This window comes from Pseudomonas sp. efr-133-TYG-103a (assembly GCF_030209235.1).
Classification (GTDB): domain Bacteria; phylum Pseudomonadota; class Gammaproteobacteria; order Pseudomonadales; family Pseudomonadaceae; genus Aquipseudomonas.
On sequence record NZ_JARVSK010000020.1, the window covers coordinates 1 to 56,830 of the forward strand.

Sequence of the window (56,830 nt, forward strand, 5' to 3'; positions counted from 1 at the left end):
ACCATAAAGCTAGCGGTGGTCAAACTGGCCTTTTCCTGGCTGAAGCCGGTCCTACAGATCGGCGATGAGCCTGTCGATCGGGAGGTCGGGAGCCGCGCACATCGAGCAGGACCGGCTTTAGCCGGGAAGGCGTCGGTTGGCCCACCATAAAGCTAGCGGTGGTCAAACTGGCCTTTTCCTGGCTGAAGCCGGTCCTACTGAAATAGCTGGCCGGTCCTGCTGACGGGGCCTTACAACTTCAGCAGTGTCTTCCACGCGCGGCTTTGCAGCACGGTGATGGTCTGCTGAACGCGGGCTTCGAGGATCTCGTCGCTGATGTCCAGGTGCGCCAGTTGCTCCAGCTTGTTCAGCTCGCCATACAGGCGGTCCAACTCGGGCAGATCCAGTGCCTGACGAGCGTAATGCAGCCAGACCTGGATGCGTTCGATGCGCGGCAGTTGTTCGGCGAGGTCTTCAGGCTGCTGCTGGTAGCGCGCCAGATTCAACGCGGTCGCCTCGTCACCCAGAAAGCGCGGAACCCAACTGCTCAACATCGCGTGGCCTTGGCGGTTACCCCGGTTGTTGCGCTCCACCGTCCAGCTGCGCTCCATCAACCAGCGCGATGTCGTCAACGAAAACAGGCCCCAGCGTGGGTCTTCCAGTTCTTCGATGAACTGCTCATGAGCCGCAGCACGCACGTCGCTGTCTTCCTGACCGGCCTGAACCAGCGTGCGCCAGTCTTCCAGCAGCGCATCGAGGGCTGCGCGCAGGTCGTGAGTCGTCGCGCGAGGCGCGGCCTGACCGAGGCTGCCGGTCAGTGCGCGCAACTCGGCGAGCACCTCGACCCATTCCTGCAGCAGGCTCCAATGACCATTGAAGCGGTATTGTTCCGCCAGACGCTGGCTGCTGCCCAAGAGGAACCAGGCCAAGGCGCTGTAGGCATCGTCCACCGACATCTCGGCGTGCAGCTCCGGCGTCGGCAGTTTGATCGAATAACTGCTGGCGTCGAACAGGCGATACCCGCGTTCTGCCTTGCTGATGTCACACGGCATCAACGCCAGTTTCTCGGCAAGCTCGGCGGCCAGTTCGAGCAAGGCAGCGGGTTCGCCTTCGCGCAGCTCCAGCTCCAGCTCACAGATTTCTTCTTTCTGCTTGCCGACGACGACGTGACCCAGGTCCAGCGCTGCCTCTATCACGACCTTGGTCTTGCCACGGCCCCATGCGATCTCAGCCTTTTCGCGGACAAAGTCCGTCGTGAACAGGGGTTTGATGGTCTTCTTGTCCAGACCGGCGAGTTGTTCGGGCCAGCAATCGCCATCGAGTTTCTTCAGGTCCAGTTTGGCCTTGGGGACGTCCCAGTTGTATTCGTTACGCTCGGACAACCCGGCAACGCTTTGGCCACGCGTCTTCAGCGTCTGGATGATGGCGTCGCCGTCACGACGCAGGCGCAGCGCGACTTTGGCCTGAGCCAGTTCACGCTCGGGCGTGTCGAAATACTGGTTGAACAGCTCAAGCCGCTCCCAGCCACTTTTATTGCGCTTCTTCAGCAACGGGTGCTCGCGCAGGGCAATGAGGGTTTCGCGGCTGACGCGGAGTTTGATTTCGGTTTCTTTCTGCATGGCCGGGAATCCAGGCGCTCTATCGCTGATAAACGTTGGGCGCAGCCGGAATCGACACAGCTGCGTGGGTCGTGCAGTGTACAGGACATCAACCGTGACAGTTTATTCCTGCAAGCCAATGACCCTATGATGGTCCGCGTGTCGTATCCGCACCGAGGAGTCGCTTATGCCGTTACCGTCCATGAAAGAGCAGTTCGCAGCATTGATTGCTGCGCCGTCGGTGAGTTGCACGCAACCCTCGCTGGATCAATCCAATCGCCCGGTCATCGACCTGCTTGCCGGCTGGCTCGGCGATCTGGGTTTCGCTTGTGACATCCAGCAAGTCAGCCCCGGCAAGTTCAACCTGGTGGCGACCTACGGCACAGGCCCTGGCGGTCTTGTGCTGTCCGGTCACAGCGACACTGTTCCGTATGACGACGCCTTGTGGAAGACCGATCCTCTGAAGCTGACGGAAGTGGACGGCAGTTGGGTAGGGCTGGGCAGTTGCGACATGAAGGGGTTTTTCGCGCTGGCGATCGAGGCGCTGCAGCCATTGCTCGATCAGTCTTTCAAGCAGCCGCTGATCATTCTGGCGACCTGCGATGAGGAGAGCTCGATGTCGGGCGCCAAGGCGCTTGCCGCAGCGGGCGCTCCGTTGGGGCGGGCAGCGGTGATTGGCGAGCCAACCGGGCTCAAGCCGATTCGCTTGCACAAAGGCGTGATGATGGAGCGCATCGACATCCTCGGGCGCAGCGGCCACTCGTCGGATCCGAGCCTGGGCCATAGCGCGCTCGAAGCGATGTACGACGCGATCGGCGAGCTCAAGGGGTTGCGCTGCGAATGGCAGGAGACATTCCGCAATCCGCAATTCAGCGTGCCCCAACCGACCATGAACTTCGGTTGCATCCATGGAGGCGACAACCCGAACAGAATATGCGGCCAGTGCTCGCTGGAGTTCGATCTGCGGCCGCTGCCGGGCATGGATCCGGAGATGCTCCGCGCCGCCATTCGCCTTAAGCTTCAGCCGCTGGCCGAGCTGCATCAGGTGCAGATCGACTACGCGCCGCTGTTTTCAGAAGTCGCACCGTTCGAGCAAAACGCTGACGCGGAACTGGTGCGGGTTGCCGAGCGTCTCACGGGTCATACGGCCGAAGCAGTGGCATTTGGCACCGAAGCGCCTTATCTTCAGCGCCTTGGTTGCGAAACCATCGTGTTGGGGCCAGGAGATATCGCCTGTGCGCACCAGCCCGGCGAGTATCTGGAAATGTCACGTTTGCAGCCTACAGTGCGTCTGCTACGTCAATTGATCGAACATTACTGCCTGAATACCCATTGAGTGCCGTCGAGTCAGACGGCGCCTTGTTTCAGGATCACACCAGAAGGAGAGTACGCGTGTTGCGATGCCTGTTCCGACGATAAAGCTCACGCCGTTTTGAGCGTTTCACCCTTCGTCCATCTTCTTACAGGCTTTTTCGGATATGCCCGATTACGTTAATTGGCTCCGCCACGCGTCTCCTTACATCAATGCCCACCGGGACTGCACCTTCATCGTCATGCTTCCGGGCGATGGCGTCGAACACCCCAACTTCGGCAATATCGTTCACGACCTCGTGTTGCTGCACAGCCTGGGCGTTCGCCTGGTGCTGGTTCATGGCTCACGCCCACAGATTGAAAGCCGCCTGGCTGCACGCGGGCTGACGCCGCATTTTCATCGCGACATGCGCGTCACCGACGCGGCAACACTGGAGTGCGTGATCGATGCGGTCGGCGCGTTACGCGTGGCCATCGAAGCGCGCCTGTCGATGGACATGGCGGCTTCGCCGATGCAAGGCTCGCGTCTGCGCGTGACCGGCGGCAACTTCGTCACGGCCCGGCCCATCGGCGTGCTGGAAGGCGTCGATTACCAACACACTGGCGAAGTACGCCGGATCGACCGCAAGGGCATCAACCGCCTGCTCGATGAGCGCTCCATCGTGCTGCTGTCACCGCTGGGTTACTCGCCAACCGGTGAAATCTTTAACCTCGCCTGCGAAGACGTCGCCACGCGCGCGGCCGTCGACCTTGGCGCGGAGAAGCTGCTGCTGTTCGGCGCCGAGTCAGGCTTGCTGGACGAGCAGGGACGTCTGGTGCGCGAGCTTCGTCCGCAGCAAGTCCCGGCGCATCTGCAGCGGCTGGGCAACAATTATCAGGCCGAACTGCTGGACGCCGCCGCCCAGGCCTGTCGCGGCGGCGTGGCGCGCAGCCACATTGTCAGTTATGCCGAAGACGGCGCGCTGCTGTCCGAGCTGTTCACACGCGCTGGCGGCGGTACGCTGGTGGCGCAGGAGCAGTTCGAACTGGTCCGCGAGGCGTCGATTGGTGATGTCGGCGGCCTGATCGATCTGATCACGCCGCTCGAAGAGCAGGGCATTCTGGTGCGTCGTTCGCGTGAGGTGCTTGAGCGCGAGATCGAGCAATTCAGTGTGGTCGAGCGGGAAGGGCTGATCATCGCCTGCGCAGCGCTGTATCCGATTGCCGATTCTGAAGCGGGCGAACTGGCGTGCCTGGCAGTGAACCCTGAATACCGCCACGGCGGGCGTGGCGATGAGCTGCTCGAGCGCATTGAAGAGCGCGCCCGCGCTCAAGGCCTGAAGACCCTGTTTGTCCTCACCACACGTACTGCTCACTGGTTCCGCGAGCGCGGCTTCGAGCCGAGCAGCGTTGATCGCCTGCCGAGCGCGCGGGCTTCGCTGTACAACTACCAGCGCAATTCGAAGATCTTCGAGAAGGCGATTTAAGCTCCCCGCAGATCGTGTGGCCTGCGCTACTACAGTCGATCAAATGCTTCAGAAACAAAAACGGCGCGCCCCAGGCGCGCCGTTTTCATTCATGCGCTGATCAGTTACTGATCGCCAGAATGCTCGCCTGATAGGCACCGACGAAGGTGTCGAAATCCACCGGTTCCTCGGTCTGTTCCAGCTCGGACTGCTGCGCCAGGGATTCCCGCGCCTTGGTCTCAAAGCCGGTTTGCTCCTCTGCGCTCAGAGGGCGGCTACGGAAATACTCGGCGTGAGCCTGCGCCTGACGCAGAGAGAACGCCGTAAAGCCTTCCTTGTGCTCCGTCATGCTGGCCAGCACCTGCGCCGATGGCGTCAGCGCCGGGTCGGCGACCTTGGCACGCTGAGCGTCCAGTGACCGGGCGTGTTCATCGATACCTTGGCTCTTGTCCAGCAATTGGCTGATCGGCGCAATCTTGTCGAGCAACTCGTTGGCCCATTCCTTCAGGTCAATGGTCTCGGTATTGCGGCTCAGCGTCAGCCCTGGCCGCCGACCCTCCTTGACCACCGTCAGGAAGTTGGTGCTGGCGTTGCCGCACTCGCATTCGGCCAGTTGCGGGCTCTCCTGCAGCGCGCAAAACAGGATGAACGCGTCGATGAAGCGCGACTGTTGCAGATCGATACCGACCGGCAGGAACGGGTTGATGTCCAGGCAGCGAACTTCAACGTACTGAACGCCGCGCGCCATCAGCGCCTGAATCGGACGCTCACCGGAGTAGGTGACGCGCTTGGGACGAATGGTCGAGTAGTACTCGTTTTCGATCTGCAGCACGTTGGTGTTGAGCTGAATCCACTCGCCGTCCTTGTGCGTGCCGATCTCGACATAGGGCGCATAAGGCGTGGCCACCGCGCGACGCAGGCTGTCGGTGTAGGTCAGCAAATCGTTGTAGCAAGGCGTCAGGTCGGCTTGAGCGCTGCTCTGATAACCCAGATCGCTCATGCGCAGACTGGTAGCGTAAGGCAGATACAGCGTGTCGGCGTCGAATTGATCGAGCTGATGAGAGCGGCCGCGCAGGAAGCTGGCGTCCAGCGCTGGCGAGGCGCCGAACAGGTACATCAGCAGCCAGCTGTAGCGACGGAAATTGCGAATCAGACCAATGTAGCTTTCGGACTGGAAATCCCGGTCGCTGCCTTCGAAATTATCGGTCTGCTTGAGCAGCGGCCAGACCGCTTCAGGCAAGGAAAAATTGTAGTGAATTCCGGCAATGCATTGCATCGTCTTGCCGTAGCGCAGGGCCAGGCCCTGGCGGTACACGTACTTGAGCTTGCCGATATTGGACGTGCCGTAATAGGCGATCGGGATGTCTTCCTCGGCCGGCAGCGGGCACGGCATCGAAGGGCTCCAGATGTATTCGCTGCCCAGCTTGCTGTAGGCAAAGCGATGGATTTTCTCGAGGCTGTCCAGCGTGTCGGCAGGATTGGTCAGTGCCGGCGTGATGAACTCCAGCAGCGACTCGGAATAATCCGTGGTGATCTGTTCGTTGGTCAGAGCAGACCCGAGCGCTTCGGGGTGCGGGGTCTGGGCCAGACGACCTTCGCCTGTAACGCGCAGGCATTCGCGCTCGATACCGTGCAAGCACTTCTCCAGAAGGGAGAGGTTGGAGTGCTCGCCAAGCAGAGCCAGGCGGCGGTTGAGAAGTTCGCTCAAGTTGGATTCCTTCACGCGTCAGTCGGCCCTATATGGGGGCGATATGGCGGTCTACAAGGGTGAAGAAAGGAACTGGCGTTTTCGCCTCGTTTTTAGCCCTAACGCCGACGCCTGTCGCCTGGTCATTCAATAGGCTGCCATCAGTCAAACAGGCAGTTGATTTCGACACTGTCGAACAGTGCCGAAATTAACCCATATCGCTATCGGACAGCTAGACGATCGCGAACGTGCCTTGTGCTTTAGCGACCAGCTTGTCGTCCTGGCGAACCTCGGCCTCGACCACCAGCGTGCGGCGTCCAGCATGCAGCACGGTGCTGGTGCACAGGACCTCGCCTTCGGACACGGCGCGAACGTAGTTGATCTTGCATTCCACGGTCACGCTGCGCTGATCGAAGCCATGGGAACTGGAGCAGGCCAGTCCCATTGTGATGTCCACCAGGCTGAACAGCGCGCCACCGTGCATCACGTTGCCGCGATTACGCAGGTGAGCTTCCAGCGGCAGGGCGACTTGCGCGACGCCCTCGTCCAGTCGTACCACTCGGCAGCCGAGGGTCTTGAAGTAAGCGCTTTGGGTCAACTCGTCTGGAATATCCATCAGCGTTTCTTCAGTTGCTTGGCGTTGGCGAACAGAGAAGCCATGGCGTTGTTGGCCGGGGCGGCTGTCGCGGTTTCTTTGCGCGGGGCGCTGCTCTGCTGCTGACGAGGTGCCGCGCCAGGGCGAGCACCCCGAGCGCCGTCGACTTTCTCACCCGGCGTGTCGCTCATGCGCATCGACAGTCCTACACGCTTACGCGCAATGTCGACTTCCATCACCTTGACCTTCACCACATCACCCGCCTTCACGGCTTCACGTGGGTCCTTGATGAACTTCTCGGAAAGCGCGGAGATATGCACCAGACCGTCCTGATGCACGCCGATGTCGACAAATGCACCGAAATTGGTGACGTTGGTCACGACACCTTCCAGAATCATGCCCGGTTGCAGGTCCTTGAGATCTTCGACGCCATCCTGGAACTCGGCAGTCTTGAACTCGGGGCGCGGGTCGCGGCCAGGCTTCTCGAGCTCCTGAAGAATGTCGGTCACCGTCGGCAGGCCAAAGGTCTCGTCGGTAAACTTCTTCGGATCAAGACGCTTGAGGAAGCTTGCATCGCCGATCAGCGAACGAATGTCGCGGTCGGTTTCAGCCGCGATGCGCTGCACCAGTGGATAAGCTTCCGGGTGAACCGCGGAAGAATCCAGCGGGTTGTCGCCGTTCATGACCCGCAGGAATCCTGCGGCCTGTTCGAAGGTTTTTTCGCCCAGGCGCGCCACTTTCTTCAGCGCGGCGCGGGTTTTGAACGCGCCGTTCTCGTCGCGGTGCGAAACGATGTTTTGCGCCAGCGTGGTGTTCAGGCCGGAAATCCGCGCCAGCAAGGCGACAGAGGCAGTATTCACATCGACGCCGACGGCGTTCACGCAATCCTCTACGACTGCATCCAGGCCGCGCGCCAGCTTGAGTTGCGACACGTCGTGCTGATACTGGCCGACACCGATGGATTTCGGATCGATCTTCACCAGCTCCGCGAGCGGATCCTGCAAGCGGCGAGCGATGGACACCGCGCCACGGATCGAAACGTCCAGATCCGGGAATTCTTTGGCCGCCAGTTCCGACGCCGAATACACCGACGCGCCGGCTTCGGAGACCATGACCTTGGTCATTTTCAGGCCTGGGTATTTTTTGATCAGTTCCGCCGCCAGTTTGTCGGTTTCGCGGCTGGCGGTGCCGTTGCCGATCGCGATCAGGTCCACCGAATGTTTGGCGCACAGCGCGGCCAGTACCGCGATGGTCTGATCCCACTGATTCTTCGGCACGTGCGGATAGACCGTGGCGTGATCCAGCAATTTGCCTGTCGCATCGACCACCGCGACCTTGCAACCGGTGCGCAGGCCCGGGTCCAGGCCCAGTGTGGCGCGAGGTCCGGCGGGCGCGGCCAGAAGCAGATCGTGCAGGTTATGAGCGAACACGTTGATCGCTTCGGTCTCGGCGCCGTCGCGCAGTTCGCCCAGCAGGTCGGTTTCCAGATGCGAGTACAGCTTGACCTTCCAGGTCCAGCGCACGACTTCGGCAAGCCACTTGTCTGCAGGACGGTTCTGATTCTGCAGCCCAAAACGCTCGCTGATCATCATCTCACAGGGATGAAGCGTCCCCGGCAGCTCTTCGCCGACTTTCAGCGCCGAGCTCAACACGCCTTCATTGCGGCCGCGGAAGATCGCCAGCGCGCGGTGCGACGGCATGCTTTTCAGTGGCTCGTCGTGTTCGAAATAGTCACGGAACTTGGCGCCTTCCTCTTCCTTGCCAGCCACCACCCGGGCACTGATCACAGCCTCCTGCTTGAGGAAACTGCGCAGTTTCTCCAGAAGGGTGGCGTCTTCGGCGAAACGCTCCATAAGGATGTATTTGGCGCCTTCGAGCACAGCCTTGACGTCGGCAAAACCTTTTTCGGCGTCGACGAAACGCGCCGCCTCGGTTTCCGGGCTCAGGTTCGGATTGTTGAACAGACCGTCGGCGAGTTCGCCAAGGCCGGCTTCCAGCGCGATCTGGCCTTTGGTGCGGCGTTTCTGCTTGAACGGCAGATACAAGTCTTCAAGGCGGGTCTTGGTGTCGGCCAACTTGATGTCGCGAGCCAGTTCGGGGGTCAGCTTGCCTTGCTCCTCGATGCTGGCAAGGATGCTGATGCGGCGCTCATCGAGCTCGCGCAGATAACGCAGGCGCTCTTCCAGATGACGCAATTGCGTGTCATCGAGGCTGCCTGTCACTTCTTTACGGTAGCGAGCGATGAAAGGCACGGTAGAGCCTTCATCCAGTAGCGCGACGGCCGCTTCGACCTGTTGCGGGCGGACGCCGAGTTCTTCGGCGATGCGGCTGTTGATACTGTCCATAAAACCACCTGGCAAATGTGTGTGCAAAAAATCCAGCTGCTGGCGAACCGCCTTGAGCGGGTGCTGCCTGACCTTGAGGGCGGCGCATTATACCCAGCGAACCCTGATTAGGGGATCAGCCGATCAGATGGCCAGAATCGGTGCGTCGCACGATGGCGATCACCTCCCTCGGCCGCGAGGGAGAGCGCCAGTGTGTACTCAGGAAAAATCTGCTAACAATGCACACGGTGCGCATCGCAGCAGCTACGCCATAATGCGCGCCGAGATCAAAGGAGCTTCCAATGAGCAGCACTGCACAAACGGCTGAAGGCGAGAAAATCCTCATCGTTGATGATGACCCGGGCTTGAGCAGCCTGTTAGAACGCTTTTTCAACAGCAAAGGCTACCGCGCCCGCGCTGTGCCCAACGTGGAGCAAATGGACCGTCTGCTGGCGCGCGAAGTGTTTCATCTCGTGGTGCTGGATCTGATGCTGCCAGGCGAAGACGGCTTGTCCGCTTGCCGCCGTCTGCGTGCCGCGAACAATCAGGTGCCCATCATCATGCTGACCGCCAAGGGCGATGAGCTGAGCCGGATCAAGGGTCTGGAGCTGGGCGCCGATGATTACCTGGCCAAACCTTTCAACCCCGATGAACTGATGGCCCGCGTGCGTGCCGTGCTTCGTCGTCAGGCCGCCCCGGTGCCTGGCGCACCGGCCAGCGAAGAAGAAACAGTCACCTTTGGCGATTACGAATTGTCTCTGGCCACTCGTGAGCTTAAGCGTGGCGACGAAGTACACATGCTCACCACCGGCGAATTCGCGGTGCTCAAGGCGCTGGTCATGCATGCGCGCGAGCCGCTGACCCGCGACAAGCTGATGAATCTGGCCCGCGGGCGCGAGTGGGATGCTCTGGAGCGCTCCATCGACGTACAGATTTCTCGTCTGCGCCGCCTGATCGAAGTGGATGCCGCCAAGCCGCGCTATATCCAGACCGTATGGGGCGTCGGTTATGTGTTCGTGCCAGACGGTGCCAACAAGCAGTAACAGCAAGTCCGACAGTCATTTGCCGGGTGTTCGACGCCCGCAACGTTAGCCAGTCACCTCGGTGTTCGCCATCAGCGAACATCGTCGTGACTGGTTTTTGCTGTCTCTTGTGTTCCGCGAATTTCGCGAGCCTGAGCTCGCTCCTGCAAAGTGTGTAGCTGCTGTTATGAAGACACCGCTCTGGTTCCCGCAAAGTTTTTTCTCCCGCACGCTCTGGCTGGTGCTCATCGTCGTGCTGTTTTCCAAGGCGCTGACGCTGGTTTATCTGCTGATGAACGAAGACGTTCTGGTGGATCGCCAATACAGCCACGGTGTTGCGCTGACTTTGCGGGCTTACTGGGCGGCCGATGAAAGCGACCGGCAGACCATCGCAGATGCAGCGGGCCTGATCCGCGTGGTCGGCGGTGGTGTCCCGGAAGGCGAGCAGCACTGGCCTTATTCGGAAATCTACCAGCGTCAGATGCAGGCCGAACTGGGCGCTGACACAGAAGTACGGTTGCGCGTGCATGCTCCGCCCGCGCTGTGGGTACGCGCACCGAGTCTGGGCGATGGCTGGCTGAAGGTGCCGCTGTATCCGCACCCGCTGCGCGGCCAGAAAATATGGAGCGTGCTCGGCTGGTTCCTGGCGATCGGTCTGCTGTCCACGGCATCGGCCTGGATCTTCGTCAGCCAGCTCAATCAGCCTCTCAAACGTCTTGTCTTTGCGGCGCGTCAATTGGGCCAGGGGCGCAGCGTCCGGTTGCCTGTCGGCGATACGCCCAGCGAAATGACCGAGGTCTATCGGGCGTTCAACCAGATGGCCGAAGACGTCGAACAAGCGGGTCAGGAGCGGGAACTGATGCTTGCGGGCGTGTCCCATGATCTGCGTACGCCGCTGACACGGCTGCGTTTGTCGCTGGAGCTGATGCCGGCCAACAATGAATTCATGGAGGGCATGGTTCGCGACATCGAGGACATGGATGCCATTCTCGATCAGTTTCTGGCGTTCATCCGGGACGGGCGCGACGAGGAGGTCGAAGAGGTCGATCTGGTCGAGCTCGTGCATGAAGTCGTTGCGCCCTACAACAGCCCCGTGGAGCAGGTGCGACTGTGTCTGGAGTCCATCCCTCCGTTTCCGCTGCGGCGGGTCTCGATGAAGCGTTTGCTTAATAACCTCATCGGTAACGCCATGCATCATGCGGGTGATGGTGTTGAGGTCGCAGCGTATGTGTCAGGGGACAGTGGTGCGCCCTACGTGGTGCTGAGCGTACTGGATCGCGGTATGGGCATCGATCCTTCGGAGCTTGAGGGGATTTTCAACCCGTTCATCCGGGGCGATCGCGCCCGAAGCGGCAAGGGCACAGGACTGGGGCTTGCGATCGTCAAGCGTATCGCAGCGATGCACGGTGGCAATGTCGAACTGCGCAATCGCTCCGGCGGCGGGCTGGAAGCGCGCGTTCGATTGCCATTGGGCTTGATGTTGCCCAGGGACGCAGACTGATCTCATGCCGTCGCGCTGATTGCGCGTGCTTCAAGCGGCGAGCCTGCACAAAGAGCGTGAATGCCGACACGCCGCGAGCGCGAGCACGCGGCGGTGTCGTAGGCAGGCTTTCCGTCAGCCTTTGCCCTTGGTTCGGGTCATGTGCGGCCCGCCGTTCTTTTCGATGTACTGAATGATCATCCCGGCGACGTCCTTGCCGGTTGTCGCTTCAATACCTTCCAGTCCCGGCGAAGAGTTCACTTCCATCACCAATGGGCCGTGGTTGGAGCGCAGGATGTCCACGCCGGCAACGCTGAGCCCCATGACTTTGGCGGCCCGGATGGCTGTCATTCGCTCTTCGGGCGTGATCTTGATGAGGCTGGCGGTCCCGCCGCGGTGCAGGTTGGAGCGGAATTCGCCTGGCTTGGCCTGGCGCATCATTGAGGCGATGACCTTGTCACCCACCACGAAACAGCGGATGTCGGCACCGCCTGCTTCCTTGATGTATTCCTGAACCATGATGTCCTGCTTGAGGCCCATGAATGCCTCGATCACCGATTCCGCTGCCGTCGCCGTTTCACACAGCACCACGCCAATGCCCTGAGTGCCTTCGAGCACCTTGATGACCAGCGGGGCGCCATTGACCATCTGGATGAGGTCCGGGATGTCGTCAGGCGAGTGGGCGAAGCCGGTCACCGGCAGGCCGATCCCCCGACGTGACAGCAACTGCAGCGAGCGCAGCTTGTCGCGGGAGCGGGCAATGGCGACTGATTCGTTGAGCGGGAAAACGCCCATCATTTCGAACTGGCGCAACACCGCGCAGCCATAGAACGTGACGGACGCGCCGATCCGCGGGATGACCGCGTCGAAGCCTTCCAGTGGTTTTCCTCGATAGTGAATCTGCGGCTTATGACTGGCGATGTTCATATAGGCGCGCAGGGTATCGATCACCACCACCTCGTGACCGCGCTGGATGCCAGCTTCGACCAGTCGGCGGGTTGAATACAGACGCGGGTTTCGCGAAAGCACAGCGATCTTCATGCAGCACCTGTGGCAGAGGAATTTGAAGCCGGGAAGACCGGCTTGTCCTGAACATATGTAATACCCGGATTGACCACCAACTGGCCGTCGATCAAGGCTTTGGAACCCAGCAGCAACCGATAGCGCATGGCTTTGCGACAAGCCAGGGTGAATTCCACGGGCCAGACCCGATCACCCAGCGCCAGCGTGGTGCGGATCACGTAGCGCACCTGAGCATGCCCGTTGGAGCTTTTGATGGTTTTCATCGCCACCAGTTGCGCTTCGCAGCGTCGATGGCGCAATTGCACCACGGTGCCCAGATGCGCGTTGAAACGCACCCATTTCTCGCCGTCGCGTTCGAAGGGTTCGATTTCCGTGGCGTGCAGGCTGGAGGTGCTCGCCCCGGTGTCGATTTTCGCGCGCAGGCCCGCTACCCCTAAATTGGGCAGCGCCACCCATTCGCGAAGGCCGATGACTGTGAGATGGTCGAATGTCTTCAAAGCGGTTCCGTACGTTTACGCGTTCTGCCAGACGCCAGGGTCGATCTGCGCCAGTGCCTTGAATGCAGGTTTGGCGAACCAGTAGCCCTGCATCAGATAAATTCCGGAGTCAGCTAGGAAGTCTCGTTCTCCGGCCTCCTCGATGCCTTCGGCGACGACTGTAACGCCCAACTCCGTACACATTGTGACAACCCCGCGAACGATAGCCTGACGCACGCGATCTCGATGGATATCGCGCACCAGCGCCATGTCCAGTTTGATGAGATCGGGTTGAAAGTCCGCCAGCAACGTCAGCCCCGAATGCCCGGCGCCGAAGTCGTCGATCGCCGTCTTGAAACCGAATTCGCGGTATTCACGCAGAATGTGAGTCAGATGACGACTGTCCATGTGCTCGCTTTCGACCGTCTCGAAAATCAGTCGATCAAGCGGGAAGTTGTGCGAGCGAGCGGCTTCCAGCGTGCTGCGGATGCACAGCTCCGGACGATAGACGGCATTGGGCAGGAAGTTGATGGACAAGTGCTCGGTCATGCCCAGCCTGGCGGCAGTTGAAATTGCCCTGGTCCGGCACAATTGATCGAATCGATAGCGGTTGCTGTCGTCGACCTGGCTCAAGACCGAGTGCGCACCCTCACCGGCAATTCCGCGCACGAGCGCCTCGTACGCGAAGATCGACTGGTCGCGCAGATCGACGATCGGCTGATAGGCGAAATCGAAATCGAAAGTCAGCTCAGGGCTTTCTTTGCAGCCCTTACAGCCACCGGTCAGCGACGTTGGGAAATCTGTCACGGCGTACTCCAATGTCGGCGCCATTTATCTTGGCAGGCAGTTTAAACGAGGGCTCGGATAACTGCGTGCCCCGCGTGACGTAGTACAGTTCTGACTGTTACCAGATTGAGGAATTCAGATGACGCAAAAGTCAGACGAGGACGACAAAGTTCGTCTGGACAAGTGGCTCTGGGCAGCCCGTTTTTTCAAGACCCGTGCGCTGGCGAAAGCCGCAATCGAGAGTGGCAAAGTGCACTGTAGAGGCGAGCGCTGCAAGCCAGGCAAGGAGCCGCGCGTCGGCGACGAGCTGCAAATTCGCGCAGGCTTCGATGAGCGCACCGTCGTGGTTCAAGCCTTGTCCATCGTGCGGCGCGGTGCCCCCGAAGCTCAATTGCTATACAGCGAAACGCCTGAGAGTCTCGCAAAAAGGGAGCAGGCGGCGCAGATGCGCAAGGCTGGCAGCCTGGGCGTGACCACTGACGGCAAGCCGACCAAGAAGCAGCGCCGTCAGTTGTTTCACTTTCGATCCGGCGATGACTGAAGGTTTCTGGCCGGAGCGCGGTTGTCCAGAATTGCAGCGAGTCGCGTGATATCTGCAACTGCTTGAACGCAATGTCCTGCAAGCGCGCTCCTGCAGGCGCTTATCCCCGCGCGCCAGGCTTCATGATGCTCAGGGAGTTGAGCAGCGGCACCTTGGCGAAGACGTTAAAGATGGGTGCCGTCACCTGCAGCAGGAAACGGGTCACCACGGCCACGAACGGTGTGTAGCAGCTCCATGCCAGGGCGAGCAACGCGATCATCACGCCGCCGATGTAGTCATCCTGGCCCCAATGTGCGCCAGCGACGAGGCGCGGCATCATGAACAGAAACGCCAGAACCCAGATGATCACCCGTTGACCGACAGTGCGGCTGAACGCAGTCATGAACATCGCCCAGATCAGCAAAACCGAAGCGTGGTCGCCGGGAAAGCTCTGGCTGGAGCGGTCTTTGAGCTCCCATTTGTCTTCCAGCGTGGGGAATATATCGCTGAGTTTGATCGCGTCGGGAATCACCATCGAGGCGCTGTCATGTTGAAGCGAGGTGTGATCGATGATTTTGGAGAACACCGTCCGGATGACCAGTAACAGAATCAGCGTCAGGACAAAGCCAATCAGCGCGGCGCGGGTCTGCACGGCTTTGAAGACCCAGTCACCTTTGATCAGCAAAGCCAGAAGGATCAGGCCGACGACGATATCGAAGGGGCGCATGCTGGCAATCGTCCACATCCACAGCCACACTTCGTTTTGCTCGAGCGGACGGTTAAGCAGATGAAACAGCCACTCATCGAATTGAGTAAAAGCGGCATGCCCGGTCGGCCAGACCCAGACCAGCAGTAGCGCCAAGGCCACCAGGTTGCACAGCAGGAATTTTTTGGCGTTCCACTTGGGTTGGAACAGCGCGGGATAGTCCATAAAATGCCCCCATCGGCATGACAACGCACCAAGCGGTGCTAAACCGCGTTTTATAGGCGTTTGTCATCAACTTGTCATCACTTCAGATACCTATTTCTATGCATGATTTCCCGGATATCGATTACACCCAGCGTTTCATCTTCGACGAGAGCGACGTGCGCGGTGAGCTGGTCGCGCTCGAGCGCAGCTACGCCGAGGTGCTCGCCAAGCATCCATACCCTGAGCCGGTGGCCCAGTTGCTTGGCGAAATGCTCGCCGCCGCGGCCCTGTTGGTCGGTACGCTGAAGTTCGATGGATTGCTGGTGCTTCAGGCGCGCTCTCTCGGGCCGGTTTCCCTGTTGATGGTCGAGTGCTCCAGCGAGCGTGAGATCCGTGGCATCGCCCGCTACGACGAGAGCCTGATCACGCCGGACGCCACGCTCAAAGAGCTGATGCCCGACGGCGACCTCACAATGACTATCGATCCGCGTCAGGGTAAGCGCTACCAAGGCATCGTCGGGCTGGATGGCGTCGACCTGTCGGCCTGCCTGTCCGAATACTTCGTTATGTCCGAGCAATTGCCTACACGCTTCTGGATCAAAGCTGACGGCAAGCGTGCACGTGGCCTGCTGCTTCAACAGCTTCCGCCTGCACGGCTCACCGATGCCGAGGAGCGCGAAGCCAGCTGGCAGCACGTCAACACCCTCGTCGACACGCTCACGGCCGAGGAATTGCTGAGTCTGAACAACGAAACCGTGCTGCATCGGCTGTTCCATGAAGACCCTGTGCGCATGTTCGATGTGCAGCCTTTAGTGTTCCGTTGCAGCTGCTCGCGCGAACGTTCTGCCAATGCGCTGGTCAGTCTTGGTCTGGAAGATGCACAGCAATTGGTAATCGAACATAACGGCACCGTTGAGATCGATTGCCAGTTCTGCAATCAGCGCTACCTTTTCGATGCAACCGATGTAGCGCAGCTGTTTGCAGGGGGCGGAGTAGACACCCCTTCAGATACCCGTCATTGATGTAGTGCCGACGTCGGGCTGAATGGTTTCCGCCCGGCCGGCTTGGTTCTTCATTATGTAGTTCTGACAGGAGGGCCCTACCTTTTCTGGGCTTTTCTGGCATAATCCGGCCCACTTTTTAGCTGTAGTAGTTTGGGTTTTTCTACTACAAAACGTTTGGAGCACTCGGCCAGCGGGCCGACGGGGAATCTCATGACGCAAGCCAACAACGCCGTTTACACCGATCTCAGTGTCGACGAACTGGTTAAAGAAGCCCTCAAACGCGAAGAAGGCGTACTGTCCGATACCGGCGCGCTCGTCGTCGAAACCGGCCACCGCACTGGTCGTTCGCCAGTTGACCGTTTCATCGTCGATGAGCCGAGCACCACGGCCGCAATCGCCTGGGGCCCGATCAACCGCAAATTCCCTGCTGACAAATTCGATGCCCTGTGGGCACGTGTCGAAGCGTTCAACAATGCTCAGGAACACTTCGTTTCTCACGTTCACGTAGGCGCGGCGGCCGACCACTACCTGGCGGTCAAGATGACCACTCAGACTGCCTGGCAGAACCTGTTTGGCCGTTGCCTGTTCATCAACCCGGCTCAGTACAACCCTGCCGGTCGTCAAGAGTGGCAAGTGCTGAACGTTGCCAACTTCGAATGCGTGCCAGAGCGTGACGGCACCAACTCCGATGGTTGCGTCATCATCAACTTCGCACAGAAGAAGGTTCTGATCGCGGGCATGCGTTATGCCGGCGAGATGAAAAAAGCGATGTTCTCGGTGCAGAACTTCCTGCTGCCGGCCGCCGACGTACTGCCTATGCATTGCGCCGCCAACATCGGCGAAGAGGGCGATGTCACGCTGTTCTTCGGTCTGTCCGGCACAGGCAAGACCACGCTGTCCGCAGACGAGAGCCGTTACCTGATCGGTGACGATGAACACGGCTGGGGCGAAGGTGTTGTGTTCAACATCGAAGGCGGTTGCTATGCCAAGTGCATCGACCTGTCCGAGAAGAACGAGCCTGTCATCTGGAAAGCCATCAAGCATGGCGCAGTGCTGGAAAACGTCGTTCTGGATGCCGCTGGCCACGCTGACTACGCCGACAGCAGCCTGACTCAGAACAGCCGCGCCGCCTACCCGCTGGAGCACGTCGAGAAGCGCTCCGAGAAAAACCTGGGCGGCGAGCCGAATGCCGTGATCTTCCTGACCTGCGACCTGACCGGCGTTCTGCCACCAGTCTCGATCCTCAGCGAAGAACAGGCGGCTTATCACTTCCTGTCCGGCTACACCGCGCTGGTCGGCTCTACCGAAATGGGTTCCGGCGCTGGCATCAAGTCCACGTTCTCCACCTGCTTCGGCGCACCGTTCTTCCCGCGTCCTGCTGGCGAATACGCTGAACTGCTGATCAAGCGCATCCGCGGCTTCGGCTCCAAGGTTTACCTGGTCAACACCGGCTGGACCGGCGGCGGCTACGGCGTCGGCAAACGCTTCAACATCCCGACCACGCGCGGTGTCATCGCGGCCATTCAGAGCGGCGCGCTGATCGGTGCAGAAACCGAGCACCTGGACACCGTCAACCTGGACGTGCCGAAGTCAGTACCCGGCGTCGACACCGCACTGCTCAACCCACGCAACACCTGGGCTGACAAAGCGGCCTACGACGAAGCGGCCAAAGCACTGGCCGGTCTGTTCATCGAGAATTTCAAGAAGTTCGAAGTGAGCGACGCGATCAAGGCAGCGGGTCCGAAGCTGTAAGATCGGTTCACGCCGAACAGAAACCGCCCTTCGGGGCGGTTTTTTTATGCGAGCTCTAATCTGCGGATACTTGAAGGTCTTCACTTGCCATTGTGATTGGCGCTGCGCGCCAGATCGCGGGACAAGCCATGCTCCTACAGCCTGCGGACGGGAAGATGCATGGCCCGCGTCCTCACTCCATAAGTCACTGTTCGTGGAAACCTCACCCCGCCTTGGCCGTAACCGGGAAATCCTGGGTGATGTCAAAGCTGCCCTTGGCCACAACGCTTTTGGCGTTGCACAGTTTGGCGTCGAAGCCCGGGTGGCGTTCGCCGTGCTCGGCGGCGTAGGCGGCCGACTCTCGCGTGCATTCGTCATTGGGTTGCTCAGGTGAAAGCGCGGCGTTGAACTGGAAGGTGCCGACGAGGCGATAGCGCTCCAGCAATGTGTTTGAAGATTCCAGCTTTTCTATTTTGCTGAAGTCCAGTCGTACGTTGCTGTTCGCGCCTCTCTTGTCGGTGTCGAAGTACTGGTAGTAGGAGCCAGTGTCGTAGGACGCGCTGTTTTCGTCGTGGGCAACTTCTACGCGACCGCCCTGAAACATGATCGCTTGCTTCTCCTGATCAGGATTGTCGAAGGAGAACCCGAGAATCGGTCCGATGCTGACCTCGTTACGATCGCCTTCTGCTTCCTGGTCTGCACTCAAGGTCAGCCAGTTCGAACCGGGCAGCTTGCCGGGCAAAAATCCTACGCCGACCTGGTCGCCTTTGGCTTCGTAATGCAGATTGAGCGCCCCGCTGACATCCACCGTCATCGACTTTTCCAGACCGCGCGCCGCGCCGGAGGCACTCGTGGTTTTTCCAGCTTCTTTATCGCCGCATCCGGTAAGCGTTGCGATCAGGGCTGTGAGGACTAACGGCAGGTAGCAAGTGCGGGTCATGACGGTTTCCTGAAGTGAGCGGCGTTGAAAGCCTCTGCCTGGCGGAAGGTATGACCATCAGAATCAGTTTTTGTCGACGCAAGAGCGCAAAATCTTCTTCGCAGGTTCGGCGATCCAGCGCGCAGCGTGAGGTGCGCGCGTTGCCTGTCTTCGGTGCAAAGGGTGGCTGCCCGGCGCCCGGATCACGGCTGATACGCGCGGGTTGCCTCGCAATATTGCTCTTGCGCCAGTTTGTTTTTCTCGTTTTTGTCCTTCGCCAGTCGTTTGGTCCAGTCGCTGCACATGTCTTTGAAGTAGGGCACCGCTGCGCGGCGGCATTCACGGTATTCGGCGCTGTCTGACATGAAATTCATGCAGACGCTGCTGGTTTCGATGTGGTTGTTGTAGATGCGGTAGCGAGCTTCGTAGCGGTTGCGACCATCGATTTCCCGGATGAAAACGCCTGCGACTTCGTAACGACGGCCTGAGTCGGATTTGGGTTTGGTCGCGCCAGCTTTGTACTGCGCCAGGTATTGCTCCGAGACCATGCCTTTGGCGCGCGGCGCGTTGTAATCAGTGGTTTGCTGCGTGTCACCGAATCGACAATTGATGACGTCGCGGTCAATGACGTTGCCGTCTTTCAGGCAGTTATTCAGCGAGCGTGCGGGTGGGGTTTCCTGCGTTTGCTCCTTGGGCGCGACGTAGACCACCTGCTCGACGGTGCGCACTTGCGGCGCTGGCAACGTCTGCGCTGGCTCGGCGACTATTTCCGCTTTCAGAGGCCCGGCAACAGCCACCGCAGCCGGCCTGGATGTGTGAAACATCTGAAAGATCAGAAAGATGATTGCCACCAGCAATGCCAGACAGATCAGAATACTGCTGAGCGGCCAATTACCTCTGGCAGGTGCGACCTTTCGTTTTGCTGGGTGAGAACCCAGGACGACATCGAAGTGGTCCGGTTTCAGACGCTGCATGACGAGCCCGTCATCTTCGGGCTTTGGCTTGGCTTGCATTGCCTCTCCTTGGCGAGTCGTCTGACGTGGGGCCTGTAACTGGGCCTGCGCGTGCGAACGACTGGTAGTACGGATGTTGATTGCCGCGAGATTAATAGCCGCGATTGTGTTTTGCCAGCACTGCGTATCGAAGTCGTAGCAGGGATGTATCCTGTTCGACATTTCTGTAACGGTTCAGGTGTATTGCGCCCGGGCCCATCGCGCTAAGGTTCATCCCCTTGCGACGGTCAATGGAGTGGCAGCACATGCATCAAACCCTTGAGCAGGTTTTCGGTTATCGGCAGTTTCGTGACGGACAAGAGGCCGCCATCAGCGCGGTTTTAGCCGGGCGTTCGGCGGCAGCGATTTTTCCCACGGGCTCCGGCAAGTCCCTGTGCTATCAATTGCCAGCGCTGTTGCTGCCGCATCTCACACTGGTCGTATCGCCCTTGCTGGCGCTGATTCAGGATCAGTTGGCCTTTCTTCAACGCCACGGCATTGCGGCTGCCAGTATCGATTCGGCGCAGAGTCGGGACGAGGTGGCGGATGTCATGGCTCGTGCACGCTCCGGCGAGTTGAAGATTCTGATGATCTCGGTTGAGCGCCTGAAGAATGAGCGCTTTCGGCATTTCATTGCGCAGGTGCCAATTTCGTTGCTGGTGGTGGATGAGGCGCACTGTATTTCCGAGTGGGGCCACAACTTCCGTCCTGACTATCTGAAACTTCCGGACTACCAGCGCGAGTTCAACATCCCACAAGCACTGCTGCTTACGGCGACAGCGACACCTCATGTTATTGCCGACATGCAAAGCAAATTCGCCATCGCCCCAGACGACGTCGTCACCACCGGCTTCTATCGGCCGAATCTTCATCTGTGGGTCGAGCCGATTGCCGGACGCGACAAGCGCCGGCGGCTGGTTCAGTGGCTCACAGAGCGAGCGGGGCAGCCGAGCATCGTTTATGTAACGCTGCAAAAGACCGCCGAATTCGTGGCCGCGCATCTGGCCGAGAGCGGTGTTCCGGCGCAGGCCTATCACGCCGGTCTGCCGCACGATAAACGCGAGGCGATCCAGCGACAGTTCATGGAAGGACGGCTCAATTGCATCGTTGCGACCATCGCGTTCGGCATGGGCATCGACAAAAGCGACATTCGTAACGTCGTGCATTTCGACCTGCCCAAATCCATCGAGAATTACAGCCAGGAGATTGGCCGGGCAGGGCGTGATGGCGCGGCGTCGCAGTGTCTGGTGCTCGCGAACCGCGACAGCCTCAATGTGCTGGAAAACTTTGTGTACGGCGATACGCCAGAGCGTGAAGGCATCCAGCACGTGCTCGAGGATTTGCAGAGTGCGCGCAACGATGGCCAATGGGAGTTTCTGCTGACGCCCCTATCGGACGCGAGCAACATTCGTCAGTTACCTTTGAAGACGTTGCTCGTGCAGCTTGAGTTGCGCGGCATCATCGCGCCGCGTTACTCATATTTCGCCGAATATCGTTTCAAATACCTGATCGAGCCCCAAGACCTCGTGCAGCGTTTTCAGGCTGAGCGTCAGCAGTTCGTGGCAGCCATTGTCGAAACGTCGAGCCGGGCCCGCACTTGGGCGACGGTTAATTTCGATGCGATGTACCAGCAGCATCAGGCCGAGCGCGGGCGCGTGGTGACCGCGCTGGATTTCTTTCAGGAAAAAGGCTGGATCGAGTTGGAAAGCAAGCAGATGACGGAGGTTTACAGCTTGCTTGCAGCGGATTTCGATGCAGGGGCGTTGAGCGAAGAGCTGCATGATTATTTCGTGCACCACGAAAGCACTGAGATTGCTCGCATACACGCCATGCTTGATCTGTTTGCCAGCGAGGATTGCCTGAGCCATCGGCTGGCACAGTATTTTGGCGATGCCCGAGCGCCGACGCGTTGCGGGCATTGCTCCGTGTGTGCCGGGCATGTCGCACGTCTGCCGGAGCCACCGCCGCTTACGCCTCTGGATCAGCATGACTTTGCTGACGTCTGTGGTGAGTTCGTCGCCAGGCATCTCGAAGCGAGAGGCCATGACCCAAGCGCTGAATGCCTGACGCGATTTCTGTGTGGAATCAGCGTGCCGTTGTTCACACGACTCAAAGCAAGGAACATCGCAGGGTTCGCTGTCCTTGAAGATCATCCCTATGCAGCGGTACGCGACTGGATCAGGTCCAGAATCGAGGCTTGATGATTACAGCCTGTGCTCTGTGCGCCATCCTGCCAGCCACTCCTTGAAGCCGAAGAGGACCACTATGAGTGATACCCCGCAACGCGCCGATTACCGGCACTTTCAGCCAATTACCACGCGCTGGCACGACAACGACATCTACGGCCACGTGAACAACGTCACGTACTACAGCTTTTTCGATAGCGCGGTGAACAGCTATCTCATCGAGCGAGGCGGTCTAGACATTCATGACGGCGAAGTGGTGGGTTTCGTGGTGAGCTCGTCCTGCGACTATTTTGCGTCCATCGCCTATCCCGACAGGATCGAAATAGGTTTGCGCGTGGGCAAGTTGGGCAACAGCTCGGTGCAATACGAGTTGGCCGTCTTCAAAGCCGGGGAAGAGGAGGCGCGGGCAGCGGGACGCTTCGTGCATGTCTTTGTGGATCGTGCTTCGAATCAGCCGGTGCCGATTCCGGCGAGCCTGCGCCTGGCGCTGGAGCAATTGCTGGCCTGAAATGAAAACCGGCCGCGAATTCGGCGGCCGGTTGTGAAGCAGGTGGTGCGACGCGGTCAGCGGTGACGCCAGTCGCGACCATGTTTGCGATGACCATAGGCGTGGCCACGGCCGTGATGGTAATCGCGGCGGTCGCCACGATAGCCACGGCGGCGGTCATCGTCGTGACGGCTTTCATCGCCCATGTAGTTACCCAATGCGCCGCCCGCGCCGCCGCCTGCTGCTGCGCCGATCAAGCTGCCAGTGCTGCCACCGACGCTGCGACCGATAACGTTACCACCTGCAGCGCCAAGACCGCCGCCGATGGCCGCTTCAGTGCGGTTGCGGCGGTTTGCGCCTACTGCGCCACCGGCCGCGCCGCCCAGGCCTGCGCCAATTGCCGAACCTGTGCTGCCACCAATCTGTTGGCCGACAACTGAACCGAGTACCCCACCCAATGCGCCACCCACGCCGGCCGTCACGTTGTCGCCTGCGCAGGCGAAACCGGTGGCCAGGGAGAGAGACAACAACAGAATCGAGGAATACTTCATGTATGAATGCTCGTAGGGAAGACGAGGCGATCCTGCAATCATGAAGAAAATGTCACAATCGAATTCCGACGAATAGCACGACGTGTATACAAAACGCTAAGTTATTGTTTTTATGCGGGAACTTAGTCTATTTATTTCAGTCCTACGCTACTTCACACAGGCCCGAATCATGCGATTTGGGCCTTTTTTGTGGCCGGGTTTTACGGCTGGTGTGTGGATGATCGGGGCAGACCGTCGCTCGCGGGGTGTCTGAAATTTTGGGGTGACAGGTTTTACGACTGCTGCGCAGCCGATCGCGGGCAAGCGACGCTCCTACGCCTTCGGCAGAGTCAAAGGCAATGCTAGCGGGCATCAGACGGATTCTGAAACTGCACGCAATCGCACTGCTGCCGAAGGTGTGGAGCTTGCTCGCGAACTGCCGGGCACCGGCAGCGACGCCGGTGCACGCGGTGGGTGTCTGACGCTCCGAGGGCCGGTCAGATGATCCGGGCCACTTCGCTGTGTCGCTCCAGCTTGATCGCCACGAATTTCGACGTCGGGGTATGGCTGCCGTCGCCAACGCTTTCCAGTGGCACCAGCGGGTTAACCTCGGGGTAATACGCAGCAGCCTGACCCGCCGGAATGTCGAACGGCAAGAGCGTGAAACCCTTGACCCGACGCACCACCTCATCACCCCAGATCGACACGATATCGGCCTTCTGGCCCGGCACGAAGCCCAGACGGATGATGTCGGCCTCGTTGAGGAACATCACGTCGCGTTGACCTTTCACGCCGCGATAGCGGTCATCCAGGCCATAAATCGTCGTGTTGTACTGATCGTGCGAGCGCATCGATTGCATGATCAGGTCAGGCACGATGCCGGTACCCCGAATGCTTTCGTGCAGCAGATCGTTCGGCAGCGCGTTGGGTTTGAAGTTGGCGCGCGCACTAGGCGTGTTCCAGCGACGCGCACCCGCAGCGTTCCCCAGATAGAAGCCGCCCGGATTCTTGATCTTCTCGTTGAAGTCCTGGAACGACGGAATCGTGTCCGCAATCAGGTTGCGAATGCGGCTGTAATCGGCGACCAGCCAGAGCCAGTCAACCGGCTGTTTGCCCAGCGTGGCATTAGCTATGCCCGCCAGAATCGCCGGCTCCGAACGCATGTGCGGCGACAGAGGTTTGAGCTGACCGTTCGAGGCATGAACCATGCTGAACGAGTCCTCGACGGTGACCGCTTGTGGACCCTCGGCCTGAATGTCGATGTCGGTGCGGCCGTAGCACGGCAGAATCAGCGCCTCTTTGCCATGCATCAGATGGCTGCGGTTCAGCTTGGTGCTGATCTGAACGGTCAGGTCGCAGTTACGCAACGCCTCGAACGTGCGCGGGCTGTCCGGCGTCGCTTGAGCGAAGTTGCCGCCCAGACCGATGAAAACCTTGGAGCGGCCTTCGAGCATCGCGTGGATGGCTTCAACGACGTTGTGGCCATTTTCACGAGGGACTTTGAACTCGAAGCGTTTCTCCAGTGCGTCCAGGAAAAACGCTGGCGGACGCTCGTTGATGCCCATCGTGCGGTCGCCCTGCACGTTACTGTGGCCGCGTACCGGGCACAGACCAGCGCCCGGCTTGCCGATGTTGCCGCGCAGCAGCATCAGGTTGGCGACTTCCTGAATCGTCGGTACCGAATGACGATGCTGGGTAATGCCCATCGCCCAGCACATGATCACGTTCTTGCCTTTGACGTACATGCGCGCTGCACGCTCGATGTCGTCCAGCGGCAAGCCCGACTGCTCGACGATGAACTCCCAGGTGGTGTCATCGATAGCGGCCAGATAATCCGAAATACCGTTGGTGTGTTCGTTGAGGAACGCGTGGTCGAAGATCGCCGGCTGATTGTTGGCCTGTGCCTCGCGCTCCCATTGCAGCACGAATTTGGCCATGCCGCGCAGCAGCGCCATGTCGCCGCCCAGCGCCGGGCGGAAGTAAGCGGTGTTGGTCGGTTCGGAGCCGTTGCTGAGCATCTCGATCGGGTGCTGCGGATGCTGGAAACGCTCCAGGCCACGCTCTTTGAGCGGGTTTACGCAGACCACCTGAGCACCACGTTTGACCGCCTCACGCAGCGGCTCGAGCATGCGCGGGTGGTTGGTGCCCGGGTTCTGGCCGAGGACGAAAATGGCATCGGCGTGTTCGAAATCGTCGAATGTCACGGTGCCTTTGCCGACGCCCACGCTTTGCGACAGCGCCACGCCGCTGGCTTCGTGGCACATGTTCGAGCAATCGGGGAAGTTGTTGGTGCCATAAGCGCGCACAAACAGCTGATACAGATACGCCGCTTCGTTGCTGGCCCGGCCCGAGGTATAGAACTCGGCCATGTTCGGGCTCGGCAGATTGTTCAGGTGCTTGGCGATCAACGCGAACGCGTCGTCCCAGGCGATCGGCTTATAGCGGTCGGATTCGGCGTCGTAGGCCATCGGCTCAGTCAGACGGCCCTGATATTCCAGCCAGTAATCGCTTTGCTCAAGCAGGGAGCTGACGCTGTAACGCGCGAAGAAGGACGGGTCGACACGGCGCTTGGTGGCCTCCCAGTTAACCGCCTTGGCGCCGTTTTCGCAGAACTTGACCATGCCGCTTTCCGGCGAGTCGCCCCACGCACAGCCCGGGCAGTCGAAACCGCCGTTCTGGTTGGTCTTGAGCATCATGCGCAGGTTTTTCAGCGCGTTGTCACTGGTCAGCCAGGCTTGGGTCACGCTGATCAGGGCGCCCCATCCACCGGCCGGACCTTTGTAAGGCTTGTAGCGCGGGACTGGGGTCTTGTCGGCTTGTTTGTGCATGCTCACGCTTTGTTCTCCAAGGCAGGGCTGTAAACCCGTGGCGCGCTGTGTTTAGGCAAATGGATCAGATTGAGGTTGTGACGACGTGCCCATTGCAGCGCCAGGCCCGTAGGCGAGGACAGGCTGACAAGGGTCTGAATGCCGGCACGCAAGACTTTTTGAATGAGTTCCAGGCTGCAACGGCTGGTGACCACGGCCAGGCCGCCAGTGGTCGGGATGTTCTGGCGGATCAATGCGCCGATCAGTTTGTCGAGGGCGTTGTGGCGGCCGATGTCTTCACGGCCCAGCAACAGTTGGCCCTGATCGTTCATGAACATGGCCGCATGGACCGCGCCGCAATGCTCGCCCAGCGGCTGAAATTCGCTCATGCGCTCGCGCAGCCCGTCCAGCCACTGGGCCGGAGGCAAAGGCGCGCCGGGCAGCGCGTTGAGTTCGGGAAGCGCCTGTTCCACCGCTTCCACGCCACACAGCCCACAGCCGCTGGTGCCGGCGAGCTGTCGACGCTGGGTTTTCAGGTTCCAGAATGCGCGGCTGGCGATCTCGACTTCTGCTGTCTGCGCAGAGCCGCAGCCGCCGAGCTTGATGTCGTAGATTTCGTCTGCGGACTCGATGATGCCGCTGCCAATGCTGAAGCCGACGATGAAGTCTTCCAGATCAGTCGGCGTCACCAGCATCACCGCCTGACTGATGCCGTTGTAAGCAATAGCCAGCGCCACCTCTTCGGCAAGCACGTTCGGCTCGCAGGTGTCGTGGGCAAGATTGGAGTAACTGTAAGACTGGCTTGCGGCGGGCGCGGGCAGTTGTTTTGCGGGCGCCGTGGTCTCCGTGTGCTTGGCTTGCATCAGGAATTACCGGCAGATTATTCAAGCCCTAAGCCTAGGCCTCCGGTCGGATAACGTCTAATCGCTAGTACTGATGCCGTGATAGATGACGTCGATCAAGAAGGCTCGATCATTTTCTGGTACAGCGCAAAACTGGCTTCGGCGAGTGCAGAGCGGGGCGCCGATCGGCGCATGATCAGGCCCAGGCGGGCCAGCGTCTGAGCCTGTTCGATGGGCTGCAGGCGCAGGTGTTCGGTGAGGGTTTCCAGACCGCCATCCAGCGGCATGATTGCGCAGCAGAATCCGCCATGAACCGCCTGCAGCAATTGATGCACCGCGTCGGTCTGGAGAATGGGCTGCGGATGCAGGCTGCGGCTGTGGAAGTTGTGATCGATCGACTGGCGAAAATGCATGCCGCTGGTGAGCATGCCCAGCGGCAACTCGATGAGGCTTTCCCAGCTCAGCGGTTCTTCGCCGAAACTGAAATAGCGCTGGTCGTACATCAGCCCCATACGTGTTTCCGCCAGCTCCAGCGAGTCGAAGCGCTCGGTGTCGAGACGGTCCAGATAGGAAACGCCCAAGTCCAGACGGTTGCTCGCGAGCTGGTCAAGAATCTGCTCGGAACTGAGCGCCGACAGCTCGAAGCGCATGTTCGGATGAGTGCTGTGCAGGCGTTGCAACAGGGGCAGTGGATCGAAGTTAGACAGCGGCACCACGCCCAATCGCAACGTACCGACCAGGTGACCCCGACAGGCAGCGGCTTCGGCCTGCAAGCCGTCGTAGGCTGCCAGTACCGTGCGCGCCCAGGCCAGCACACGTTCGCCCGGTGCGGTGAACCCTTCGAAGCGCTGACCCCGGTTCACCAGTGGCAAGTCCAGCTCTTCCTCAAGGCTGCGCAGGCGCATGGACAGGGTTGGCTGAGTGATGTGGCACCGTGCCGCGGCCTGCCCGAAGTGACGGGTTTCGTCGAGGGCGATCAGGAATTTCAGCTGTTTGATGTCCATTGTCACTCCGCAAGGCACAGGGCTGGCCCGGCGATTCTAGCGCGGCAGGATGTCGCATGGGGTGTTGATTGCCGCCAGCAGCGTCAGTTGCGCGCGGGCAGCATTACCCCAGCAATGTGCCTTGCCGCGCCCTACAAACCCTGAATCAGCTCGCGATAATCCTCGACTGCGGCGAATTCCTCGGTGTCTTTTGGCCCCTTGCGGCTGTCGGGTTCCCGGACCGCCAGCAGGTGTTTGACGCCGTAGCGTCCCGCGCTGCGCAGGATCGGCAGGGTGTCATCGATGAACAGGCTGCGCGCGGGATCGAAGTTGATATCGGCATGCAGCGCGTCCCAGAACTGCGGGTTCTCCTTGGGGAAACCGTAATCGTGAGAACTGATCAGACGCTCGAACCAGGGCGCGAGTTGCAGACGCTCCATTTTCAGCGAAAGCGAGTCGCGATGGGCGTTAGTGATCATGATCACGCGCTTGCCAGCCTGTTTAATGGCCGCCAGAAAGGTCTCCGCGTCGGGCCGTAATGCGATCAGATGAGCAATCTCGACCTTCAGGTCCTTCACCGACAGCTTGAGTTCCGCACTCCAGAAATCAGTGCAATACCAGTTCAGGGTTCCCGCGTTCTTTTCGAACAGCGGCATGAGTTCCATCTTCGCCAGGCTCAGGCTCACGCCGTGCAACTGCGCATAGCGCTGGGGCAAATGCTCCAGCCAGAAATGGTTATCGAAATGCAGATCCAGCAGCGTTCCGTCCATATCCAGCAAAACGGTGTCGATATCGCGCCATGGCAAAGAAGGCATACAGGTCCTCGGCATTGAAAAAGTCACGGTGGCTTTCCGACGACGACATTCGGAAAACCCACGGTATAGTACCCCGTCTACGCCAAGGAGCCTGTCATGCGCCAGAAACCCACCGTGCTTGCCCGCGAAATCGTCGCCAATAGTCGTCTGTTCCGAGTCGAAGAAGTGCAGTTGCGCTTCTCCAACGGCGTCGAGCGCGTGTATGAGCGTCTGGTCGGCCGTGGCAACGGTTACGGCGCCGTGATGATCGTGGCCATGCTCGATGCAGACCACGCGGTACTGGTCGAAGAATACTGCGGCGGCACCGATGAATACGAGTTGTCGCTGCCCAAGGGGCTGGTCGAGCCAGGCGAAGATGTGCTGGCCGCCGCCAACCGGGAACTCAAGGAAGAGGCAGGATTCGGGGCGCGCACGCTGGAACACTTGACCGAACTGTCGCTCTCGCCCGGTTACATGAGCCAGAAGATCCAGGTGGTGCTGGCGACCGATTTGTATGAAGAGCGTCTGCCTGGCGACGAGCCTGAGCCGATGCGAGTGGACAAGGTCAATCTGCGCGAGTTGTCGAGTCTTGTGCAGCACCCGCAGTTCACCGAAGGGCGGGCTCTGGCGGCGTTGTACCTGGCCCGCGACCTGCTCGCCCAGCGTGGGGATTTCAAGCCATGAGCCGAGCATTCGCCGATCTTCCGCACCCTCTGATGGCCCCCGTCGTCGAGCTTTGTCGTCGCGCGGGCGAAGCGATTCTGCCGTTCTGGCGCGCCGATGTGCACGTCATGGCCAAGGCTGATGATTCACCTGTCACGGCTGCGGATCTGGCGGCCCACGACGTGCTGGCCGCCGGTTTGAAGGCGCTGGCTCCGGACATTCACATTCTGTCTGAAGAAGACGCCGACATCCCGTTGAGCGAGCGCGGGCACTGGCAGCGCTGGTGGCTGGTGGACCCGCTGGATGGCACCAAGGAATTCATTTCCGGCAGCGAAGAATTCACGGTTAACGTCGCGCTGATCGAAAACGGTCGCGTGGTGTTCGGCGTGGTGTCGATGCCGACCACTCAACGCTGCTATGTCGGCGGCGCCGGGCTGGGCGCGTGGCGCAGTGACGATGACACGCACCTTGCGCCCATTCGCGTGCGCGACGTGCCGCCGAAGGGGGAGGCGTTCACGGTGGTCGCCAGCCGTCGTCACTCAAGCCCCGAGCAAGAGCGATTGCTGGCCGGGCTGTCTGCCGCAGTTGGCGAATTGCAACTGACCAACGTCGGCAGCTCGCTGAAGTTCTGCCTCCTGGCCGAAGGCGCTGCCGATTGCTACCCGCGTCTGGCGCCCACGTCGCAGTGGGACACCGCCGCCGCGCAGGGCGTGCTCGAAGGCGCAGGCGGTGTGGTGCTCGATCTGGCGGGAAATACGTTCGACTATCCGGCGCGTGAGTCGCTGCTCAACGGGTATTTTCTGGCGTTGCCGGCAGACGCCGCATGGCGCGAGGCGTTGGTCGAGTTGGCGAAGGGCTGACACTGCGTGTCGCCCAGGCGTAGATCCTGTGGGGAGGAGCTTGTTCGCGAAGCCTGATTTCCACCCGCTGCATCTCTACAACATGCACCGGCCTCTTCCCGGCTAAAGCCGGTCCTACGGACGCCGCAAGCTTTTCGCAGGACGGGGTGCGGCCAGTCCTACGGACGCCGCAAGCTTTTCGTAGGACCGGCTTCAGCCGGGAAGACGTCGGGTGTTACGCCGTTGACCGAAGGCACGTTAAAGACAGTTGGTTCACGCCCAGAAGTGTTCGCAGCACAGTCAGCGATGCAACACATACTGGCCGACAAACTCCACCGCCGACTCATCCGAGTCCTGCGCCACGATGCGGGTGTTCAGAGACAGCCGCGCGCGCCCTCGGCGCTGATACATCTTCACGAACCTGTCCCACGTCGCATCGTCCGGCGCGTCGCAGATCGCCACGCCATCGCGCTTGACCGGGAGGGGATAACTGATCTGTCCCTCCTGAATCACGATATGGCCGTCGTCGATGCCGGCTTCCTTCAGACGCAGATACAGCCAGCCCCAGCCCGCCAGCACGGCGCCGCAATACAGGCTGCCGCCGAACAGCGTGCTCTTGTGGTTGATGTTCTGTGCCAGCGGCAGATGCAGGCGCAACTGATGGTTTTGCCAGCCGATCACCTGCATGCCCATGTCGCGGGTCAGGGGAATGTCCCGGTGCAGAACCTCCTGCAGCTCGCGGGCTTTCGAATCTGGATCAATCGTTGTCATCGGAACCGCCACCACTGAACGTCAGGCCATGTTTACGCAACTTGTCGTGCAGGGTCTTGCGTGGCACGCCCAGCGCTTCGGCCAGGCTGCGAACGGAGCTGTGCGGGCGGGTCAGTTCGGCGGCGATCAGGGCGCGTTCAAACGCCTCGACCTGCTCGCTCAGCCCGCCGCCGGACGAAGGCAGGTCATCCTGTGGAGCGCCTTCAAGCTCAAGCTCGAGTCCCAAGGCAAAGCGCTCGGCGGCATTTTGCAGCTCGCGCACGTTGCCCGGCCAGCTGTGTCGCAGCAGCATCGCCCTGTGCCCCGGCTGCAGTTCGTGGCGCGGCAACCCGTGGCGCAGGCTGGCGCCATCGGCGAAATGCTGGAACAGCACCAGCGCATCTTCGCCCCGTTCGCGCAACGGCGGAATACGCAGCGGTGCGACGTTGAGCCGGTAGTACAAGTCCGGCCGGAATCTGCCCTGATCAGCGGCTTGCCGAAGGTCTTCCTTGGTCGCCGCAATGACCCGGATGTCCAGCGGGATCAGCTGATTGCCACCGAGCCGCTCGACCACCCGCTCCTGCAACAGACGCAGCAGCTTGACCTGCACGTCCATGCTCATGCTCTCGATTTCGTCGAGGAACAGCGTGCCGCCGTTGGCGAATTCGAATTTGCCGATGCGGCGCTTTTGCGCGCCCGTGAACGCGCCGGGTTCGTGACCGAACAACTCGCTTTCAACCACCGACTCGGCCAGCGCTCCGGCGTTGATCGCCACGAACGGGCCATTCCGGCGGTTGGACAGATCATGCAATGCGCGCGCGACGACTTCTTTGCCGGCGCCGGTTTCGCCCAGAATCAACACATCGGCCTTGGTGGCCGCGAGTGCGCCGATCTGATCGCGCAATCGCTGGATCGACGTGCTGAGGCCGACGAGCCGTGTGCTCAGTTGCTGGCGGTCGCTGAGTTCCAGACGCAGGCTGCGGTTGTCCAGCACCAGACGGCGCAACGCCAGGGCACGCCGCACGCTGTCGAGCAGGGCGTCGCTGGCGAAGGGTTTTTCAAGGAAGTCGTACGCGCCGGCGCGCATCGCCTGCACCGCAAGCGGCACATCGCCGTGTCCGGTGATCAGCAACACCGGAAGCTCAGGGTCTTGCGCGTGCAACTGGTTCAGCAGTTCAAGGCCATCGATGCCGGGCATGCGAATGTCGCTGACGATCACGCCTGGCCAGTCGCGTTCGATGCGGGCCTGCACACCTTTGGCGTCGCTCAGCGGCAGAATTTTCAGGCCGGCCAGATCCAGGGTCTGGCTCAGTGCCTGGCGCAAGTGCGGGTCGTCGTCGATCAGCACAACCTGTATGCGGCTGTCGATGGCGGTGTCCGTGGTCATGCAGATAGATCCTCCGGCGGTTGAAGGTTGACTCCCGAGGCACCGGTGCGCATACGCAATGTCAGCAGCGCGCCGCCTTCGGGATGATTGGCGAACAGCAACTCGCCGCCCAGTGCGCGCATCAGCGTATCGCAGATCGCAAGCCCGAGCCCCAACCCCTGTGTGCGGGTCTTGGTGGTGAAAAACGGTTCGCGGGCATGTTCCAGCGCTTCCCTGGAAAAGCCCGGACCGTTGTCCCGAATGTACAGGCTGACGCCCTCGGCATTGTGCTCTGCACTTATCCACAGTTTGCGCGGCGGGCCTTTTTCGGTCAGTGCATCCAGCGCGTTCGCGAGCAGATTGCCCAGCACCTGGCGCAAGCGCGTCTCGCCTGCCTGAACCCACAACGTGGCGTCGGGCAGGTCACGGATCAGCTCCACTTCCATTGCCCGGCGACGCTTGGCAAGCAGCGCCAGTGCATCGTCCAGCGCCGGTTGCAGCGCCACGCTTTCAGGGGCATGACGATCCCGCCGTGCGAATGCGCGCAAATGAGCAATGATCGAGGCCATGCGCCCGGTCAGTTCGCTGATCAGTTTCAGGTTGCCCCGGGCGTCGTCAGTGCGTTGATGATCGAGCAGCACTTCGGCGTTCTCTGCGTAGCTGCGGATCGCCGCCAATGGCTGATTGAGTTCGTGACTGATGCTGGCCGACATTGTCCCCAGCGCCGACAACTTGCCTGCCTGAACCAGCTCGTCCTGAGCGCGGAAAAGCTCTTGTTGCGCCTGCTCGCGCTCCAGCACTTCCTGACGCAGGCGTCGGTTGAGCCCTTCCAGATCGCTGGTACGCTCGATTACCCGCGCTTCCAGCTCACGCCGTGCCCGCGCCTCGAAGTCGATCCGGTCCAGATAATGTCGGCGCCGCTGCATCATGATGCCCAGCAGCAGCATCAACACCAGCAGCGTCGCGCCGCCAACGGCGACAACCGTGCGCACAGGCCGTGACACCAGCACCTTGGGCGCGAGAATGTTCACGCTCCAGCCGGTTTCATCAATCTGCTGGGTTTGCGTCAGCCAACCGTTCTCGTCCAGTTGCAGCGGCCGGGGATCCCGGGTCGGGTAGGGCTGAATGGCGATGATCGCTTGCTTTTCTTCTTCGCTGAGCGGCCGCGTGGCCCTGAAGCGCCAGCTGGGGTTGGAGGTCAGAATCACGACACCGTTGTGGTCGGTGACCAGCAGTTGTTCAGGGGTCTTGCCCCACAGCGTTTCAGTCAGATCCAGATCGACCTTGACCACGAGCACGCCGATCACGGTGTTGCCTTCGCGCACGGCGGCGGCGAAGAAGTAACCGCGTTTGGCCGATGTGGTTCCCAGGCCAAAGAAACGGCCGAGATTGCCTGCCATCGCGTTGCTGAAGTAGGGGCGAAACGCGAAGTTGCGGCCGACGAAACTGTCGCGTTTGTCCCAGTTCGACGCGGCAAGGGTGTCACCGTTCGGCGCCATCAGGTAGATCACTTCGGCACCGGTCTGGCGCGCGGTATTCATCAACAGCTGGTTGGCGCTGTCCTGTGTGTGTTTGTCCTGAGGGTTGGCGAGCATGGCGCGCAGGCCGGGGAGGTCGCCCAGAATTTGCGGCAGGACTTCGTAGCGGTGCAGGGTGCCGAGCAGGTTGGCAACGTACAGGTCGAGTGTCTGGCGATTCTGGCTCAACAGTTCGTTGCGATAGTAATGCTCGGCCAGACGTTCGAGCGGCCACAGCAGCGGCGCCAGGCACAGCGCAAGCAGGGCGAGGCTGCGCCATCGGGGGCGGCGTGGTAGAGAGGAAGTGCTGGTCATTGAATCGCCCGAGTGGTCCGTTGCGATGCCTGGTTTATGCCGGTCAGGTTATGGTGCCTGAACCGACCTCTTCGTGAGCAAGCTCACTCCCACATTGAATGCCGTTCGCTTTGGAGCAAACTTTGCCAAAAAGGAATGGTGTTTGCTGTGGAGCAATTCAGTCCATCAGGAAATGGCATCCGGGGGAATGGCTCAATTCTGCAGGGGAACGTATTCCTTGTGGGAGTGAGCTTGCTCACGAAGGCGGCCGTTCAGGCGCTGCAGTGTGCTCGGCCCGGCTGCCGTGGCATCGGTTGGCGCCATTATGCCTAGCGCTGCTGCGCTAAGCACTCCAGCATTGCATCGTGCCAGTCTGGTTGGCTCACGCCCCATTCACGCTGCAGGCGACTGCAATCCAGGCGCGAATTGAGCGGGCGAACGGCGGGGGTCGGGTAGGCGCTGGAAGGGATGGGCTCAAGGACCGCGCATGGCTTGCCGTCTTTGACCAGTTGCTCGCCAATGGCTTGAGCGAAGCCGAACCACGAAGTCTCGCCACTGGCCGTCAGGTGATACACGCCCCAGGCGCCGGGCCTGCCATCGCGCCAGCGCGCGATCAACTGCCGCGTGCTCTGGGCGATGGTGCCTGCCCACGTCGGCGCGCCGATCTGGTCAGCAACGATGGTGAGCTTCTCGCGCTCCTGCAGCAGACGCTGCATGGTCAGCAGAAAGTTGCGTCCTGTCAGCGAATAGACCCAACTGGTGCGCAGAATGAGTGACTGACCGCCCGCTGCCGTGATCGCCCGCTCGCCCGCCAGCTTGCTCTTGCCGTACACCCCGAGAGGGTTTGGCGCGTCATGCTCGTTCCACGTTCCCTCTTTGCTGCCATCGAATACATAGTCGGTGGAGTAGTGAATGAACGGGATCCCCAGCGCTGCGGCTTCTTGAGCAAAAACGCCCGGCGACGTCGCATTGATCGCGAAAGCCTGATCCGGTTCGCTCTCGGCCTGATCCACCGCCGTGTGCGCGGCAGCGTTGATGATCAGATCCGGTTGAATGCGGCGGACCACCTCGCTGATAGACTCGGGCCGGCTCAGGTCCAGTTGCTCGCGACCCAACACGATCAACTCGCCCAGATCCTTCAGGCTCTGCTGCAACGCCTGCGAGACCTGCCCGTGCTGTCCGCTGATCAATATCCGCAGCGATGCACTCATTCGAAGACGTCCGCGTCTTTGAGGGTTTTCCCGACCTGATCCTTGGCCGACAGCTTGGGCGGCTCCGTCAGGCCCCACTCGATGGCCAGTTCTTCATCGTCCCAGCGAATGCAGCGCTCAGCCGACGGGGTGTAGTAGTCAGTGGTCTTGTACAGGAATTCGGCGTAATCGCTCAGCACCAGAAACCCGTGGGCGAATCCTGGCGGAATCCACAGCTGCCGGGCGTTCTCGGCAGACAGCTCAAGCCCGAACCATTTACCGAAATGGCTCGAGCCGCGACGGATATCCACAGCGATGTCGAGCACCTTGCCCGCCGTGACCCGCACCAGTTTGCCCTGCGGGTTTTCGATCTGATAATGCAGGCCGCGCAACACGCCTTTCTGCGAGCGTGAATGGTTGTCCTGCACAAATTGCGCGTCGACCCCGGTTACCTCGGCGAAGGCCTTGGCGTTGAAGCTCTCGTAGAAGAAGCCACGCTCATCGCCGAACACCTTGGGTTCGATGATGAGGACTTCTGGCAACTCAGTCTCGATGACGTTCACTGACTTTCCCCTGCGACTTTGAACAGGTACTGACCGTAGCCGGTCTTGCCGAAATAGTCAGCCCGTTTGAGCAGGTGTGCGCGGTCGATCCAATCATTCTGGAACGCGATCTCTTCAAGACATGCGACCTTCAGGCCTTGCCGGTGCTCGATGGTCTGCACGTATTGCGACGCATCGAGAAGGCTGTCGTGAGTCCCGGTATCGAGCCAGGCGAAGCCGCGGCCAAAGCGCTCTACGCGCAGATCGCCGCGCTTGAGGTAGGCGTTGTTGACGTCAGTGATCTCAAGCTCGCCGCGGGGCGATGGCTTGACGTTCTTGGCGATCCGGATCACTTCGTTATCGTAGAAATACAGCCCGGTGACGGCGTAGCTGGACTTCGGCGCCTTGGGTTTTTCCTCGATGGACAATGCGTGCCCGTCCTTGTCGAAGTCGATTACGCCAAAGCGTTCCGGGTCTTTGACCCAATAGCCGAACACAGTGGCCCCGGCTTTCTGCTCAGCTGCGCGCTTGAGTTGGTCGCTGAAGTGCTGACCGTGGAAGATGTTGTCACCCAGAATCAGGCAGACCGAATCATCACCGATGAATTCTTCGCCGATCAGAAACGCCTGCGCCAGTCCGTCAGGTTTGGGCTGCTCGGCATAATGGAAGTGCACGCCGAACTGGCTGCCGTCGCCCAATAGCGCTTTGTATTGGGGAAGGTCCAGCGGCGTCGAGATAATCAGGATTTCTTTGATGCCCGCAAGCATCAACACCGAGATCGGGTAATAGATCATCGGTTTGTCGTAGATAGGCAGCAGTTGTTTGGAGACCCCGAGGGTGATGGGGTGCAAACGGGTGCCGGAGCCACCAGCCAGTACAATTCCTTTAGTCATGCGATCAGATCCTTCACGTTGGTGCCCAAGCGTTCACCTTGATAGCTGCCGTCCTGCACGTTGCGGCACCATTCCAGGTTGTCCAGATACCACTGCACGGTTTTGCGCAGCCCGGATTCGAAGGTCTCTTCCGGCTTCCAGCCCAGCTCGCGCTCGATCTTGCTGGCGTCGATGGCGTAGCGCATGTCATGGCCCGGTCGATCAGTCACGTAAGTGATCAGGTCGGCATAGTGTTCGACGCCTTTGCGTTGATCAGGCGCCAACTCTTCGAGCAGCGCGCAGATCCCGCGCACGACATCAATGTTCTTCTGCTCGTTGTGGCCACCGATGTTGTAGGTCTCACCGACCTTGCCCTCGGTGACGACCTTGAGCAATGCGCGGGCGTGATCCTCGACGAACAGCCAGTCCCGCACTTGCAGGCCGTTGCCGTACACCGGCAGCGGTTTACCGGCCAGGGCATTGAGGATCACCAGCGGGATGAGTTTTTCGGGAAAGTGGAACGGGCCGTAATTGTTGGAGCAGTTGGTGACCACGACCGGCAAGCCGTAGGTGCGCTGCCAGGCCCGGACCAAGTGGTCCGAAGCAGCCTTGCTGGCCGAATACGGCGAGCTTGGCGCATAAGGTGTCGTCTCGGTGAACAGGTCGTCGACCCCGTGCAGGTCGCCATACACTTCATCGGTCGAGATGTGATGGAAGCGAAAGGCCGCGCGTTCGGCTTCAGGCAAGGTCTGCCAGTAGCCACGGGTCGCTTCGAGCAGGCTGTACGTGCCGACGATGTTGGTCTGAATGAATTCTGACGGTCCATCGATCGAGCGGTCGACATGCGATTCGGCCGCCAGGTGCATGATCGCATCGGGTTTGAAGCGCGCCAGCACTTTGCTGACGCCGGCCTGATCGACGATGTCCTGCTGAACGAACTCATAACGAGTGTTGGTTGCGATGCTCTGCAGCGATTCGAGGTTGCCTGCGTACGTCAGTTTGTCGAAGTTCAGTACGTCATAGTCGGTGTTGTTGATCAAATGGCGGATCAGCGCAGAACCGATAAAACCGGCGCCACCGGTGACAAGTATTCGCATAGCTAAACCTTCTTCCCTGGATGGACGTCAAGATACGAAGCATAGCTTGTGGGCGGGCGGTGCCTACGCGCAAGGCGCAAAGCGCCCATCGGCCATGAAATTAATTGATTGCCAAGCCCTGAAAGCGTCATTAAACCGCCGCGACTGTTTCACGGGCTTAACGGCTACGCTATCTATCGATCAGTTCTGGTTTTTCTTTATGACACCTCGCGGTGGGGTTGCCTAAAAGCCGTGCAACTGGCGATATTGCCTGCTTCCTCTCGTTTACAGGGCTTTCGCTCATGCCGCTCGCCACCTTGATTCGTCGATCCAGTCTTCCGTGCCCGGAAATCAGCGCTGCGCAGGCTGCCGGATTGCTGGCGACGTATTACGGGCTGTCGGGATCGTTGAAAGAGCTGGGCAGTCATCAGGATCGTAATTTCCTGCTCGATTGCGGTGACGGGCGGCGTTTCGTGCTGAAAATCTGCCATGGCGATTACTCGACGGCAGAACTGCAAGCCCAGCACGCAGCGCTGGCGCACCTGAACAATCGGCCTGACATGCGAGTCCCGATGGTGCAGCGCACACTGGATGGTCAGGACCTGCTGTCCATCGAAGTCGACGGCAATGCGGTGCACGCCCGGCTGCTGGAATTCATCGACGGCCGGCCCCTTGCTCATGTCTCGCACCTGAGCCCTCACGTTGCCACCCGGTTGGCCGAACTGTGCGCCAGCGCCGACAGGGCGCTGGCCGACTTTGAACATCCGGGGCTTGCGCGCATTCTGCAATGGGACCCGCGCCACGCCAGTGCGCTGATCAAGCATCTGCTGCCGGTCATCGACAGCGCCGAGAAGCGCGCTTGCATCGCTGAAGCAGCCGAGCAAGCGCACGCCCATCTGTTGCCGTTGATCAGCGCGCTGCCGGTGCAGGCCATCCACATGGACATCACCGAATACAACGTAGTCTGGGAGCGCGACGCTCATCATCAGTGGCAACTGAAGGGGCTGATCGACTTCGGCGATCTGGTCAGCACCTGGCGCATCGCCGACCTGTCGGTGACCTGCGCGGCGTTGCTGCACCATGCCGAGGGCGACCCGCTTTATATAGTGCCGACCGTCAAGGCGTATCACGCGATCAATCCGCTTGGCAGCGAAGAACTGCAAGCGTTGTGGCCACTGATCGTGGCGCGTGCGGCCGTGCTGGTGCTCAGCAGCGAGCAACAGGCGAGTATCGAGCCGGACAACGCCTACATTCAGGCCAACCTTGCCAGCGAATGGAACATCTTTGATGTGGCGACTTCGGTGCCGGTGGCTTTGATGCAAGCGGCGATTCTCGACGCCGTGGGCGAACGTGCGGAAGAGGACGTCGTCGAGACGTTTTCTCCGTTGTTGCCAAGTCTGAGCGATCAGCCTTTCACAATGATCGATCTGGGTGTGCTCAGCGAACATTTCGAGGCGGGCAACTGGGAGCAGTCCGGAATCGACGAGCGGTTACTCAAAGAAGCCGCGCAGCGCCATGGCCTGACAGCGAGCCGCTACGGCGAATATCGGCTGTCGCGAACCCTGCCGGACAGCGCGAAAGAGCCGGAGACATTCGCCCTGCATGTGGAATTGCAGATTCCCCATGGCACCGCCGTGCACGCGCCGTTCGCCGGCTCACTGCGCCACACCGCAGATGGTGCGCTGCTGCTGAAGGGCGCTGAGTCGAGCCTGCGTCTCTGGGGCGTGCGTTCGGACTTCGATTCGGGCGTCGAATTCGGGGCCGGCGACGTCGTCGGTCAGGGCGGCGGTCCGCTGATCGTGCAGCGGTGTTCGCTCCCGGATCTGAGCCCGCCGTTGTTCACAACACCATCGCGGGCGGCCGCGTGGCGCACGCTGTGCCCGTCACCCAGGCGCTTGCTGGGCTTTGACTGCGACGCACCGGCGCTGGAAAACCCGGAAGAGTTGCTGGCGCGTCGGGATGCCAGCTTTGCCCGCTCGCAAAAGCATTATTACCAGGCGCCACCGCAGATCGAGCGGGGTTGGCGCAATCATCTGATCGACATGCACGGCCGCTCCTATCTGGACATGCTCAACAATGTCGCGGTGCTCGGTCACGGTCATCCGCGCATGGCGCAGGTCGCGGCGCGGCAGTGGTCATTGCTCAACACCAACTCGCGTTTTCACTACGCGGCCATCGCTGAGTTCTCCGAGCGGCTGCTGAAGCTCGCGCCTGAGGGCATGGACCGGGTATTTCTCGTCAACAGCGGCACCGAAGCGAACGATCTGGCCATCAGGCTGGCGTGGGCTTACAGCGGCGGGCGCGATGTGCTGAGCGTGCTGGAGGCCTACCACGGCTGGTCCGTGGCGACCGATGCGATCTCTACTTCCATCGCTGATAACCCGCAAGCCCTGAGTACGCGCCCGGACTGGGTTCATCCGGTGGTAGCGCCCAACACCTGGCGTGGCGAATTCCGAGGCGCCGACAGCACACCGTTTTATCTGAAGAGTGTCGAGGCGCACCTGAGCCGGCTGGCCGAGCAGGGACGCCAGGTTGCCGGATTCATCTGCGAGCCGGTGTATGGCAATGCCGGCGGGATTTCGCTGCCGCCCGGGTATCTGCAGCAGGTCTATCAGAAGGTGCACGAGCAGGGCGGCGTGTGCATCGCCGACGAGGTGCAAGTCGGCTATGGCCGTCTGGGCCACTATTTCTGGGGCTTTGAGGAACAGGGCGTGGTGCCGGACATCATCACCATGGCCAAGGGAATGGGCAACGGCCACCCGCTGGGCGCTGTCATCACGCGTCGCGAGATTGCCGAGGCGCTGGAGGCTGAGGGATATTTCTTCTCGTCTTCGGGGGGAAGCCCGGTCAGTTGCCGGATCGGCATGGCTGTACTGGATGTCATGGAAGAGGAGCAGCTTTGGGAGAACGCGCGGTCGGTGGGCGATTACTTCAAGGAGCGGCTGATGGCGCTCATTGATAAACATCCACTGGTCGGCACTGCCCATGGTTCCGGCTTCTATCTGGGACTTGAGCTGGTGCGTGATCGCCAGACCCTGGAGCCTGCCACCGAAGAAACCACGTACCTGTGCGATCGGTTGCGCCAGCTGGGGATATTCATGCAGCCGACTGGCGATTACCTGAACATCCTGAAGATCAAGCCGCCGATGGTGACCACCCGTCGCAGCGTGGATTTCTTCGTGGATAACGTGTCGAAGGTGCTGAGCGAGCTCGAAGGCTGAGTGTCCCCGATGCGTCAGCTGACAGATTATTATCCGCCAGATTTGACAACCTGCAGCCCTAAAGGCAGGAAATGGCTTTTTTATTCGATTTTTATCGTCTATAAGGTGCGTTCTCTGCCGCTAAGCTTCGACGAATAGATGGAGTCCTGAATACCGTGACCACTCTCAACAGCACACCCCGCGTCGATGGCTTCTACATGCCAGCCGAATGGGCCCCGCAAACCCAGACCTGGATGGTCTGGCCCGAGCGTCCGGACAACTGGCGTCTGGGCGGCAAACCGGTGCAGAGCGCCCATGTCGCGGTGGCCAAGGCGATCGCCCGTTTCGAGCCTGTGACTGTCGCGGTGTCCGCGGCTCAGTACGACAACGCCCGGGCGCGTCTGGACGTGCCGAACATTCGTGTCGTCGAGATCAGCAACGACGACGCATGGGTGCGCGATACCGGCCCGACCTTTGTCATCAATGACAGCGGCGAAGTACGGGGCGTGGATTGGGATTTCAACGCGTGGGGTGGTTTCGACGGCGGCCTGTATTCGCCCTGGAACCTGGACTCCGCGCTGGCAAGCAAGGTACTGGAAATCGAACGCTGCCCTCGTTATGCCACCAAAGGTTTCGTGCTTGAAGGCGGCTCGATTCATGTCGACGGCGAAGGCACGCTGATCACCACCGAGGAATGCCTGCTCAACCGCAATCGCAACCCGCACCTGAATCGTGAAGAGATCGAAACGGTGCTGCGCGATCATCTGTCGGTCGAGAAGATCATCTGGCTGCCGGACGGTCTGTACAACGACGAAACAGACGGCCACGTGGATAACTTCTGCTGTTACGTGCGGCCCGGCGAAGTCCTGCTGGCCTGGACGGATGACCCGAAAGACCCGAACTTCCCGCGTTGCCAGGCGGCAATGGGTGTTCTGGAAAACGCCCGTGACGCAAAGGGCCGGCCTTTCATCGTGCACAAAATGCCGATTCCCGGTCCCTTGTTCGCCACGCAAGAAGAGTGCGATGGCGTTGATCAGGTGCACGGCAGCCAGGAGCGCAACCCTTCGGTGCGTCTTGCCGGATCGTATGTGAACTTCCTGATCGTCAACGGCGGGATCATTGCCCCAAGCTTCGACGATCCACTGGACGAAACGGCCCGTCAGATCCTTCAGAAATTGTTCCCGGAGCATGAGGTCGTGATGGTGCCGGGCCGCGAGCTGTTGCTGGGCGGTGGCAACATTCACTGCTTGACCCAGCAACAGCCGGCGCCACATCGCCACTGAGTTGGTTCACTTCTTGCTGTCATGAAGCCCATCGAACGATGGGCTTTTTTGTGGGTAGCGTTTTCTCGAGTGCCCCGCGAAACAGCGCCATCGGGTTACCTGATCAGTTACCCGGTTCGTTCGTCTGTAACAAAAGCGCCGTAGATTTCGCGGTCCAAGACGCAAGAGGTTATCCCTATGAACGCAGGTCATGAGTCGCGAGTGACTCGAGGTTTGTCTGCGAGCAGTGAAGCACGGCAGATGATGGCGGACTGGTTACGGATAACCCAGGCTCCCCGTTTACAGGAGCAGGCACAGACACCCGATTACCGGGACATGTTGGTCAAACGCTACCCACGCGGCCTGATCAACGATGCAGAACTTGAGGCACTGCTGGGCATTCTTCACGGCTGAAACGTGCGCCTTTCACCTGTCGGGAAGGGCGTAAGCCGTATGTCTGTTCGGGGTTCATCAAATTGACATGCCCGTATGCGGCGGATAGCATTCGCGCCTCCACCGCCTGTGGCCAAGCGCCATGTACGTGCATCTGTAGTCCACTGCGATGATTTCGTGCTGGCTTCCGGAGTGCTTTTTTCGTTCCGGGAGACGCAATTACCTGTCCGGGTATTTGCCACAGCGCGCGATTAATCTGCTCACAAGGACAACAAGATGAAACAGCGTATCGGTTTGCTTGCTCTGGGCATCTTCGCCGCCAGCCACGCCATGGCGGACGGCCAGGCAGACGCCAACGGCTTTGTCGAAGACAGCAGCCTGAAGGTCAATCTGCGTAACGCGTACATCAATCGCGATTACAAGAACGGCCCTCAAGACCGCGCCGAGTGGGGCCAGGCGTTCATGGCCAACTATTCGTCCGGTTTCACCCAGGGCACCGTCGGCGTGGGCGTCGATGCATTCGGCCTGTACGCGGTACGTCTGGACGGTGGCAAGGGCAAGAGCGGCGCCGGCGGTATCGACTTCTTCAAGCAAGGCGACAGCGGCAATGCAGCCGATGACCTGCAGCGCTTCGGCGGAGCGGTCAAATTCCGCATTTCCAACACCGTGCTCAAATACGGCGACATGATGCCCGAGCTGCCGGTGCTGAGTTACGACAACTCGCGTCTGCTGCCAGAAACCTACACCGGCACCATGATCACATCCGAAGAGATCAAGGACCTCAAGCTGGTGGCTGGCCGTTTCACCGGTCTGACCCGCAAGAGCGCCGAAGGCCGTGACAGCGGCGACCTGAAGAGCATCAACGTCTACGGTGCCGCCTACAAGTTCACCGACGCCCTGAGCGGCGCGTTCTACGCCTCCGACGACGAAGACACGCTGAAGAAGCAGTACGTGAACCTGAATTACGTCTGGGCACTGCCGAAAGATCAGTCGCTGACCTTCGACTTCAACGGTTACAAGACCAAGCTGGACAAGGACGTTGCGGTCAATGACGACCGTGACAACAAGATCTGGTCCCTGGCCGCGACGTGGGCTGTGGGCATCCACTCCTTCACCATCGCGCACCAGCGCAGCACGGGTGAAACCGGCTACAACTACGGTGGCTACCGCAACAACGGCGGTTTCAGCGATGGCGGTAACACCATTTACCTGTCTAACTCCTACTGGTCGGACTTCAACGGCAAGGATGAGCGCTCCTGGCAGGCCGGCTATGGCGTGAACCTGGCCACCGTCGTCACGCCTGGCCTGAGCTACAAGATTGCTTATGTTCGTGGCGACAACATCGACGACGGTTCAGGCCGTGGTCGTGGCGAAGAGCGCGAACTGTTCAGCCAACTGAGCTACGTCGTGCAAAGCGGTCCGGCAAAAGACCTGTCCGTGCGTCTGCGCAACTCGTTCCTGCGCGTTTCCAACGATGTCGATCAGTACAACGTTGGCGGTAACGAAACCCGCATCTTCATCGACTACCCGATCAACGTTTTCTGATGTTGAACGGCTGTTGAGCCGACGTTGCAAAGAGCGCCCCGGTCCCGTGACCGGGGCGTTTTTGTTTCGTCGGTCGATCTTCCGCTAACATCGCAGCTTTCTCACTTCCGCCGGTCACCCTCATGGCACTTGCCGCGCCGCCCGATCTCTCCGACACCGCCGTCGCGGTGCAGCCTCTGTCCCGAACGTACCCTCGCGGTTTGTACATCGAGCCGCATGAACACGACTGGGGACAGGTGCTGTATGCGATGTCGGGCGTGATGTGGGTGGAAACGCCGCACGAGGCGCTGGTCGTGCCGCCGCAACGCGCCGTGTGGTTGCCGCCCGGCGTGCCCCATGGCATTCGGGTCGTCTCGGACCTGGAAATGCGCAATATCTACCTGCGTCCCGCGTTGGCTCACACGCTGGACACGACGGTTCAGGTGCTGGAAGTCGGCCGACTGCTGCGCGAACTGATCGTCGGCCTGGTCGCCGAGCAGGACAAAGACTCCGAGTATTACGACGCCCTGGCCGGGCTTGCGCTGCTCGAGCTCAAGCGGGCCAGGCGTTCGCTGTTGAAGGTGCCAATGCCCGATGACAGTGACCGTCGGCTGATGAATGTCTGCCAGGCGGTGATGATCGAGCCCTCGATTGATATTCCGTTCGAGCAGCATGCGGAAAATGCGGGAGCGAGTGTCCGAACGCTGTCGCGCCTGTTTCTGGCCGTACTCGGCATGGGATTCGCGGAGTGGCGGCGGCAGGTGCAACTGGCGACTGCGGTGGCCGAGATCATTCAAGGCGTGCCGGTCAGCGTGATCGCCCGATCCATGGGTTACTCGCCGAGCAGCTTCAGTGACATGTTCCGCCGCGAACTGGGCATGGCGCCGTCGCAATATCCTCTGGGTGAGCAGGCAGGCTGACGCCGCTGATCACTGTCCGAAATTCAGAAGTACTTGGCCGGTAGCCTTATCGGCCTCTCCTTACACTCTGGTTATCGCTTGACGCCGCCGCGCCGCAATTGTGCCGCGCGCCGCCAGATTTCCGGAGTTCGCCATGAGTTACATCATCTCCCTTGCCATCGGTATCGCCGTCGGGCTGCTGTACGGCGCCCTGGATTTTCGCTCACCGGCGCCGCCTTTGGTCGCGCTTGTCGGCCTGCTCGGCATGCAGGCAGGCGAGAAACTGTGGCCGATGGGCCGGCAGTTGTTCGCCAACCTGATTTCTTGAATCGACCCGAATCTTCCGTCTGACACCTGGATTTGACGCTATGAAAGCACTGCAATTTTCCCGAACCGGCGACCTGGCTGCGCTGGAAGTCGTCGAGCTGCCAACACCCGTGCCTGCAGAAGGTGAGGTGCTGGTGCAGATCAAAGCGGCGGGCTTGAACCCCAGCGACGTCAAGAACGTGCTCGGGCGCTTCCCGTACACCACGCTGCCCCGCGTTCCAGGCCGCGATTTCGCCGGCGTGGTGATTGAAGGCCCGCAGGAACTGGTCGGCCAGGAAGTGTGGGGCACCGGCAATCAGATCGGTTTTTCGCGCAATGGCTCCCACGCCGCTTACATCACACTCTCGGCCAAAGGTGTCGCACTCAAACCCAAGTCCTTGAGTTTTGTTCAGGCTGCCAGCCTTGGCGTGCCTTACACCACTGCGTGGGACGCGCTTGAGCGCAGCCTCGTGGGCGCCAACACGCGCTTGCTGGTGATTGGTGCCAATGGCGCGGTGGGCAGCGCGGCCATTGCCTTGGCGCGGGTTCGGGGTGCGCAGGTGCTGGCGGCGGTGCGTCGTCCCGAGCAGCTCAAAGCGTTGCGCGAACAAGGCTTCGAGGCGATTCTGCTGGAAACGCCTGAGCAGCTGGGCGCGCAGGTCAATGAAGTGTTCTCGGGCGGCGCCGAAGTGATTTTCGACACCACAGGCTTCTGGCTGCCGGCCGCGGTGCCAGCGCTGGCGCAGTTCGGCCGCATCGCGATCATTGCGGCACCGGTCGACGGCCATGTGCAACTGCCAGCGCTGGCGCTCTACCGCAAGGGCGGCTCGGTGGTGGGCATCAACTCGCTGCTGTATGGCGTTGAGGCCTGTGCGCGCATGCTCGAGCAGTTCGGCAAGCTGTTCGACGACGGCACGCTGCCGTTGCCTGGCGGGCTGATCGAATCACCGCTGGAAGACGGCCCCGCGCGTTACGCCCAGGTGAACGCAGGCGCAGCCGAGAAAGTCATTCTGCTGCCTTGATCGGCAATCGCCGGGCAGGCAGACAGCGTCTGTCCGGCGTTCACCACGCCGGCAGACCTTTCAGGTACGAGGCCTCGATGCGAGCAGCGGTGCCATCGCTCTGCAACGTGTCGAGCGCCTTTCGCAGGCTCTCTACCATCTGTGAATCGCACTCTTTCGAGCAGGCTAGATACAGGTTTGCAGTCATCAAAACACGGCTCATCACCAGCGGCCGGTCGCTTATCTGCTTCCAGATGTAGCGCGTTTCCGGCACCCCGTTGAACCAGGCATCGACGCGCCCTTTGAGCAGCATCTGCGCCGGGTTGTCACCGATTTTCAACGGGTAGATCTGCGAGGCCGGGAAGCCTTCTTCGCGCAGCCGGGTTTCCTGCGCGGTTCCAATGCCGACGGCGATCAGCCTGAAGGCCTTGCGCGCCTCATCGAAGCTGTCGACCCGACGATCGAGGCTGAAAAATGTCCGGTCCATCGTCAGAAGCGGGGCAATCCAGGTGAAGCTGTTCTCGCGGCTTTGAGTGCGGGTCAGCGGCGCAATCAGCAGGTCCTTGCCATTGGCCACATCGCGCTGCGCCCTGGGCCAGGGCGGGGAGAGAAAGATTGCTGAGTAACCGGCCATGTCCATCGCTTTGAGCGCCAGGTCGCCGGCGATACCGTGTCGGTCGCCGTCGTTGAGCATGGTCAGAGGCGGGGCTTCGGGGACGTAGACCTGAACGCTCGGTGCTGCGAGCAGCGCAGACGACCACACTACTAAAGCGCCGGTCAGGTGACGGACACAGCTGAAGATCCATTTCATGGCAGTAGCGCTCAAGGTAAATGCCGGGCCTGTCTGGCAGGCCGCGTGCCTGGCTCATGTCATCGCTGCATGGCCGTCTGTATCGTCGATATCCGCGCCTGAGGCGTGGCCATCCTGAATGCAGGTCGGCGCTGATCAGGTCTTGTTGTGTTCGTTGGTGTAGCGGCCGCTCAGCTCCCAGCCGCATTCAAGCAGCATGTCGATCCAGTCTTCATAAGAATCGTCGACATCGAGCAGATTCATGAACTGATCTTCGATGTGGCAGCGGAAGGTCTGCTCTTCAACGTTCCACTCAACGTCCCGAATGCGCCAGGCGCGCTGATCGGGCAGCTGGATGTTCAAGCCATGGAACGGCACGAACGGCAACTCCACTTCGAACAGCAGTTTGGACCATTCAGAGGAAATCTCGGGGGTCTGATGGGTCCATAAATATTTGATCAGTCTGACTTTATGCACGGGGTGACCTTCTATCGTGTTGCGGGGTTGCAGCGCTTTGTCTCCTCGACAAGCGAAACAGGCCGACGGCTATGGCTATACGTTACTCGAAGGATACGAAATCGGGGAGGGGGCGTCTGGATCAATATGATGCCCGACGGCGCCAGTGGCGACGCGGTTCTTGAGCAAGGAAGCCAGATATTGGCGCAAAGGCGAGGGGACCGTCTGGCGGAATGGCGGGTGGCGACTGAAATGAAATGAATGGCGTCAGTCCATACGTGCTATTGAATGGTTAGCTTTACCTCCTCTATTGCGCGCCCCAGTCTTTCCCGCAATGGATCAATCAAGCACCAGACCTGGTCAGCATTCAGCTTTTCTGTGTGGGCTGCCTCAAGCAGTTGAGCCACCAGAACAAGCCCAAGATTGGCGTCTGCCACCCTCTGAACCGCGGCGTTCAGTCCGTTCAGCTGATTCTGTATCTCATCGAGCCTGCACGACCATTGCTGCACAGTCGTGGCCGACGCGGTCGTGTCCCCTTGGACAATGATCTGGAGCTCGGTTTGAAGGCTTTGGATTTGCGCTTCGATGTTCATGGCCAGCTCTCCCTGAGCTCTTGTGCGTGGCGTGTTCCGGTAGGAAACCCACGAGCGCGTTCATCGCGCTACAGATTTGGCATGACTGGGCAGGACTGATTATTTTCCGATCCTAAGTATCTCTTAGTACGGGGTCAACCTGATTCTAAGAATCTCTTAGCCTTTTAACGGCTAGTGAATGAGCATTTTTAGTAAACGGCTGAAAGAGGCCCGAACGGCGGCTGGATTATCCCAAGAGCGTTTAGGTATCGAAGCAGGCATTGATCCCGCATCTGCGAGCGCGCGGATGAATCAGTACGAAAACAACGAGCACGTCCCTAACTCGTTGACCATCATTCAGATTGCGGCGGCGTTGAACGTTCCACCGGCTTACTTTTATTGCGTTGACGAGGACGAAGCCAGGATGCTGCTTCTTTTTTTCCGGCTGGATATGCCAGGCAAAAAAAGGATTCTGGCGTTGGCGATCGAGTTGCACGACACCGTTCATACCGCGCGGTAACGACGAACACCCCCTGAATACAAGCGCTGCTCCTGGCCTGTTGTGTTCTTTTTCCTGAACTGACGCAGCGGCGATTGCGTGTATTCTTGGGCGCTCGCAGCTGTCGGGACCCTCCTCATGCTTCACAAGAACCTGATCCGTCGTCTCGATCTGATCACCCTCAAACTCTTCGTCGCCGTGCATGAGGAAGGCACCTTGACGCGTGCGGCTGCACGAGAGGCGATTGCCGTTTCGGCCGCCAGCAAGCGGCTGATGGAGCTTGAGGAAGTGCTGGGCATCGGTCTGTTCGTGCGCAATGCCAAGGGCATGCTGCTCACGGCGGCGGGCGAAACGCTGCTGCATCACGCCCGCCGCATGCTCTCTGATCTCGAAAAAATGGGCCTCGAGCTCGATGAGCATCTTCAGGGCATGCGCGGCTATGTGCGGATGCTGGCGAACCTCTCGGCGATCATTCAGTTTCTGCCTGAAGACTTGCACGACTTCACCACCAGCCATGAACGGGTGAAGGTCGACCTCGAAGAGCGGCCCAGCAATGGCGTCGTTCAGGGCTTGATCGATGGCGTCGCGGACATCGGCATCTGTTCCGAAGACACCGACGTTCAAGGCTTGCACAGCGTGGCGTACCGGCGTGACGAGCTGGTTGTGGTGATGCGCGCGGACCATCCGCTGGCGGGGCTTGAATCCGTCGCGTTCGAGGACACCCTTGGCAGCGATCACATCGGCCTGCACGCCGCCAGCTCGATCAACATGCGCACCCAGAATGCAGCCCGCTCCCACGGAAGGCCTCTGCGCGTGAGAATCCACGTGCCAGGCTTCGACGCGATGTGCCGAATGGTTCAGGCCAACATGGGCATCGGCGTACTGCCGCGCAAGGCGTTCGACCTGCTCGGCACGCCCCTTGGCCTCTGCGCGGTGTCGCTGAGCGATGCATGGGCCCGTCGCACGTTGATTCTCGTCGTGCGCGACCGGGCAACGCTGTCACCGGTCAGCGCGTTGTTGTTCGATCACTTACGTGGGACCTTTCGCTAGAGCGTTCGCGGTTTGCGAACGCCTCTTGCCAACAAACGGTTGGATTTGCGGATTCGCCGTCCTCTAGTCTTGGTACAAATTCCAAGAAACACTCGAGGTATCCGCTATGACAGGCCCCCTGAACGGTGTGCGCGTAATTGAAATCGGCACACTGATCGCAGCGCCTTTCGCCGCTCGCTTGATGGGCGAATTCGGCGCCGAGGTGATCAAGATCGAATCGATGGGGCAGGGCGACCCTCTTCGTAAATGGCGAAAGCTGCACGAAGGGACTTCGCTGTGGTGGTACCTGCAGTCGCGCAACAAGAAATCCCTGTCCCTGAACCTCAAATCCGCTGAAGGCATCGAGATCGTCAAACGCCTGGCTGAAAGCGCCGACGTGTTGATCGAAAACCTGCGCCCCGGTGCGCTGGAGAAACTCGGTCTGGGCTGGGACGTGCTGCACGCTCTCAATCCCAAGCTCACGCTGGTGCGGATATCGGGTTACGGCCAGTCCGGCCCTTATCGCGATCGTCCGGGTTTCGGCGCCATCGGCGAGGCCATGGGCGGCATTCGGTACACCACCGGCACGCCTGGCTCGCCGCCCGCGCGCGTTGGCGTCAGTCTGGGTGACTCGCTGGCTTCCATGCATGCGGTCATGGGCGCGTTGATGTCCCTGCTGCGCGTGAAGACCGGGCAGGGCGATGGTCAGATCGTCGACGTTTCGCTGGTTGAAAGCGTGTTCAACCTCATGGAAAGCCTGGTGCCCGAGTACGCCATGCTCGGCCATGTGCGTGAGCGCAGCGGCGGAGCGTTGCCTGGCATCGCGCCTTCCAACACTTACCCAACTGCAGATGGCGCCTATGTGGTGATCGCGGGAAACAGCGACCCGATCTTCAAGCGGCTGATGCAGGTCATTGGCCGGCCTGATCTGGCTGACGCGCCCGAGTTTGCGCAGAACGATGGCCGCGCGGCGCAGAGCGACATGCTCGACGCGGCGATCAGCGGCTGGTCGTCAAGCCTGCCGATCGAGGACGTGCTGCGCGCGTTGGAACAGGCCGAAGTCCCCGCCGGCCGGATCTACAACGTCGCCGACATCGTCGCCGATCCGCATTATCAGGCCCGCGAGATGATTCTCGACGCCGAGCTGCCCGGCGGCGCTCAGGTCAAAATGCCCGGCATCGTGCCCAAACTGTCCGAAACGCCGGGCTCGGTGAACTGGCAAGGCCCCGCATTGGGTCAGCACACCGACAGCGTGCTTGGCGCGCTGGGCCTGACGGCCGCCGATATCGCTCAACTCAAAACCGATGGGGTGGTTCAATGATCACTGACTTTTCAGAGCGCCTGATCGTTCAGGAAGTGTCGCCCCGCGACGGCCTTCAGATCGAACCGAAGTGGGTCGAAACCGCTGACAAGATCGACCTCATCGACCAGCTTTCTCTGGCCGGTTTCAGCCGCATCGAAGCCGGCTCTTTTGTATCGCCCAAAGCCATTCCTGCGCTGCGCGATGGCGACGAAGTATTTCGCGGCATCAAGCGGCAGCCGGGCGTGATCTATGTTGCGCTCATCCCCAACCTGCGCGGCGCGCAGCGGGCGATGGACGCCGGCGCCGATGAGCTGAATCTGGTGATGTCCGCCAGCCAGACCCACAACCTGGCGAATATGCGCATGCGCTGCGAACAATCGCTCGACGCATTTGCCGATGTCGTCTCGCTGGTGGCGGGCAGTTCTCTCAGCCTCAATGGCTCCATCGCCACGACGTTCGGCTGCCCGTTCGAAGGCAAGATCGATGAAGACCGCGTGCTACAGATCGTCGACGCGTACCTGGAACTGGGCATGCAGGGCATCTCCCTGGCCGACACCACCGGCATGGCGAATCCGCGTCAGGTGCACCGCTTGGTGCAGCGCGTGCTGACTCGCCTCCCGGCGTCTGCGCTCACGTTGCATTTTCACAACACGCGTGGCCTGGGCCTGAGCAACGTGCTCGCCGCTTACGAGGCGGGTGCGCGGCGGTTCGATGCATCGCTGGGCGGACTGGGCGGATGTCCTTTCGCGCCCGGCGCGTCGGGCAACATCTGCACGGAGGATCTGGTGAACCTGTGCGAAGAGATGGGCATCGACACCGGCATCGACCTGCTGCACTTGCTCAAGCTCTCGCGTGGCTTGCCTGCGCTGTTGGGACACGAAATGCCAGGCCAAGTCGCCAAGGCGGGCCGCAACTGTGACCTGCACCCAGCGCCGGAGAACCTGGCGACCTGAATCCTGACGCGCCGTAAATCCTGTAGGCGTGAGCCTGCTTGCGATAGCAGATGAACTGTCCGCATCCCTGTGGAAGACCTGACGCCATCGCAAGCTCGCGCAGTCCTGCACATCCAGAACGAATGCGCTTGAAGGTGCATTCGTCCAGACAACAAAAACAATAGGGCTCCCTTTGGGAAGTCCAGCTGGAGTAACCGCAATGACTATCTCTGTTCTGAACCCGAACAGCAGCCTCGCCGAGGTTGTCAGCGCCGAAAAGGCGCTCATCCGCAAAGTCGCATGGCGCCTGATGCCGTTGATCATGGTCTGCTACCTGTTTGCATTCTTCGACCGCATCAACATCAGCTTCGCCAAGTTCCAGCTGCAGACCGACCTCAGCCTGAGCGATACCGCGTACGGCCTGGGTGCGAGCCTTTTCGTCATCGGTTACGTGCTGTTCGAAGTGCCGAGCAACATCATGCTGTACAAGGTCGGCGCGCGGCGCTGGATCGCCCGCATCATGATTTCCTGGGGTGTGGCCACCGCGCTGATGGTCTTCGTCAACGCCGAATGGCAGTTCTATGTGCTGCGTTTCATCATCGGCGCGATGGAAGCCGGTTTCGCACCGGGCGTGCTGTTTTATCTGACGCTGTGGTTTCCGCAGACCTACCGAGGGCGCATCACGTCCACGCTCTTTCTGGCCTCCGCGTTCGCCGGCTTGCTGGGTGCGCCGATCTCGGGTCTGGTGCTCGGCGGGATGGACGGCGTGATGCAGATGCGTGGCTGGCACTGGCTGTTCCTGCTGGGCGGCCTGCCGTGCATCGCGCTCGGCTTCGCTGTGTTGAAAATCCTCAAGGATCGTGTGGCCGACGCTCACTGGCTGACCGATGCCGAGAAGACCTACCTGTCCAGCCGCATCGCCCAGCACGAGCCGAACAAGCACGGTGGCTCGCTGCTGACCGCTTTGAAGATGCCCGGGTTCCTCATGCTCGGCCTGATCTACTTCCTCATTCAGGTTGCGTCCTACGGCCTCAACTTCTGGGCACCACAGCTGATTCGCAGCGCCGGCGTCGAAAGCCCGGTCATGATCGGCCTGCTCACGGCGATTCCGTACATCTGCGGCGCGATCAGCATGGTCGTGATCGGGCGTCTGTCGGACGCCAGCGGCGAGCGGCGCAAGTTTGTGTGTGGTCTTGTGGTGCTCGGCGCTGTCGGCTTCTTCTGCGCCGGCATCTTCGCCCAGCACACCAGCATGCTCGTCCTGTCACTCGCCATGCTCGGCGGCGGCATCGTCGCCTCGATCCCTGCCTTCTGGACCCTTCCGCCCAAACTGCTGGCCGGTGCAGGCGCAGGCGCTGCGGGCGGCATCGCGCTCATCAATACGTTGGGTCAGTTCGGCGGCATCGTCAGCCCCGTGATGGTCGGCCACATCAAGGACATCACAGGCAGCACCACGCCTGCCCTGTATGTCATCGGCGTGAGCACTGTGATTGCGGCGGGATTGTTACTGTGGGCGTTGCCCGAGAAACTGCGCACCCTCGACAAGAGCCACGATTGAGCCCTGCACGCTGCGCCTGAAGTCAGGCGCAGCTTCGCAGGCTGCGGTAGTCAATAACGCGACCGGACGGTTCGCGTTATTGAGATGCTTTCTGCAGCACAGCTTTGTGCAGTTCAAGATTCTGCTCCGCCGAGCCTTCATAAGGATCGATGCCGACTTCCTTCGCCAATTCCTTGCGATGCTCGAAACTGCTGTCCAGGCCCAAGGCCTTCAACAAGTCCACGATCGAGTTCTGCGGTTTGAGCTCCGGATGAGCCTGCGACAGAGATTCAAGTTTGGCAGTGACCTGATCGGCACTCGGTGCTGCAGGTGCGCCAGCAGATGTCCCGGTGGAGGACGCCGTGCTTCCGGTAGGCGGAACGGCCGACGGCTCAGGCGCTGCCTGCGGCGTCGCGCTGGCCGACCCGATCCCGAGTTTTTCAAGAATAGTGCTGAGAATGCTCATGTTAATTCCTTATTTTCAGTGATTGTTCTTCAGGGCGGCCGACAGGCGAATGCCCGACTGCGCATCAAGCCTTCCTCTTCGTCGCGGCAACCGACGTCTCGTCACACACGCCCTCACCGACACCAGAAACACAAAGCGATAGCCACCACCCCACGCGGATCCTGGCCGTGAAGTCGAGGCATGAATGGGGACGGTCGAAAAGACATCCGTTACCGGAAATGGGATCGTCACTGCCTTGTGCGTTGGAACGGTCCATGACGTGCGGCAGATCAGTCAGCGTGCAGCGTAGCCGCTATGTACTTGAGTTGCGGGCGAAGGGTTCGGTTCCGGGGGATGTGGGGTGGTGCGGGATATCGGACGAGTGGTGGGGGGTGGTCTGGGGGCTTTCGCTTTGCCCGCGGGGCGCCTAGGATGACCGGAAGATAATGCCTTCGATGTCATGGGCGCAAATGATCTTGCAGAGTCGCTGGCGGCACCAGACAGGCGGCTTTTTGCTACAAGGACAGAGATTCGCGGACCTGGTACTTGGTGGATATTTTGACATACCAAATGGGGTTTTTATAAATCAACCAGATAATTATGGCGTTTGGTGAAAACGAGTGAGGTAGTGACAGCGTCTAATTGACGGTGAGGGTCACGGCGGCAAGGCACCGGATGCTCTGATGAGTGGCACTCAGTGCATATGAAAGACAGTGTCGCACGCCTTGTGCTCGTTGAAGGCGATCGCGAACGGCGGCAGTTGGCCAATAGCGGGCGATCAGAGCCTAGGGCAGTAACCTAAAAGCGGTCTATGGACACCGTATTGTCGAAACGGTAGCGTATCGATGAAAGTCCTCGAACTGATGACCTATCCAAGGTGCTCTTTGAAATATTACAAGAATAGATTGATATGCTTTCTAGATGTTCTTGGCTATTCCTTCATGATTGAGAAATATGGGATCCAGGAAATCTACAATAAGTATTCTCAATTTGTTGATGTGGCAAAAAATAAAGTTTTCTTTGGGGTGCCTAATGACTATGAGGGTCCGGATAATAATTTCGAAATATCAGAAATCATTTCTGACTCAGTAGTTTTGGTTTCCCATGATGTCGAAAACGTTGCTTCTGTTAATAACTTTATAGGCTCTATTCACTTGTTCTTGGAGTTGGGCGTGGCCAGCGGCTTTATGTTTCGCGGTTGCGTTAGTCAAGGTAATATTATATTTGACAGGCAAAGAAGTATATTTATAAGCAAAGAATTTAATGATTTGGCTAAGTTTGAGCCTAAGATTAATGCCCCGGTCTGCGTCATATTTGATGAGGCTAAACCCACAGTTCTTTCATCTATTTTTGGACGTGAAGCTGGAAGTGGCGGGGTGACTCCTTTGAGATCTTTACCGCTGATTAAGTGGTCTGTTCCTTTGAAGGGTGAAATAATCATAGACTTTTGGTGTGTTAATTATACTTTTTTCTGCAATAATAAACAAATAAGAGCCGCTATTGAATATCTGGCGGGAGATGTTGCGAAGCAAAATAATTTTATTAAATATTTGGAGTATCTTGAGCTATTTTCTGAAGAAACGCTGGATGGCGACAATAGCAATTATTTAAAGTTCATGAGAAGCAGGAGTGGAATGCGAGTCGCTTTTGTAGATGCTAATGGTGACGTTGTCCAGCCGCCCGTTGAGTGGGGTTTTCCTAGTGTATTTATTGAGCCCCCTCAACAGATTGCGGTACATGTAGACGGCTCCGGCCAGGTAAAATTCACCGCCCAAGGTCGGTGGGGGTAAATTAGGTGGCTGCGAGCTAGGGCGAACACGCCGGACGTTGCGATGGGCAGTATGGAGGCGAATGTCTAGTCCTGAAATAGGTTTGCACCTTTTTAGGACTAGACACACATCAACCAGAGTCGAAAATAAATACCCCCCTTCTTGAGATTGAAGGAACAGATATGAGCTCAGTGAACCGGCCTGACAGTAGAGGGGCACTGGTAATCGTCAATCCATCCCGCCGTTGAGGAATTTCGTGTCATGGGCAATCAGGATCCGACCCAACTTCGGAAAAAGTTCGATCACTTCCGTGAGGAGTGCATTTGGATCACCAATTGTTACAACCTCTACAGAACTCTTTATGAGGGAGGGGAGGCTACGGACGCTGTTTTGGAACGTGTTGCTTCTGCATTTTTCCATGACCTGAATAGGATCATGGTTGAACACATACTTTTGCAGATCTGCAAAATCACTGATCCTGCCAGTAGTGGTCATCGACAAAACCTAACTGTGGAAAGTTTAAACAATGATCTCGATACTCTAGGGCTGATTTCTCAAGACATAATAGATCGAGGGGAAGAGCTGAAGGATTATAGAGATCTGATCGTGCGGGCTCGCAACAGGCTCATTTCCCATTTGGATTGGCAATCAGTAAAAGAGGGCAAGCCTCTAGGCGAACATGAGGCGAGGGAAGTGAGTCAGTTTTTTGCCTGCCTGTTTCGGTATACCGATCTCGTCGGGGAGGCCTGTGGGTCTGGTCCTTTGGATTATTCAGTTTCTGCCTGCCAAGGTGACGCGATCGACTTGTTGCGAGCGCTGAGGAACCTCTCCAGTAGGAATTAGATTTGGGCGTTGAACATCATGGATCACGTTTCTTCAATTTTGCTGTTGAGCAGACTTAGCCGATTGCAGTGGAACGTTATCCAGGCAGCAGGCAGGAACCGTGGGGCGCGGACCCGATGCAAACTACCCGGAGGCTGGACATTTACCAGATAATCAGGCGCCCTGAGTGCTGGTGCTGGTGCTGGTGCTGGTGCTGGTGCTGGTGCCGGTGGGAGGATGGAGGCTGCTTTGCTGGCCAGACCAGCGCCTCGAGACCCGAGCCGGGTGCAAACATGATTGTGCTGACTGGTGCATGCCTGACTGTCAGCTAGGCGCGTCGGTGCGAAGGTCACGCTCAAGCAGGAGATCGACGAGGGCCGTGGCGGCATCATTATTTCACCCGCAGAAGTCCAAGAGGTCTTCAAGCGGATCGAAATCTGAAGTGTGGACGTATTGTGGACGTCGTCGCTGAGTGCAAGGCAAGCGACATCATCCATCAAAAACGACAAAGCCCCGCGTAGCGGGGCTTTGATGTATGGTGCCGGCACCAG

The 56,830-nt window shown here is 59.9% G+C and carries 52 protein-coding genes (1 of these 52 cut by a window edge); 26 read left to right on the forward strand and 26 right to left on the reverse strand.

Features of this window, described 5'->3' with window-relative positions:
• Positions 1 to 230 precede the first annotated feature (230 nt).
• A complete protein-coding gene (locus QRN36_RS17580) occupies positions 231 to 1,598 on the reverse strand; it encodes an inorganic triphosphatase (protein ID WP_285425227.1) in 1,368 nt (455 codons plus the stop codon).
• 166 nt (positions 1,599 to 1,764) lie between these two features.
• On the opposite strand from QRN36_RS17580, the gene argE reads away from it, so the two are divergent.
• On the forward strand, positions 1,765 to 2,913 hold the full coding sequence (gene argE / locus QRN36_RS17585; protein ID WP_285425228.1) for an acetylornithine deacetylase: 1,149 nt from the start codon (positions 1,765 to 1,767) through the stop codon (positions 2,911 to 2,913).
• A gap of 142 nt (positions 2,914 to 3,055) precedes the next feature.
• Positions 3,056 to 4,354 (forward strand): amino-acid N-acetyltransferase, encoded by a 1,299-nt coding sequence (gene argA, locus QRN36_RS17590; RefSeq protein WP_093465901.1) that lies wholly within the window; start codon positions 3,056 to 3,058, stop codon positions 4,352 to 4,354.
• A 100-nt stretch (positions 4,355 to 4,454) separates the two neighbouring features.
• On the opposite strand, the gene gshA is transcribed toward argA, so the two are convergent.
• The 3 genes from gshA to QRN36_RS17605 all read right to left on the reverse strand — a co-directional run bounded on the left by gshA (position 4,455) and on the right by QRN36_RS17605 (position 8,960).
• Positions 4,455 to 6,041, reverse strand: coding sequence for a glutamate--cysteine ligase (gshA, locus tag QRN36_RS17595; protein WP_285425229.1), 1,587 nt, complete (start codon positions 6,039 to 6,041; stop codon positions 4,455 to 4,457).
• A gap of 211 nt (positions 6,042 to 6,252) precedes the next feature.
• Positions 6,253 to 6,636, reverse strand: coding sequence for a PaaI family thioesterase (locus tag QRN36_RS17600; RefSeq protein WP_093465897.1), 384 nt, complete (start codon positions 6,634 to 6,636; stop codon positions 6,253 to 6,255).
• Entirely contained in the window at positions 6,636 to 8,960 is a 2,325-nt protein-coding gene (locus QRN36_RS17605; RefSeq protein ID WP_285425231.1) for a Tex family protein, read from the reverse strand. The genes QRN36_RS17600 and QRN36_RS17605 overlap by 1 nt, the downstream gene beginning before the upstream one ends.
• A gap of 281 nt (positions 8,961 to 9,241) precedes the next feature.
• On the opposite strand from QRN36_RS17605, the gene ompR reads away from it, so the two are divergent.
• Together ompR and QRN36_RS17615 are read left to right on the forward strand one after the other, a co-directional pair.
• Positions 9,242 to 9,982, forward strand: coding sequence for a two-component system response regulator OmpR (ompR, locus tag QRN36_RS17610; protein ID WP_093465893.1), 741 nt, complete (start codon positions 9,242 to 9,244; stop codon positions 9,980 to 9,982).
• Positions 9,983 to 10,148: 166 nt separating this feature from the next.
• Positions 10,149 to 11,462, forward strand: a complete 1,314-nt coding sequence (locus QRN36_RS17615; protein ID WP_285425232.1) for an ATP-binding protein — start codon at positions 10,149 to 10,151, stop codon at positions 11,460 to 11,462.
• 114 nt (positions 11,463 to 11,576) lie between these two features.
• On the opposite strand, the gene rimK is transcribed toward QRN36_RS17615, so the two are convergent.
• The 3 genes from rimK to QRN36_RS17630 are packed head-to-tail and all read right to left on the reverse strand — an operon-like array spanning position 11,577 to position 13,747.
• Positions 11,577 to 12,482: a 30S ribosomal protein S6--L-glutamate ligase gene (gene rimK / locus QRN36_RS17620; RefSeq protein ID WP_093465889.1), complete on the reverse strand. Its 906-nt coding sequence runs from the start codon at positions 12,480 to 12,482 to the stop codon at positions 11,577 to 11,579.
• Positions 12,479 to 12,934 carry an ATP-dependent zinc protease gene (locus QRN36_RS17625; protein WP_177182179.1) on the reverse strand — a complete coding sequence of 152 codons (456 nt, stop codon included), beginning with the start codon at positions 12,932 to 12,934 and terminating at the stop codon, positions 12,479 to 12,481. The genes rimK and QRN36_RS17625 overlap by 4 nt, the downstream gene beginning before the upstream one ends.
• A gap of 42 nt (positions 12,935 to 12,976) precedes the next feature.
• A complete protein-coding gene (locus QRN36_RS17630; protein WP_285425233.1) occupies positions 12,977 to 13,747 on the reverse strand; it encodes an EAL domain-containing protein in 771 nt (256 codons plus the stop codon).
• 118 nt (positions 13,748 to 13,865) lie between these two features.
• On the opposite strand from QRN36_RS17630, the gene QRN36_RS17635 reads away from it, so the two are divergent.
• A complete protein-coding gene (locus QRN36_RS17635) occupies positions 13,866 to 14,267 on the forward strand; it encodes an RNA-binding S4 domain-containing protein (protein WP_093465886.1) in 402 nt (133 codons plus the stop codon).
• A gap of 100 nt (positions 14,268 to 14,367) precedes the next feature.
• Here the strand turns inward: QRN36_RS17635 and QRN36_RS17640 are convergent, their stop codons facing one another.
• Positions 14,368 to 15,177, reverse strand: a complete 810-nt coding sequence (locus QRN36_RS17640; RefSeq protein WP_285425234.1) for a phosphatase PAP2 family protein — start codon at positions 15,175 to 15,177, stop codon at positions 14,368 to 14,370.
• 98 nt (positions 15,178 to 15,275) lie between these two features.
• On the opposite strand from QRN36_RS17640, the gene hslO reads away from it, so the two are divergent.
• On the forward strand, positions 15,276 to 16,178 hold the full coding sequence (gene hslO / locus QRN36_RS17645) for an Hsp33 family molecular chaperone HslO (protein ID WP_093465882.1): 903 nt from the start codon (positions 15,276 to 15,278) through the stop codon (positions 16,176 to 16,178).
• Between the two features lie 192 nt (positions 16,179 to 16,370).
• On the forward strand, positions 16,371 to 17,912 hold the full coding sequence (locus tag QRN36_RS17650) for a phosphoenolpyruvate carboxykinase (protein WP_093465880.1): 1,542 nt from the start codon (positions 16,371 to 16,373) through the stop codon (positions 17,910 to 17,912).
• Positions 17,913 to 18,114: 202 nt separating this feature from the next.
• Here the strand turns inward: QRN36_RS17650 and QRN36_RS17655 are convergent, their stop codons facing one another.
• The gene (locus tag QRN36_RS17655) at positions 18,115 to 18,831 is read right to left on the reverse strand and encodes a hypothetical protein (RefSeq protein WP_285425235.1); all 717 of its coding nucleotides are present in this window, start codon (positions 18,829 to 18,831) and stop codon (positions 18,115 to 18,117) included.
• 182 nt (positions 18,832 to 19,013) lie between these two features.
• On the reverse strand, positions 19,014 to 19,823 hold the full coding sequence (locus QRN36_RS17660; protein ID WP_285425236.1) for a hypothetical protein: 810 nt from the start codon (positions 19,821 to 19,823) through the stop codon (positions 19,014 to 19,016).
• Between the two features lie 245 nt (positions 19,824 to 20,068).
• Between QRN36_RS17660 and QRN36_RS17665 the strand changes: the two genes are divergently transcribed.
• The gene (locus tag QRN36_RS17665) at positions 20,069 to 22,003 is read left to right on the forward strand and encodes an ATP-dependent DNA helicase RecQ (RefSeq protein WP_285425237.1); all 1,935 of its coding nucleotides are present in this window, start codon (positions 20,069 to 20,071) and stop codon (positions 22,001 to 22,003) included.
• A gap of 64 nt (positions 22,004 to 22,067) precedes the next feature.
• Positions 22,068 to 22,496 carry a thioesterase family protein gene (locus QRN36_RS17670; RefSeq protein ID WP_093465867.1) on the forward strand — a complete coding sequence of 143 codons (429 nt, stop codon included), beginning with the start codon at positions 22,068 to 22,070 and terminating at the stop codon, positions 22,494 to 22,496.
• A 56-nt stretch (positions 22,497 to 22,552) separates the two neighbouring features.
• On the opposite strand, the gene QRN36_RS17675 is transcribed toward QRN36_RS17670, so the two are convergent.
• The 5 genes from QRN36_RS17675 to yrfG all read right to left on the reverse strand — a co-directional run bounded on the left by QRN36_RS17675 (position 22,553) and on the right by yrfG (position 28,452).
• Positions 22,553 to 23,026, reverse strand: a complete 474-nt coding sequence (locus QRN36_RS17675; protein WP_285425238.1) for a YMGG-like glycine zipper-containing protein — start codon at positions 23,024 to 23,026, stop codon at positions 22,553 to 22,555.
• Between the two features lie 476 nt (positions 23,027 to 23,502).
• Positions 23,503 to 25,833, reverse strand: a complete 2,331-nt coding sequence (locus QRN36_RS17680; protein ID WP_285425317.1) for an FdhF/YdeP family oxidoreductase — start codon at positions 25,831 to 25,833, stop codon at positions 23,503 to 23,505.
• A gap of 2 nt (positions 25,834 to 25,835) precedes the next feature.
• Positions 25,836 to 26,675 (reverse strand): formate dehydrogenase accessory sulfurtransferase FdhD, encoded by an 840-nt coding sequence (gene fdhD, locus QRN36_RS17685; RefSeq protein WP_285425239.1) that lies wholly within the window; start codon positions 26,673 to 26,675, stop codon positions 25,836 to 25,838.
• Positions 26,676 to 26,770: 95 nt separating this feature from the next.
• Positions 26,771 to 27,658, reverse strand: a complete 888-nt coding sequence (locus QRN36_RS17690; RefSeq protein WP_285425240.1) for a LysR family transcriptional regulator — start codon at positions 27,656 to 27,658, stop codon at positions 26,771 to 26,773.
• A gap of 131 nt (positions 27,659 to 27,789) precedes the next feature.
• The gene (gene yrfG, locus QRN36_RS17695; protein WP_285425241.1) at positions 27,790 to 28,452 is read right to left on the reverse strand and encodes a GMP/IMP nucleotidase; all 663 of its coding nucleotides are present in this window, start codon (positions 28,450 to 28,452) and stop codon (positions 27,790 to 27,792) included.
• Positions 28,453 to 28,548: 96 nt separating this feature from the next.
• Here yrfG and nudE point away from each other — a divergent pair, with 96 nt between their 5' ends.
• Positions 28,549 to 29,115 (forward strand): ADP compounds hydrolase NudE, encoded by a 567-nt coding sequence (nudE, locus tag QRN36_RS17700; protein ID WP_285425242.1) that lies wholly within the window; start codon positions 28,549 to 28,551, stop codon positions 29,113 to 29,115.
• The gene (cysQ, locus tag QRN36_RS17705) at positions 29,112 to 29,954 is read left to right on the forward strand and encodes a 3'(2'),5'-bisphosphate nucleotidase CysQ (RefSeq protein WP_285425243.1); all 843 of its coding nucleotides are present in this window, start codon (positions 29,112 to 29,114) and stop codon (positions 29,952 to 29,954) included. The genes nudE and cysQ overlap by 4 nt, the downstream gene beginning before the upstream one ends.
• Positions 29,955 to 30,233: 279 nt before the next feature.
• On the opposite strand, the gene QRN36_RS17710 is transcribed toward cysQ, so the two are convergent.
• The 7 genes from QRN36_RS17710 to rfbB form a co-directional block, all read right to left on the reverse strand.
• Positions 30,234 to 30,704, reverse strand: a complete 471-nt coding sequence (locus QRN36_RS17710; protein ID WP_285425244.1) for a thioesterase domain-containing protein — start codon at positions 30,702 to 30,704, stop codon at positions 30,234 to 30,236.
• Positions 30,691 to 32,070 (reverse strand): sigma-54 dependent transcriptional regulator, encoded by a 1,380-nt coding sequence (locus tag QRN36_RS17715; protein WP_285425245.1) that lies wholly within the window; start codon positions 32,068 to 32,070, stop codon positions 30,691 to 30,693. The genes QRN36_RS17710 and QRN36_RS17715 overlap by 14 nt, the downstream gene beginning before the upstream one ends.
• Positions 32,067 to 33,881: an ATP-binding protein gene (locus QRN36_RS17720; RefSeq protein ID WP_285425246.1), complete on the reverse strand. Its 1,815-nt coding sequence runs from the start codon at positions 33,879 to 33,881 to the stop codon at positions 32,067 to 32,069. The genes QRN36_RS17715 and QRN36_RS17720 overlap by 4 nt, the downstream gene beginning before the upstream one ends.
• Before the next feature lie 308 nt (positions 33,882 to 34,189).
• Entirely contained in the window at positions 34,190 to 35,071 is an 882-nt protein-coding gene (gene rfbD, locus QRN36_RS17725) for a dTDP-4-dehydrorhamnose reductase (protein WP_285425247.1), read from the reverse strand.
• A complete protein-coding gene (gene rfbC, locus QRN36_RS17730) occupies positions 35,068 to 35,613 on the reverse strand; it encodes a dTDP-4-dehydrorhamnose 3,5-epimerase (RefSeq protein ID WP_285425248.1) in 546 nt (181 codons plus the stop codon). Before rfbC ends, rfbD begins: the two co-directional genes overlap by 4 nt.
• On the reverse strand, positions 35,610 to 36,485 hold the full coding sequence (rfbA, locus tag QRN36_RS17735; protein ID WP_093465840.1) for a glucose-1-phosphate thymidylyltransferase RfbA: 876 nt from the start codon (positions 36,483 to 36,485) through the stop codon (positions 35,610 to 35,612). Before rfbA ends, rfbC begins: the two co-directional genes overlap by 4 nt.
• Positions 36,482 to 37,561 (reverse strand): dTDP-glucose 4,6-dehydratase, encoded by a 1,080-nt coding sequence (rfbB, locus tag QRN36_RS17740; protein WP_285425249.1) that lies wholly within the window; start codon positions 37,559 to 37,561, stop codon positions 36,482 to 36,484. Before rfbB ends, rfbA begins: the two co-directional genes overlap by 4 nt.
• Positions 37,562 to 37,842: 281 nt before the next feature.
• On the opposite strand from rfbB, the gene QRN36_RS17745 reads away from it, so the two are divergent.
• The 7 genes from QRN36_RS17745 (at position 37,843) to QRN36_RS17775 (ending at position 46,146) form a co-directional block, all read left to right on the forward strand.
• Positions 37,843 to 40,761 carry an aminotransferase gene (locus QRN36_RS17745; protein WP_285425250.1) on the forward strand — a complete coding sequence of 973 codons (2,919 nt, stop codon included), beginning with the start codon at positions 37,843 to 37,845 and terminating at the stop codon, positions 40,759 to 40,761.
• 155 nt (positions 40,762 to 40,916) lie between these two features.
• Positions 40,917 to 42,023: an agmatine deiminase gene (gene aguA / locus QRN36_RS17750; protein ID WP_285425251.1), complete on the forward strand. Its 1,107-nt coding sequence runs from the start codon at positions 40,917 to 40,919 to the stop codon at positions 42,021 to 42,023.
• A 201-nt stretch (positions 42,024 to 42,224) separates the two neighbouring features.
• On the forward strand, positions 42,225 to 42,416 hold the full coding sequence (locus QRN36_RS17755) for a hypothetical protein (protein ID WP_342653945.1): 192 nt from the start codon (positions 42,225 to 42,227) through the stop codon (positions 42,414 to 42,416).
• Positions 42,417 to 42,671: 255 nt separating this feature from the next.
• Positions 42,672 to 43,940, forward strand: a complete 1,269-nt coding sequence (locus tag QRN36_RS17760; RefSeq protein ID WP_285425253.1) for an OprD family porin — start codon at positions 42,672 to 42,674, stop codon at positions 43,938 to 43,940.
• 122 nt (positions 43,941 to 44,062) lie between these two features.
• Positions 44,063 to 44,839 (forward strand): helix-turn-helix transcriptional regulator, encoded by a 777-nt coding sequence (locus QRN36_RS17765; protein WP_093465826.1) that lies wholly within the window; start codon positions 44,063 to 44,065, stop codon positions 44,837 to 44,839.
• Between the two features lie 133 nt (positions 44,840 to 44,972).
• Positions 44,973 to 45,146, forward strand: a complete 174-nt coding sequence (locus tag QRN36_RS17770) for a DUF1427 family protein (RefSeq protein WP_110948701.1) — start codon at positions 44,973 to 44,975, stop codon at positions 45,144 to 45,146.
• Positions 45,147 to 45,186: 40 nt separating this feature from the next.
• On the forward strand, positions 45,187 to 46,146 hold the full coding sequence (locus QRN36_RS17775) for a zinc-binding alcohol dehydrogenase family protein (protein WP_285425255.1): 960 nt from the start codon (positions 45,187 to 45,189) through the stop codon (positions 46,144 to 46,146).
• 40 nt (positions 46,147 to 46,186) lie between these two features.
• Here QRN36_RS17775 and QRN36_RS17780 read toward each other — a convergent pair whose 3' ends face one another.
• The 3 genes from QRN36_RS17780 to QRN36_RS17790 all read right to left on the reverse strand — a co-directional run bounded on the left by QRN36_RS17780 (position 46,187) and on the right by QRN36_RS17790 (position 47,964).
• Positions 46,187 to 46,936: an ABC transporter substrate-binding protein gene (locus tag QRN36_RS17780; protein ID WP_285425256.1), complete on the reverse strand. Its 750-nt coding sequence runs from the start codon at positions 46,934 to 46,936 to the stop codon at positions 46,187 to 46,189.
• A 135-nt stretch (positions 46,937 to 47,071) separates the two neighbouring features.
• On the reverse strand, positions 47,072 to 47,392 hold the full coding sequence (locus tag QRN36_RS17785) for a hypothetical protein (protein WP_093465820.1): 321 nt from the start codon (positions 47,390 to 47,392) through the stop codon (positions 47,072 to 47,074).
• A 260-nt stretch (positions 47,393 to 47,652) separates the two neighbouring features.
• Positions 47,653 to 47,964, reverse strand: coding sequence for a hypothetical protein (locus tag QRN36_RS17790; protein WP_285425257.1), 312 nt, complete (start codon positions 47,962 to 47,964; stop codon positions 47,653 to 47,655).
• A 178-nt stretch (positions 47,965 to 48,142) separates the two neighbouring features.
• On the opposite strand from QRN36_RS17790, the gene QRN36_RS17795 reads away from it, so the two are divergent.
• The 5 genes from QRN36_RS17795 to QRN36_RS17815 all read left to right on the forward strand — a co-directional run bounded on the left by QRN36_RS17795 (position 48,143) and on the right by QRN36_RS17815 (position 53,264).
• The gene (locus QRN36_RS17795) at positions 48,143 to 48,463 is read left to right on the forward strand and encodes a helix-turn-helix domain-containing protein (protein ID WP_285425258.1); all 321 of its coding nucleotides are present in this window, start codon (positions 48,143 to 48,145) and stop codon (positions 48,461 to 48,463) included.
• Positions 48,464 to 48,580: 117 nt separating this feature from the next.
• Positions 48,581 to 49,492 (forward strand): LysR family transcriptional regulator, encoded by a 912-nt coding sequence (locus QRN36_RS17800; protein ID WP_285425259.1) that lies wholly within the window; start codon positions 48,581 to 48,583, stop codon positions 49,490 to 49,492.
• Between the two features lie 106 nt (positions 49,493 to 49,598).
• Positions 49,599 to 50,792: a CaiB/BaiF CoA-transferase family protein gene (locus QRN36_RS17805; RefSeq protein WP_285425260.1), complete on the forward strand. Its 1,194-nt coding sequence runs from the start codon at positions 49,599 to 49,601 to the stop codon at positions 50,790 to 50,792.
• Positions 50,789 to 51,727 (forward strand): hydroxymethylglutaryl-CoA lyase, encoded by a 939-nt coding sequence (locus tag QRN36_RS17810; RefSeq protein ID WP_093465814.1) that lies wholly within the window; start codon positions 50,789 to 50,791, stop codon positions 51,725 to 51,727. The genes QRN36_RS17805 and QRN36_RS17810 overlap by 4 nt, the downstream gene beginning before the upstream one ends.
• Before the next feature lie 199 nt (positions 51,728 to 51,926).
• Positions 51,927 to 53,264, forward strand: a complete 1,338-nt coding sequence (locus QRN36_RS17815) for an MFS transporter (protein ID WP_093465812.1) — start codon at positions 51,927 to 51,929, stop codon at positions 53,262 to 53,264.
• 76 nt (positions 53,265 to 53,340) lie between these two features.
• Here the strand turns inward: QRN36_RS17815 and QRN36_RS17820 are convergent, their stop codons facing one another.
• Positions 53,341 to 53,709, reverse strand: coding sequence for a DUF3597 family protein (locus QRN36_RS17820; protein ID WP_285425261.1), 369 nt, complete (start codon positions 53,707 to 53,709; stop codon positions 53,341 to 53,343).
• Positions 53,710 to 54,533: 824 nt separating this feature from the next.
• Here QRN36_RS17820 and QRN36_RS17825 point away from each other — a divergent pair.
• The 3 genes from QRN36_RS17825 to QRN36_RS17835 form a co-directional block, all read left to right on the forward strand.
• Positions 54,534 to 55,478, forward strand: coding sequence for a hypothetical protein (locus tag QRN36_RS17825; protein WP_285425262.1), 945 nt, complete (start codon positions 54,534 to 54,536; stop codon positions 55,476 to 55,478).
• A 240-nt stretch (positions 55,479 to 55,718) separates the two neighbouring features.
• Complete coding sequence (locus QRN36_RS17830; RefSeq protein ID WP_285425263.1) at positions 55,719 to 56,300, forward strand: hypothetical protein; 582 nt, start codon at positions 55,719 to 55,721, stop codon at positions 56,298 to 56,300.
• 510 nt (positions 56,301 to 56,810) lie between these two features.
• On the forward strand, positions 56,811 to 56,830 hold the beginning of the coding sequence (locus tag QRN36_RS17835; RefSeq protein WP_285425318.1) for a type II toxin-antitoxin system RelB/DinJ family antitoxin. It continues 274 nt past the right edge of the window; only the first 20 of its 294 coding nucleotides appear in the window; its start codon is at positions 56,811 to 56,813; its stop codon lies beyond the right edge, outside the window.

Coding starts and splice junctions, on each gene's coding strand:
- QRN36_RS17615 (WP_285425232.1), top strand. CDS start 10,149: ATGAAGACACCGCTCTGGTTCCCGCAAAGTTTTTTCTCCCGCACGCTC.
- yrfG (WP_285425241.1), bottom strand. CDS start 28,452: ATGCCTTCTTTGCCATGGCGCGATATCGACACCGTTTTGCTGGATATG.
- QRN36_RS17720 (WP_285425246.1), bottom strand. CDS start 33,881: ATGACCAGCACTTCCTCTCTACCACGCCGCCCCCGATGGCGCAGCCTC.
- QRN36_RS17635 (WP_093465886.1), top strand. CDS start 13,866: ATGACGCAAAAGTCAGACGAGGACGACAAAGTTCGTCTGGACAAGTGG.
- QRN36_RS17810 (WP_093465814.1), top strand. CDS start 50,789: ATGATCACTGACTTTTCAGAGCGCCTGATCGTTCAGGAAGTGTCGCCC.
- QRN36_RS17765 (WP_093465826.1), top strand. CDS start 44,063: ATGGCACTTGCCGCGCCGCCCGATCTCTCCGACACCGCCGTCGCGGTG.
- QRN36_RS17690 (WP_285425240.1), bottom strand. CDS start 27,658: ATGGACATCAAACAGCTGAAATTCCTGATCGCCCTCGACGAAACCCGT.
- QRN36_RS17825 (WP_285425262.1), top strand. CDS start 54,534: ATGAAAGTCCTCGAACTGATGACCTATCCAAGGTGCTCTTTGAAATAT.
- QRN36_RS17640 (WP_285425234.1), bottom strand. CDS start 15,177: ATGGACTATCCCGCGCTGTTCCAACCCAAGTGGAACGCCAAAAAATTC.
- QRN36_RS17815 (WP_093465812.1), top strand. CDS start 51,927: ATGACTATCTCTGTTCTGAACCCGAACAGCAGCCTCGCCGAGGTTGTC.
- QRN36_RS17670 (WP_093465867.1), top strand. CDS start 22,068: ATGAGTGATACCCCGCAACGCGCCGATTACCGGCACTTTCAGCCAATT.
- QRN36_RS17655 (WP_285425235.1), bottom strand. CDS start 18,831: ATGACCCGCACTTGCTACCTGCCGTTAGTCCTCACAGCCCTGATCGCA.
- QRN36_RS17600 (WP_093465897.1), bottom strand. CDS start 6,636: ATGGATATTCCAGACGAGTTGACCCAAAGCGCTTACTTCAAGACCCTC.
- QRN36_RS17650 (WP_093465880.1), top strand. CDS start 16,371: ATGACGCAAGCCAACAACGCCGTTTACACCGATCTCAGTGTCGACGAA.
- QRN36_RS17800 (WP_285425259.1), top strand. CDS start 48,581: ATGCTTCACAAGAACCTGATCCGTCGTCTCGATCTGATCACCCTCAAA.
- argE (WP_285425228.1), top strand. CDS start 1,765: ATGCCGTTACCGTCCATGAAAGAGCAGTTCGCAGCATTGATTGCTGCG.
- hslO (WP_093465882.1), top strand. CDS start 15,276: ATGCATGATTTCCCGGATATCGATTACACCCAGCGTTTCATCTTCGAC.
- QRN36_RS17805 (WP_285425260.1), top strand. CDS start 49,599: ATGACAGGCCCCCTGAACGGTGTGCGCGTAATTGAAATCGGCACACTG.
- QRN36_RS17665 (WP_285425237.1), top strand. CDS start 20,069: ATGCATCAAACCCTTGAGCAGGTTTTCGGTTATCGGCAGTTTCGTGAC.
- QRN36_RS17715 (WP_285425245.1), bottom strand. CDS start 32,070: ATGACCACGGACACCGCCATCGACAGCCGCATACAGGTTGTGCTGATC.
- QRN36_RS17675 (WP_285425238.1), bottom strand. CDS start 23,026: ATGAAGTATTCCTCGATTCTGTTGTTGTCTCTCTCCCTGGCCACCGGT.
- QRN36_RS17710 (WP_285425244.1), bottom strand. CDS start 30,704: ATGACAACGATTGATCCAGATTCGAAAGCCCGCGAGCTGCAGGAGGTT.
- rfbD (WP_285425247.1), bottom strand. CDS start 35,071: ATGAGTGCATCGCTGCGGATATTGATCAGCGGACAGCACGGGCAGGTC.
- QRN36_RS17745 (WP_285425250.1), top strand. CDS start 37,843: ATGCCGCTCGCCACCTTGATTCGTCGATCCAGTCTTCCGTGCCCGGAA.
- rimK (WP_093465889.1), bottom strand. CDS start 12,482: ATGAAGATCGCTGTGCTTTCGCGAAACCCGCGTCTGTATTCAACCCGC.
- QRN36_RS17760 (WP_285425253.1), top strand. CDS start 42,672: ATGAAACAGCGTATCGGTTTGCTTGCTCTGGGCATCTTCGCCGCCAGC.
- nudE (WP_285425242.1), top strand. CDS start 28,549: ATGCGCCAGAAACCCACCGTGCTTGCCCGCGAAATCGTCGCCAATAGT.
- fdhD (WP_285425239.1), bottom strand. CDS start 26,675: ATGCAAGCCAAGCACACGGAGACCACGGCGCCCGCAAAACAACTGCCC.
- QRN36_RS17820 (WP_285425261.1), bottom strand. CDS start 53,709: ATGAGCATTCTCAGCACTATTCTTGAAAAACTCGGGATCGGGTCGGCC.
- QRN36_RS17580 (WP_285425227.1), bottom strand. CDS start 1,598: ATGCAGAAAGAAACCGAAATCAAACTCCGCGTCAGCCGCGAAACCCTC.
- QRN36_RS17680 (WP_285425317.1), bottom strand. CDS start 25,833: ATGCACAAACAAGCCGACAAGACCCCAGTCCCGCGCTACAAGCCTTAC.
- QRN36_RS17770 (WP_110948701.1), top strand. CDS start 44,973: ATGAGTTACATCATCTCCCTTGCCATCGGTATCGCCGTCGGGCTGCTG.
- QRN36_RS17775 (WP_285425255.1), top strand. CDS start 45,187: ATGAAAGCACTGCAATTTTCCCGAACCGGCGACCTGGCTGCGCTGGAA.
- QRN36_RS17830 (WP_285425263.1), top strand. CDS start 55,719: ATGGGCAATCAGGATCCGACCCAACTTCGGAAAAAGTTCGATCACTTC.
- rfbB (WP_285425249.1), bottom strand. CDS start 37,561: ATGCGAATACTTGTCACCGGTGGCGCCGGTTTTATCGGTTCTGCGCTG.
- QRN36_RS17605 (WP_285425231.1), bottom strand. CDS start 8,960: ATGGACAGTATCAACAGCCGCATCGCCGAAGAACTCGGCGTCCGCCCG.
- QRN36_RS17660 (WP_285425236.1), bottom strand. CDS start 19,823: ATGCAAGCCAAGCCAAAGCCCGAAGATGACGGGCTCGTCATGCAGCGT.
- QRN36_RS17780 (WP_285425256.1), bottom strand. CDS start 46,936: ATGAAATGGATCTTCAGCTGTGTCCGTCACCTGACCGGCGCTTTAGTA.
- QRN36_RS17790 (WP_285425257.1), bottom strand. CDS start 47,964: ATGAACATCGAAGCGCAAATCCAAAGCCTTCAAACCGAGCTCCAGATC.
- QRN36_RS17795 (WP_285425258.1), top strand. CDS start 48,143: ATGAGCATTTTTAGTAAACGGCTGAAAGAGGCCCGAACGGCGGCTGGA.
- cysQ (WP_285425243.1), top strand. CDS start 29,112: ATGAGCCGAGCATTCGCCGATCTTCCGCACCCTCTGATGGCCCCCGTC.
- rfbA (WP_093465840.1), bottom strand. CDS start 36,485: ATGACTAAAGGAATTGTACTGGCTGGTGGCTCCGGCACCCGTTTGCAC.
- ompR (WP_093465893.1), top strand. CDS start 9,242: ATGAGCAGCACTGCACAAACGGCTGAAGGCGAGAAAATCCTCATCGTT.
- argA (WP_093465901.1), top strand. CDS start 3,056: ATGCCCGATTACGTTAATTGGCTCCGCCACGCGTCTCCTTACATCAAT.